Origin of the sequence: Tessaracoccus sp. (assembly GCF_016714275.1) — a bacterium.
GTDB lineage: Bacteria > Actinomycetota > Actinomycetes > Propionibacteriales > Propionibacteriaceae > Arachnia.
This window is the reverse complement of sequence record NZ_JADJNP010000001.1, coordinates 679,354-734,048: the sequence shown is the minus strand read 5'-3', so window position 1 is coordinate 734,048 and position 54,695 is coordinate 679,354. Positions and strand designations below refer to the sequence as shown.

53 protein-coding genes, 4 tRNA genes and 1 pseudogene (2 of these 58 only partly in view) are annotated in these 54,695 nt (G+C 69.7%); 21 read left to right on the top strand and 37 right to left on the bottom strand.

Annotated features, from left to right (window positions below):
• The 3 genes from IPJ61_RS03445 to IPJ61_RS03435 all read right to left on the bottom strand — a co-directional run.
• On the bottom strand, window positions 1-78 hold the start of the coding sequence (locus IPJ61_RS03445) for a sunset domain-containing protein (RefSeq protein WP_297103073.1). The gene continues 1,380 nt to the left of window position 1, outside the view; the window shows 78 of its 1,458 coding nt (coding positions 1-78); the start codon lies at window positions 76-78; the stop codon falls past the left edge of the window.
• 113 nt (window positions 79-191) lie between these two features.
• Window positions 192-782: a sugar transferase gene (locus tag IPJ61_RS03440; RefSeq protein ID WP_297103070.1), complete on the bottom strand. Its 591-nt coding sequence runs from the start codon at window positions 780-782 to the stop codon at window positions 192-194.
• 42 nt (window positions 783-824) lie between these two features.
• The gene (locus IPJ61_RS03435) at window positions 825-1,973 is read right to left on the bottom strand and encodes a DegT/DnrJ/EryC1/StrS family aminotransferase (protein WP_297103067.1); all 1,149 of its coding nucleotides are present in this window, start codon (window positions 1,971-1,973) and stop codon (window positions 825-827) included.
• A 119-nt stretch (window positions 1,974-2,092) separates the two neighbouring features.
• Between IPJ61_RS03435 and IPJ61_RS03430 the strand changes: the two genes are divergently transcribed.
• Genes IPJ61_RS03430 through IPJ61_RS03420 form a run of 3 tightly spaced genes read left to right on the top strand, consistent with a single transcriptional unit; the run spans window position 2,093 to window position 6,474 of the window.
• The gene (locus IPJ61_RS03430) at window positions 2,093-3,949 is read left to right on the top strand and encodes a polysaccharide biosynthesis protein (RefSeq protein ID WP_297103064.1); all 1,857 of its coding nucleotides are present in this window, start codon (window positions 2,093-2,095) and stop codon (window positions 3,947-3,949) included.
• Entirely contained in the window at window positions 3,950-5,257 is a 1,308-nt protein-coding gene (locus IPJ61_RS03425; RefSeq protein ID WP_297103061.1) for an O-antigen ligase family protein, read from the top strand. It abuts the gene before it with no gap.
• Window positions 5,258-5,259: 2 nt separating this feature from the next.
• Window positions 5,260-6,474: a glycosyltransferase family 4 protein gene (locus IPJ61_RS03420; protein ID WP_297103059.1), complete on the top strand. Its 1,215-nt coding sequence runs from the start codon at window positions 5,260-5,262 to the stop codon at window positions 6,472-6,474.
• Here IPJ61_RS03420 and IPJ61_RS03415 read toward each other — a convergent pair.
• Window positions 6,364-7,764 carry a hypothetical protein gene (locus IPJ61_RS03415; protein ID WP_297103056.1) on the bottom strand — a complete coding sequence of 467 codons (1,401 nt, stop codon included), beginning with the start codon at window positions 7,762-7,764 and terminating at the stop codon, window positions 6,364-6,366. The genes IPJ61_RS03420 and IPJ61_RS03415 overlap by 111 nt on opposite strands.
• A 20-nt stretch (window positions 7,765-7,784) precedes the next feature.
• Here IPJ61_RS03415 and IPJ61_RS03410 point away from each other — a divergent pair, with 20 nt between their 5' ends.
• On the top strand, window positions 7,785-9,008 hold the full coding sequence (locus IPJ61_RS03410) for an oligosaccharide flippase family protein (protein WP_297103053.1): 1,224 nt from the start codon (window positions 7,785-7,787) through the stop codon (window positions 9,006-9,008).
• A gap of 49 nt (window positions 9,009-9,057) precedes the next feature.
• Window positions 9,058-10,164 carry a YveK family protein gene (locus IPJ61_RS03405; RefSeq protein WP_297103050.1) on the top strand — a complete coding sequence of 369 codons (1,107 nt, stop codon included), beginning with the start codon at window positions 9,058-9,060 and terminating at the stop codon, window positions 10,162-10,164.
• A 5-nt stretch (window positions 10,165-10,169) separates the two neighbouring features.
• Here IPJ61_RS03405 and IPJ61_RS03400 read toward each other — a convergent pair whose 3' ends face one another.
• The 5 genes from IPJ61_RS03400 to IPJ61_RS03380 form a co-directional block, all read right to left on the bottom strand.
• Entirely contained in the window at window positions 10,170-11,285 is a 1,116-nt protein-coding gene (locus tag IPJ61_RS03400; RefSeq protein WP_297103047.1) for a glycosyltransferase family protein, read from the bottom strand.
• A 4-nt stretch (window positions 11,286-11,289) separates the two neighbouring features.
• Window positions 11,290-12,585, bottom strand: coding sequence for a nucleotide sugar dehydrogenase (locus IPJ61_RS03395; RefSeq protein ID WP_297103044.1), 1,296 nt, complete (start codon window positions 12,583-12,585; stop codon window positions 11,290-11,292).
• Window positions 12,586-12,670: 85 nt separating this feature from the next.
• On the bottom strand, window positions 12,671-13,636 hold the full coding sequence (locus IPJ61_RS03390; protein ID WP_297103042.1) for an NAD(P)H-quinone oxidoreductase: 966 nt from the start codon (window positions 13,634-13,636) through the stop codon (window positions 12,671-12,673).
• A gap of 16 nt (window positions 13,637-13,652) precedes the next feature.
• Window positions 13,653-14,465 carry a pseudouridine synthase gene (locus IPJ61_RS03385; protein ID WP_297105492.1) on the bottom strand — a complete coding sequence of 271 codons (813 nt, stop codon included), beginning with the start codon at window positions 14,463-14,465 and terminating at the stop codon, window positions 13,653-13,655.
• A 283-nt stretch (window positions 14,466-14,748) separates the two neighbouring features.
• A tRNA-Ser gene (locus IPJ61_RS03380) sits at window positions 14,749-14,833 on the bottom strand.
• A 64-nt stretch (window positions 14,834-14,897) separates the two neighbouring features.
• Here IPJ61_RS03380 and IPJ61_RS03375 point away from each other — a divergent pair.
• Window positions 14,898-15,335, top strand: a complete 438-nt coding sequence (locus IPJ61_RS03375; protein WP_297103039.1) for a hypothetical protein — start codon at window positions 14,898-14,900, stop codon at window positions 15,333-15,335.
• Window positions 15,336-15,344: 9 nt separating this feature from the next.
• Here the strand turns inward: IPJ61_RS03375 and IPJ61_RS03370 are convergent, their stop codons facing one another.
• Entirely contained in the window at window positions 15,345-16,952 is a 1,608-nt protein-coding gene (locus IPJ61_RS03370; RefSeq protein WP_297103036.1) for an LCP family protein, read from the bottom strand.
• A gap of 90 nt (window positions 16,953-17,042) precedes the next feature.
• On the opposite strand from IPJ61_RS03370, the gene IPJ61_RS03365 reads away from it, so the two are divergent.
• Window positions 17,043-17,136, top strand: a tRNA-Ser gene (locus IPJ61_RS03365).
• Here the strand turns inward: IPJ61_RS03365 and IPJ61_RS03360 are convergent.
• The 3 genes from IPJ61_RS03360 to IPJ61_RS03350 all read right to left on the bottom strand — a co-directional run bounded on the left by IPJ61_RS03360 (window position 17,115) and on the right by IPJ61_RS03350 (window position 19,785).
• Window positions 17,115-17,642 (bottom strand): methylated-DNA--[protein]-cysteine S-methyltransferase, encoded by a 528-nt coding sequence (locus tag IPJ61_RS03360; protein WP_297103035.1) that lies wholly within the window; start codon window positions 17,640-17,642, stop codon window positions 17,115-17,117. The genes IPJ61_RS03365 and IPJ61_RS03360 overlap by 22 nt on opposite strands.
• Window positions 17,639-19,126 (bottom strand): AlkA N-terminal domain-containing protein, encoded by a 1,488-nt coding sequence (locus tag IPJ61_RS03355; protein WP_297103032.1) that lies wholly within the window; start codon window positions 19,124-19,126, stop codon window positions 17,639-17,641. Before IPJ61_RS03355 ends, IPJ61_RS03360 begins: the two co-directional genes overlap by 4 nt.
• Before the next feature lie 89 nt (window positions 19,127-19,215).
• On the bottom strand, window positions 19,216-19,785 hold the full coding sequence (locus tag IPJ61_RS03350) for a tRNA adenosine deaminase-associated protein (protein WP_297103029.1): 570 nt from the start codon (window positions 19,783-19,785) through the stop codon (window positions 19,216-19,218).
• Window positions 19,786-19,921: 136 nt separating this feature from the next.
• Here IPJ61_RS03350 and upp point away from each other — a divergent pair, with 136 nt between their 5' ends.
• Window positions 19,922-20,563, top strand: a complete 642-nt coding sequence (gene upp / locus IPJ61_RS03345) for a uracil phosphoribosyltransferase (RefSeq protein ID WP_297103026.1) — start codon at window positions 19,922-19,924, stop codon at window positions 20,561-20,563.
• Between the two features lie 179 nt (window positions 20,564-20,742).
• The gene (locus tag IPJ61_RS03340) at window positions 20,743-21,453 is read left to right on the top strand and encodes a YwiC-like family protein (protein WP_297103023.1); all 711 of its coding nucleotides are present in this window, start codon (window positions 20,743-20,745) and stop codon (window positions 21,451-21,453) included.
• Window positions 21,454-21,652: 199 nt separating this feature from the next.
• On the opposite strand, the gene IPJ61_RS03335 is transcribed toward IPJ61_RS03340, so the two are convergent.
• Genes IPJ61_RS03335 through IPJ61_RS03320 form a run of 4 tightly spaced genes read right to left on the bottom strand, consistent with a single transcriptional unit; the run spans window position 21,653 to window position 25,018 of the window.
• The gene (locus tag IPJ61_RS03335; RefSeq protein ID WP_297103020.1) at window positions 21,653-22,582 is read right to left on the bottom strand and encodes an Nmad3 family putative nucleotide modification protein; all 930 of its coding nucleotides are present in this window, start codon (window positions 22,580-22,582) and stop codon (window positions 21,653-21,655) included.
• On the bottom strand, window positions 22,579-23,334 hold the full coding sequence (locus tag IPJ61_RS03330; RefSeq protein ID WP_297103018.1) for an Nmad2 family putative nucleotide modification protein: 756 nt from the start codon (window positions 23,332-23,334) through the stop codon (window positions 22,579-22,581). The genes IPJ61_RS03335 and IPJ61_RS03330 overlap by 4 nt, the downstream gene beginning before the upstream one ends.
• Before the next feature lie 38 nt (window positions 23,335-23,372).
• The gene (locus IPJ61_RS03325) at window positions 23,373-24,269 is read right to left on the bottom strand and encodes a 1,4-dihydroxy-2-naphthoyl-CoA synthase (protein WP_297103015.1); all 897 of its coding nucleotides are present in this window, start codon (window positions 24,267-24,269) and stop codon (window positions 23,373-23,375) included.
• 14 nt (window positions 24,270-24,283) lie between these two features.
• Complete coding sequence (locus IPJ61_RS03320) at window positions 24,284-25,018, bottom strand: glycerophosphodiester phosphodiesterase (RefSeq protein WP_297103012.1); 735 nt, start codon at window positions 25,016-25,018, stop codon at window positions 24,284-24,286.
• 120 nt (window positions 25,019-25,138) lie between these two features.
• Between IPJ61_RS03320 and IPJ61_RS03315 the strand changes: the two genes are divergently transcribed.
• From IPJ61_RS03315 to tadA, 3 genes are all read left to right on the top strand, one after another.
• Complete coding sequence (locus tag IPJ61_RS03315) at window positions 25,139-25,666, top strand: UDP-N-acetylmuramate dehydrogenase (protein WP_297103009.1); 528 nt, start codon at window positions 25,139-25,141, stop codon at window positions 25,664-25,666.
• 69 nt (window positions 25,667-25,735) lie between these two features.
• Window positions 25,736-25,811 (top strand) — tRNA-Arg (locus IPJ61_RS03310).
• 88 nt (window positions 25,812-25,899) lie between these two features.
• Window positions 25,900-26,358, top strand: a complete 459-nt coding sequence (gene tadA / locus IPJ61_RS03305; protein WP_297103006.1) for a tRNA adenosine(34) deaminase TadA — start codon at window positions 25,900-25,902, stop codon at window positions 26,356-26,358.
• Between the two features lie 108 nt (window positions 26,359-26,466).
• Here the strand turns inward: tadA and IPJ61_RS03300 are convergent, their stop codons facing one another.
• On the bottom strand, window positions 26,467-27,642 hold the full coding sequence (locus tag IPJ61_RS03300; RefSeq protein WP_297103004.1) for an MFS transporter: 1,176 nt from the start codon (window positions 27,640-27,642) through the stop codon (window positions 26,467-26,469).
• A gap of 89 nt (window positions 27,643-27,731) precedes the next feature.
• Here IPJ61_RS03300 and IPJ61_RS03295 point away from each other — a divergent pair.
• Window positions 27,732-27,819, top strand: a tRNA-Ser gene (locus tag IPJ61_RS03295).
• A gap of 128 nt (window positions 27,820-27,947) precedes the next feature.
• On the opposite strand, the gene IPJ61_RS22125 is transcribed toward IPJ61_RS03295, so the two are convergent.
• The 5 genes from IPJ61_RS22125 to IPJ61_RS03275 form a co-directional block, all read right to left on the bottom strand.
• Window positions 27,948-28,118 (bottom strand): DUF3039 domain-containing protein, encoded by a 171-nt coding sequence (locus tag IPJ61_RS22125; protein WP_366505401.1) that lies wholly within the window; start codon window positions 28,116-28,118, stop codon window positions 27,948-27,950.
• 48 nt (window positions 28,119-28,166) lie between these two features.
• On the bottom strand, window positions 28,167-28,499 hold the full coding sequence (locus tag IPJ61_RS03290; protein WP_297103000.1) for a hypothetical protein: 333 nt from the start codon (window positions 28,497-28,499) through the stop codon (window positions 28,167-28,169).
• 368 nt (window positions 28,500-28,867) lie between these two features.
• Complete coding sequence (locus IPJ61_RS03285; protein ID WP_297102997.1) at window positions 28,868-29,263, bottom strand: helix-turn-helix domain-containing protein; 396 nt, start codon at window positions 29,261-29,263, stop codon at window positions 28,868-28,870.
• Window positions 29,264-29,390: 127 nt separating this feature from the next.
• Window positions 29,391-29,927, bottom strand: coding sequence for a LytR C-terminal domain-containing protein (locus tag IPJ61_RS03280; RefSeq protein ID WP_297102994.1), 537 nt, complete (start codon window positions 29,925-29,927; stop codon window positions 29,391-29,393).
• Between the two features lies 1 nt (window position 29,928).
• The gene (locus tag IPJ61_RS03275; protein ID WP_297102991.1) at window positions 29,929-30,222 is read right to left on the bottom strand and encodes a type II toxin-antitoxin system VapB family antitoxin; all 294 of its coding nucleotides are present in this window, start codon (window positions 30,220-30,222) and stop codon (window positions 29,929-29,931) included.
• Window positions 30,223-30,274: 52 nt separating this feature from the next.
• Here IPJ61_RS03275 and IPJ61_RS03270 point away from each other — a divergent pair, with 52 nt between their 5' ends.
• Genes IPJ61_RS03270 through IPJ61_RS03260 form a run of 3 tightly spaced genes read left to right on the top strand, consistent with a single transcriptional unit; the run spans window position 30,275 to window position 34,014 of the window.
• Window positions 30,275-31,966 (top strand): helicase HerA-like domain-containing protein, encoded by a 1,692-nt coding sequence (locus IPJ61_RS03270; protein ID WP_297102988.1) that lies wholly within the window; start codon window positions 30,275-30,277, stop codon window positions 31,964-31,966.
• Window positions 31,967-32,026: 60 nt separating this feature from the next.
• Window positions 32,027-32,539 carry a SigE family RNA polymerase sigma factor gene (locus tag IPJ61_RS03265; protein WP_297102985.1) on the top strand — a complete coding sequence of 171 codons (513 nt, stop codon included), beginning with the start codon at window positions 32,027-32,029 and terminating at the stop codon, window positions 32,537-32,539.
• A complete protein-coding gene (locus IPJ61_RS03260; protein ID WP_297102982.1) occupies window positions 32,536-34,014 on the top strand; it encodes a hypothetical protein in 1,479 nt (492 codons plus the stop codon). The genes IPJ61_RS03265 and IPJ61_RS03260 overlap by 4 nt, the downstream gene beginning before the upstream one ends.
• A 6-nt stretch (window positions 34,015-34,020) precedes the next feature.
• Here the strand turns inward: IPJ61_RS03260 and ngcE are convergent, their stop codons facing one another.
• From ngcE to IPJ61_RS03245, 3 genes and pseudogenes are all read right to left on the bottom strand, one after another.
• Window positions 34,021-35,361 (bottom strand): N-acetylglucosamine/diacetylchitobiose ABC transporter substrate-binding protein, encoded by a 1,341-nt coding sequence (gene ngcE / locus IPJ61_RS03255; RefSeq protein WP_297102979.1) that lies wholly within the window; start codon window positions 35,359-35,361, stop codon window positions 34,021-34,023.
• Window positions 35,362-35,405: 44 nt separating this feature from the next.
• A complete protein-coding gene (locus tag IPJ61_RS03250) occupies window positions 35,406-36,680 on the bottom strand; it encodes an aspartate kinase (RefSeq protein ID WP_297102976.1) in 1,275 nt (424 codons plus the stop codon).
• A 74-nt stretch (window positions 36,681-36,754) separates the two neighbouring features.
• A pseudogene (locus IPJ61_RS03245) lies at window positions 36,755-36,919 on the bottom strand (hypothetical protein); the annotation flags it as partial.
• Between the two features lie 102 nt (window positions 36,920-37,021).
• Here IPJ61_RS03245 and IPJ61_RS03240 point away from each other — a divergent pair.
• Window positions 37,022-38,203: a DUF480 domain-containing protein gene (locus tag IPJ61_RS03240; RefSeq protein ID WP_297102973.1), complete on the top strand. Its 1,182-nt coding sequence runs from the start codon at window positions 37,022-37,024 to the stop codon at window positions 38,201-38,203.
• 44 nt (window positions 38,204-38,247) lie between these two features.
• Window positions 38,248-39,243 (top strand): Gfo/Idh/MocA family protein, encoded by a 996-nt coding sequence (locus tag IPJ61_RS03235; RefSeq protein WP_297102971.1) that lies wholly within the window; start codon window positions 38,248-38,250, stop codon window positions 39,241-39,243.
• Between the two features lie 4 nt (window positions 39,244-39,247).
• Here the strand turns inward: IPJ61_RS03235 and IPJ61_RS03230 are convergent, their stop codons facing one another.
• The 7 genes from IPJ61_RS03230 to ileS all read right to left on the bottom strand — a co-directional run bounded on the left by IPJ61_RS03230 (window position 39,248) and on the right by ileS (window position 47,466).
• Entirely contained in the window at window positions 39,248-39,808 is a 561-nt protein-coding gene (locus IPJ61_RS03230; protein WP_297102968.1) for a hypothetical protein, read from the bottom strand.
• Complete coding sequence (locus IPJ61_RS03225) at window positions 39,805-41,082, bottom strand: DUF58 domain-containing protein (RefSeq protein WP_297102965.1); 1,278 nt, start codon at window positions 41,080-41,082, stop codon at window positions 39,805-39,807. Before IPJ61_RS03225 ends, IPJ61_RS03230 begins: the two co-directional genes overlap by 4 nt.
• Window positions 41,079-42,080: an AAA family ATPase gene (locus IPJ61_RS03220; RefSeq protein WP_366505145.1), complete on the bottom strand. Its 1,002-nt coding sequence runs from the start codon at window positions 42,078-42,080 to the stop codon at window positions 41,079-41,081. The genes IPJ61_RS03225 and IPJ61_RS03220 overlap by 4 nt, the downstream gene beginning before the upstream one ends.
• Entirely contained in the window at window positions 42,077-42,586 is a 510-nt protein-coding gene (locus tag IPJ61_RS03215; RefSeq protein WP_297102962.1) for a hypothetical protein, read from the bottom strand. The genes IPJ61_RS03220 and IPJ61_RS03215 overlap by 4 nt, the downstream gene beginning before the upstream one ends.
• Complete coding sequence (locus IPJ61_RS03210) at window positions 42,579-43,283, bottom strand: DUF4129 domain-containing protein (protein ID WP_297102959.1); 705 nt, start codon at window positions 43,281-43,283, stop codon at window positions 42,579-42,581. The genes IPJ61_RS03215 and IPJ61_RS03210 overlap by 8 nt, the downstream gene beginning before the upstream one ends.
• Window positions 43,284-43,460: 177 nt before the next feature.
• Window positions 43,461-44,267, bottom strand: coding sequence for a DUF7537 family lipoprotein (locus IPJ61_RS03205; protein WP_297102956.1), 807 nt, complete (start codon window positions 44,265-44,267; stop codon window positions 43,461-43,463).
• 64 nt (window positions 44,268-44,331) lie between these two features.
• On the bottom strand, window positions 44,332-47,466 hold the full coding sequence (gene ileS / locus IPJ61_RS03200; RefSeq protein ID WP_297102953.1) for an isoleucine--tRNA ligase: 3,135 nt from the start codon (window positions 47,464-47,466) through the stop codon (window positions 44,332-44,334).
• Between the two features lie 430 nt (window positions 47,467-47,896).
• Between ileS and IPJ61_RS03195 the strand changes: the two genes are divergently transcribed.
• A complete protein-coding gene (locus IPJ61_RS03195) occupies window positions 47,897-49,090 on the top strand; it encodes a hypothetical protein (RefSeq protein WP_297102950.1) in 1,194 nt (397 codons plus the stop codon).
• A 35-nt stretch (window positions 49,091-49,125) separates the two neighbouring features.
• Complete coding sequence (locus tag IPJ61_RS03190; protein WP_297102947.1) at window positions 49,126-50,223, top strand: MalY/PatB family protein; 1,098 nt, start codon at window positions 49,126-49,128, stop codon at window positions 50,221-50,223.
• 10 nt (window positions 50,224-50,233) lie between these two features.
• On the opposite strand, the gene dcd is transcribed toward IPJ61_RS03190, so the two are convergent.
• The gene (dcd, locus tag IPJ61_RS03185; RefSeq protein WP_297102944.1) at window positions 50,234-50,809 is read right to left on the bottom strand and encodes a dCTP deaminase; all 576 of its coding nucleotides are present in this window, start codon (window positions 50,807-50,809) and stop codon (window positions 50,234-50,236) included.
• Window positions 50,810-51,059: 250 nt separating this feature from the next.
• Here dcd and IPJ61_RS03180 point away from each other — a divergent pair, with 250 nt between their 5' ends.
• Complete coding sequence (locus IPJ61_RS03180) at window positions 51,060-52,928, top strand: ABC transporter ATP-binding protein (protein ID WP_297102941.1); 1,869 nt, start codon at window positions 51,060-51,062, stop codon at window positions 52,926-52,928.
• A 6-nt stretch (window positions 52,929-52,934) separates the two neighbouring features.
• Here the strand turns inward: IPJ61_RS03180 and IPJ61_RS03175 are convergent, their stop codons facing one another.
• The 3 genes in view from IPJ61_RS03175 to IPJ61_RS03165 are tightly spaced (at most 27 nt apart) and all read right to left on the bottom strand, a layout consistent with a single transcriptional unit that may run on beyond the window.
• Complete coding sequence (locus IPJ61_RS03175; protein ID WP_297102937.1) at window positions 52,935-53,525, bottom strand: hypothetical protein; 591 nt, start codon at window positions 53,523-53,525, stop codon at window positions 52,935-52,937.
• A gap of 1 nt (window position 53,526) precedes the next feature.
• Window positions 53,527-54,222: a deoxyribose-phosphate aldolase gene (gene deoC, locus IPJ61_RS03170; protein WP_297102934.1), complete on the bottom strand. Its 696-nt coding sequence runs from the start codon at window positions 54,220-54,222 to the stop codon at window positions 53,527-53,529.
• A 27-nt stretch (window positions 54,223-54,249) separates the two neighbouring features.
• Window positions 54,250-54,695, bottom strand: the 3' end of a protein-coding gene (locus IPJ61_RS03165; RefSeq protein ID WP_297102931.1) for a sensor histidine kinase. 994 nt of this gene lie beyond the right edge of the window; 446 of the gene's 1,440 nt are visible here — the last part of the coding sequence; its start codon lies off the right edge, out of view; it ends in the stop codon at window positions 54,250-54,252.

Genomic DNA, 54,695 nt, shown 5'->3' with positions numbered 1-54,695 from the left:
GCCGGTGAGGGCCAGCGCGAGGGTGAGCAGCGCCACGATGGCGCGCGAGAAGAATGGCTTCTTTGTCTGCACGGACATGAATCCCCTACCTATTCGTGCGTTTTTCCACGGCGACGTCACCGCGGTCCGGTGAGCCTATCAGGCCAATACACAGGACCTTTCATCGGGATAGTTGAAAGGCGGATACGGCTTCAGGAGCGGGCGATGGTCGTGAACGTGCGCAGGATTACGCGGAGATCGCCGACGAAGGTGCGGGTGCGCACGTAGTCGAGGTACATCGCGACCTTCTGCGGCAGGATGACCTCGACATAGTGGCGCTCCGGGTCGTCGGCCGCGGCTAACTCGTCCTGTTCGTTGCGGAAGGCGATCGCCGCGGGGTCCGAGATGCCCGGGCGAACGCTCAGGATCTCGGCGCGGGCGTCGTCGCCCCACATCGCGACGTACCTCGGCACCTCGGGGCGCGGGCCGACGACGGACATGTCGCCGGCGAGCACGTCGATCAGCTGGGGGAGCTCGTCGAGCTTCGTCGTGCGCAGGAACGCGCCCACGCGGGTGATCCTGTTGTCGTCCGCGCTGGTGATCAGCGCACCCGCGTTCGCCACCCGCATGGTGCGGAACTTGTGGATCCGGAAGGGACGACCGTACCGACCTACTCGCTCCTGGCGAAAGAACACCGGGCCTCGGTCTTGCGCGGCGATCAGGATCGCCACGACCAGGAAGACCGGGGAAAGCACCACGAGCCCGACGGCGGAACTCACGACGTCGAACGCGCGCTTCAGCATGCTGCCGGACACCCGGGACGAGGACGAGAGGGGATGCCCATATCAGCCCAGGATCGAGCCGACCCCGGCGATGACACGCGCCACGTCGTCGTCGGTCATCGCGGAGAAGATGGGCAGGCTCACCGAGCGTTCGAATTCTGCCGACGCCACGGGGAAGTCGGCGGGGGAGTGGCGGTAGGTGTCGCGCCAGAAGGGCTGCAGATGCAGCGGGATGAAGTGGACGCTCGTGCCGATGCCGGCCTCCGACATCAGCTCGATGAAACGGTCCCGAGGGACGGGAGCGTCGGCGGTGAGCCGCAGGTTGTAGAGGTGCCAGGCATGGGTCGAGCCCGCGGGGGCGTGCGCCGGCAGCGTCACGGGAAGGCCCGCGAACGCCTCGTCGAAGCGCTCGGCGATGGCCGTCCGCCGCGCGACCATCTCGGGTGTACGCCTCAGCTGCACCCGGCCCATGGCAGCGGCCGTGTCGGTCAGGTTGTACTTGTATCCCGGGGCGACGACGTCGTAATGCCACGACGGCCGCGTCGACGAGTAGCGGTCGAACACGTCGCGGTCGATCCCGTGCAGCCGCATCGTCCGCATGCGGGTGGCCAACGCCGGGTCCGGCGTGAGGACCATGCCGCCCTCACCGGTTGTCATGGTCTTGGTCGCGTAGAACGAGTAGACGGTGGCGGCGTGCCCGTGCGCGCCGACGAGCGTGCCCTCGTTCACCGTCGGGAACGCATGCGCCGCATCCTCGACGACGTGGAGCCCATGCCGCGCGGCGAATGCGGTCAACGCCGCATCCGGCACCGCGAGCCCGGCGTAGTGCACGGGGGCGATGGCGACGGTGCGGTCGGTGACCTTACGCGCGGCGTCGGCGAGGTCGATGCACAGGGTGGCGGGGTCGACGTCGACGAGGACGGGGTCTCCGCCGAGGTAGCGAACGGCTTCCGCCGTCGCGGTGAACGTCCAAGTGGGGACGAGGACCTCGTCGCCGGGCCCGACGCCGAGCGCCTCGAAGGCGAGGTGGAGACCCGCCGTCGCGGAGTTCACGGCGACCGCGTGCGCATCCGCGCCTAAGAACTCGGCGAACTCGCGCTCGAAAGCCGTGGCGTTCGGGCCGGTGGTGAGCCACCCGGACCGCATGGCCTCGGTCACCGCCTCGATCTCGGCCTCGGTGATGTCCGGGCGGGCGAACGGCAAGAACGACATGGGGGCGAGCTTACTCGTGGTCGGCTCAACCAGCAGTCAGCCCGACTCGCCGTCGGCCCGGTTCGGGCAGCGAGGATAGAATCTCCGACGTCAACCACGAGCCGACCCCTGGAGGATCCTTGCCCGCCATTTCGACCCGCGCGGGTCTTCTGCGCGTCGGGCTCGCCCTGTGGGACGGCCTCTGCTGGGCCATGGCGGTGATGGCGCTCGTCATCGCGCGATACAGCTTCAATCTGCGGGGCGAGGAGGCACACTTCGTCCTCCAGTACGCCGTCGCCGCGATTGTCGCGCAGGTCGTGGTGGGGTTCGTCACCAAGCTCTACCGCGGGCGACACACCATCGCGTCGTTCGAAGAGTCGGTGCAGCTCGCGGGGATCACGCTCAGCATCGGGCTGGTCCTCGGCGTCCTCTCCGCGTTGATCGCCACGCCCGGGTACCCGCGCGTCGTAACGTTCACCGTCCCGCTGGCGGCGCTTGTCCTCATGGCTGCCGGGCGCTTCCTGTTCCGCGCGCTGACGCGGGCCAACCAGCACACGGAAGGCACCGAGCCGGTGCTCGTCTACGGTGCGGGCAACGCGGGTGCGCAGCTCGGACGACTGCTGGACTATGACGTCGACGCCCCCTTCGAGATCGTCGGCTACCTCGACGACGACCCCGCAAAGCGCAACCTGCACCTCTCCGGCACGAAGGTGCTCGGCGGCCTCGACCGGCTGCCGTCGGCGGCGCAGGCGAAGGGAGTACGCACGGTGATCGTCGCCATTCCGACCGCCGGCCGCGGCCTGATGCGCGACATCTCGAGGGTCGCCGACGAGGCGGGCCTGACCGTGCTCGTCATGCCGCCGACGCGCGAGATGGTCAGCGGCCGTGTCGAGCTCAGCAGCCTGCACCGGCTCGACGTCACCGACCTGCTCGGTCGCGCCCAGATCACGACGAACCTCGGTGAGATTTCCGGATACCTCACCGGCAAGGTGGTCCTGGTCACGGGTGCGGGCGGGTCGATCGGCTCGGAGATCGCGCGTCAGGTTCACCGGTTCGGGCCGAAGGAACTCGTCATGCTCGACCGCGACGAGTCCGGCCTGCACGGCACGCAGCTGTCGATTTACAAGCAGGGCCTCCTCGACACCCCGAACATGGTGCTCTGCGATATCCGCGACGCCCCCGCCCTCGACGCGGTCTTCGCCGTGCATCGTCCCGACGTCGTGTTCCACGCGGCCGCACTGAAGCACCTGCCGATGCTCGAGCAGTACCCCCTCGAGGGGTGGAAGACCAACACGCTCGGCACCCTCAACGTGCTGCGCGCCGCCGAGAAGTACGGCGTCGAGCGTTTCGTGAACATCTCCACTGACAAGGCCGCCGACGCCACCAGCGTCCTCGGCAAGACCAAGCGCCTCGCCGAGGAGCTGACGGCCCACTTCGCGAAGCGGACGGGACGCACCTGGCTGTCGGTGCGGTTCGGCAACGTGCTCGGCTCCCGCGGCTCGATGCTGCACACGTTCACCGCGCAGATCGAGGCCGGCGGCCCGCTCACCGTCACGCACCCTGACATCACGCGTTACTTCATGACCATCCCGGAGGCGTGCGAGCTCACCATCCAGGCCGGCGCCATCGGCCAACCCGCCGATGTCCTCGTCCTCGACATGGGCGAACCGGTCAAGATCCTCGACGTTGCCAAGGGCCTCATCGCCCGCTCCGGTAAGGACATCGCCATCGTCTTCACCGGGCTCCGCGCGGGCGAGAAGATGCACGAGGTGCTGTTCAGCGACGACGAGGAACGCACCTCGACCAGCCACGAGCTGGTCTCCCGCGTCGAGGTTCCACCGCTCGATCCTGCGGAGCTCGACGCTGTTGACGGCTCCGACCCCGAGTCCATCGGCACCCTCACCCAGCAGCAGCACGCGGCAGCCGCGGCCGAGCGCATCCGCCGGGAGGCGGCGTCGGGCCTCGACGGCGTGACGCTGCAGCGCCCCGAGGCGTGAATGACGCGGCGCGCGGCCCCGGAGACGGACAGGTTCAGGACGCTCGGTAACCGGGTGTCCTGGCTGGTCGTCCCGTACGTCGCCGTCGCTCAGTTTGCGACGCTCGGCACGCCCATCGTGAAGCTCGTCTACCCCGCGGTCGGGATCACGTGGCTGACCTACGAGACGGTCGCCCTGCTCCTCCTTGCGGGGATTTCCGTGCCGTGGCTCCTGCGCCGACGCCGCGAGCTGGACCGGGCTGCGGGGGTCGCGATGCTCGCCTTCACGGCGCTGATCCTCTACGCCGTCGTGTCCGCCATCGTCAGGCCGGATCCACACGTGCAGATCAACGAGGAGCACTGGGACGTCCCGACGCCGTTCCTGGTCGCGCCGCTGGTCACGGCATGGTTGGCGATGGTCGCGGGTGTCGGGCTGGTGCTGGCCGCAGAGCGGTCTCGCCGGCTCCGCGTGCTGACCGTTGCGGCCGCCGCGGCGATCGTCTGCGCGTTCGCCGCGTGGCCGATCCACGCCGCCGCCACCCGCTCCATCCGCTTCTCGACCGGCCAGGGCGGCGCCGCCGTCGTGCACGTCATGCTGCTGCTCGTCGCCGCCGTCGGCGTCGCGTGTCTCCTGCGCGCCGCTGACCGCAGGACCCAGGCGTTCTGCGCGGTGCTCGTCGCAGGTGCGCTTATTGGCATCGTGGCGACCCAGTCGCGCGGCGCGCTCATCACGCTGGGCGTGTGGCTCGTCCTCTTGCTGCTGGGCAGGGTGACCGGGAGCATCGGGATGAGGCGGTGGTGGCCGCTGGTCGTCGGGGCGGGCGTCGTCGCGGTCGTCGCGCCGCTCATTCCCGGGGCGTCCCGGGTGCTCTCGCTCGCCGACCCGCAGCGGCTCTCCAATCTCGAGGTCTCGCTGAAGCTGTGGCTCGCCGACCCCGCGACGGTCGTCTTCGGCACCGGACCGGGAGGGGTGTGGCCGTGGCACTTCTTCGAGTCCATGAAGGTGCACCCGAAGCACTACGAGACCAGCATGGGGTCCGTGCTCGGCACGCCGCATTCGACGCCGCTCGCGGCGCTGGTCGAGCTCGGCGTCGTCGGGGCGATCCTGCTGGCCGCGGTCCTCGTCGCCGTCGCGCTGCTCGCCTTCGGAGCGCGCACGCCGTCGGCCCGCTGGGCGGTGGCTGCGGCGCTCCTGGCGACCCTCGTCGCGTTCCTCTTCGACACGTACCTGCTGCGCAACTTCGGCATCGCCGTCTGGTGGTGGGCGGCCGTCGCGCTCATCGCCACCTGGCCGCCCGCCCCGCTTACCCGCGCGACCTCCGAGGAGTAGCCATGCGCATCTGTTACCTGGATCACTACGCGGGGTCGCCGACGGCGGGCATGGAGTTCCGCCCGCATGCGATGGCGGTCGAGTGGGCCAAGCTCGGGGTCGACACCACGATCGTCGCGGGCACCTACAGCCACCTCCGCGTCCGCAACTTCCCCGACGCCGAGCCGGGCCGTCCGTACGACGTCGACGGCGTCGAGTTCCGCTTCCTGCGCACCCGCGAATACCAGGGCAACGGCGCCGGCCGCATTCTCAGCTGGGTCGACTACGTGGGGGGCGGGATGCGCGCCGCGAAGGCGATCGCGCGCGAGCTGCGCCCCGACGCCGTGATCTCGTCGTCGACCTACCCCTTCGACACCTACTTCGCGCAGCGCCTCGCCAAGCTCGCGGGCGCGCGGCTCGTCCACGAGGTTCACGACCTATGGCCGCTGACGCCCATCGAGCTCGGCGGGCACTCGCCTCGCCACCCGCTGATGGCCGCGATGGCCGCCGCGGAACGCTCCGCGTACGCGCATAGCGACGCGATCGTCTCGATCCTTCCCAACATCGAACCGCACGTCCGCTCGCTCGGCGTCGACACCCCCGTGATCCCGATTCCGAACGGGATCGACGCCGTCGCCACGCCCGAGCCCGCCCCGGACGCGTTCGTCCGGGTGATCGACGACCTCCGAGCCCGCGGGCGCCGCGTCCTCGGCTACGCGGGCGGGATGACGACGGCGAACGCCATGGACGACCTCATCGCCGCGATGGCCCTGCTGAGGGACGAGCCGATCACCGCCGTCCTCATCGGCGACGGCCTCTACCGGGCGGACCTGGAGCGCCAGGCGCAGGAGGCAGACGCCGACGTCGTGTTCTTCGGCTCTCTGCCCAAGGCGGAGGTGCACGACGCGCTGACCCGCTGCGACGCGCTGTACATCGGGTCGAAGCGCGGCGCGCTGTACGAGTACGGGGTGTCGGCGAACAAGATCTTCGACTACATGCTGACCGGCGTGCCGGTGGTAGATGCCTTCGACTCCGAGCACTCGCCGCTGGCCTACGCCGGATGCGCCGTTCCCGCTCATGCCGAGGATCCGGCCGACATCGCCCGCGCCATCCGCGAGGCGGTGACGTTACCGGAGGACGAACGGGCGCGGCGTGGCGCCGTCGGGGTCGCGTGGGTCACCGAGCATCACGCCCTCCCGGCGCTCGCCGCCGAGTTCCTCGGGGTCTTGTCTGGCTGAGGTCCAACCTGCGCGAGGGGCGAGGGCGAGGAGGAGCACCGCGGCGGCGAGGCCGTGGCTCAGCATCGCGGTGAGGATGCTCGCGTTGCCCAGCACGATGCAGGGCAGGAACATCAGCATGAACCCGACCGATGCGGGGAGGCCCTTCGCGGCCAGGTCGACGAGGATCAGCAGCGCCCCGAACGCGACGCCCGCGATGAGCATGCCGGGCCAGCCCGCCTGGGCGAAGCCGTCGCCGAACAGGTTGACGTTCGACGAGTTCGTGGTCACACCGTGGATCTCGCGCCCGATCACGAACGGGACCGGCATGTCGTACGGGTACGTGATGAGGCCGCGCAACAGCCCCTCCGACAGGAACACGAAGCGGTGCTCGTCGAAGAACGCGACGTAGTTGGCCGCCAACTGTCCGGGGGTGGCGAGGAAGCGGCGCGTGAACAACGAGCTGAACCAGACGCTGTTCGTCACGACGTCGAGGATGCCCGCGCCGACCACCCCAGCCGCGAGGCCGGCGGGCAGCAGCGCCGTCGGGATCGTGCGACGGATGAGAACGGTCAGCACCAGCAGTACCGGGATGGCGAAGAGGAAGGTCTTGAAGCCGGTCTGCAGGTAAATGAACCCTTGACAGGCGATGCCGACGACCACCGGCACCCAGGAACGGCGATGCAGCCCCCGGATGATGACGAGCGGGATGGCCACGTAGCAGGCGGCGGGAACCATGTACGCCAGCGGCGGGAACGCTGCCAGGCTCGTCTTGTAGTCGTCGCGGATGTCGTAGACCTCGGTCAGCCCCGTGAACTCCAGGCGGACCCCGCCGACGGCGACGAGGATCAGGATCGTCGCCGCGATGAACGCCCCTACTCCCGCCCAATACCACCGCGCGGGGAGGTGGGGAAGGGTCGCCGTGACGTGTCCGTGGCCCCAGCGGGCCATCAGGGTGGCGACGGCGAAGGCGGCCCCTGTGAAGAAGCACAGCAGCGCGATCTGCGCTGTCGTGAGGAGCCCGATGACGTTGCCGATCGTGAGCACCGGCACGACGACGGTGGCGAAGATCATCAGGAGCATGAAGTCCGACGGCTTCCGCAGCCGCGCGGGCAGCAGCAGCGACAGCGCGCCCAACTCGGCGACGGCAAGGCCTAACAGCGCGTAGTTCGGGGTGACCCAGGTGTAGCCGAGATACGAGTAGACCGGTGCGACGAGGTGCGCGTAGGCGATCAGCAGGGTAAGTGAGTAGGCCACCGTAGCCGCGAGGTTCCACGGCCACAACTGGCGTTCGGGTCGCGCGGCTGACACCCGGGTAGTATACGAGCGCTATGACTGAGGCTCAGCCACCGACGGCCAACATGCGGCGGTCGACGTCGACCATCATGGTCGGCACCCTCGCGGGCAACGGTGTCGCCTGGCTGCTGAACTTCGCCCTCGCCCGCATCTTCACCAAGGAGATCTTCGGCGCTGCGTCGGTCGTCATCGCCGTCGCCTCGATCTTCATCGGCGTGTCGACGCTGCGGCTGGAGGTCCTCAGCCAACGGGTGTCGGACGACGATGAGGCGAAGTTGCTGCTCAGGGCGGGGCTGTCGCTGTCGCTGTGGTGGGGTGTCGGGCTGACGGCCGCGGCGGGCGTCGCCGTCGGGCTGGGCGCGTCGGCCTACTGGCTGGCGGTGGGACTGATGGTGGTGATGGGGTCGCTGCAACTCATCGGTGCGACGACGCTGACCCGCCGCCGCGCCTATGGTCGCCTTACGGTCGCGAACCTGGAGCAGGCGGCGGGGATGAGCGTCCTCCAGGTCGGCTTCGGGCTTCTGTCCGCGGGCGCGGGTTCGCTGCTCGCCGGGTTCGCGGCCGCCCGCCTGGTCTGGCTCCCGATGCTGCGCGGCGTCCGCCCGATGCTGCGGCCCTGGCACGCACTGTCCGCCGTCCACCGCAGGTTCGGCCTTGTCGCGGGATCGAGCGCATTGGTCAACGCCCTGGCCGGCCAGGCGAGCATCCTGCTGGTCAGCGTCTTCTACACAACCGCCGCCACGGGCATCTACACGATGGCCCAGCGGGTGCTCGTGGTCCCGCTCGCGGTCGTGAGCCAGGCCGTCGCTGCCGCGGCCATCGGCGAGATCGGTGCGCTCGTCCGCGCGGGCGCTCCCTGGTACGCGACGGTGCGGCGCACCGTCTTGGGCCTCGCGGGGATCGGCGCGGTCATCTGCGGCGCGGCTTTCCTGCTGGCAGGGCCGTTGGCGCCGGTCCTGCTCGGCAAGAACTTCGACGGCGCAGGCGAGGTGATCGCGATCCTTGCCATCGGCAGCTGGCTCCAGTTCGCCGTCTCCCCGTTCTCGCAGCTACTGAACATCACGGATGCGCACCGCTCTCTGCTGGCGTGGGACGTCACGCGCTTCCTCCTCCTCTCGCTCGCCTGGATCGTCCCAGGCGCTCTCGGCGCGCCGCTGACAGTGAGCCTGATCACCTACTCGGCCGCCATGACGGTGGTCTACGTGCTGCTCTTCGCGCTCATCCGCCGCGCGGCCAGGACGCCTCGGCCGACGGCGTGACCGCGCCTATGATGGCGGCAGCCCACCCGCGACCCTTCCGAGGAAAGCCATGCACCTGAACGATCTCCCCCGGATCCTGTTGCGCCTGTGGTGGCTCGTCGTCGCCATCACGGTCGTCGTCGCGGGAGCAGCGCTCTGGATCGCGTCGGCGTCGACCAGCTATTCCGCGCGTACGGACGTCACGATCGTCGGAACGAACGTCGCCGACGATCTGTCTGCCGAGCGCGTCGCGGTGTTCGTGCGCGGCGAGCTCCCCGTCTACCAGTCGCTGATGCGGACGCCTCAGGTGCTCGAACGGGCGGTTGAGCTCTCAGGACAGAGCGTGACGCCGGAGGAACTGGGCCGCACCCTCGTCGTGAACGTCGTCGAGCAGGTGGTGAGCCTTCGGGTCGAGACCGGGTCGCCGGAGCGCAGCCAGGCGCTGGTGACCGGCGCGGCGACTGCCCTCGTCGAGGCGATCGACCAGTTGCACCGGGAGTCCAACGCTCCCGTGGTGCGCGCGATGGTCCTCGATCAACTCCCGACGGCGGCATCGACGACGTCGTCCTCGCGCACCCTCCTGCTGGGCCTCGCACTCGGCTTGGTGCTCGGCTGCGCCGCCGCGGCCCTCGTCAGCCTGGCCCGCGGTCGCGCGGGCAGCGCGGCCGAGCTGGCGCACGTCATCGACGATCGCATCCTCGGGGACTTTCCCGGAACCATCGGAGCCCCGGAGGCGGGTCGGTGGCTGAGGACGGTCGTCGAAGGGCGGTCTGGTCAGGCGCCCCGCCTTGTCGTCGTCGCCGGCGCGGCGCGCGACGAGGCGTCGCGTGAGATCGCATTGGCGCTCGCCGACGCCTACGCCGAGGACGGGGCCGAGGTGCGGTTGGTCGTCGACGGCGCCGACATCGTCCCCCCGGCGGGGGTCCTTGCGGAGCGAGTCGCGGGGATCTCTCGGGATACGCTCGAGGGCCTTACGCCCCGGACGGCTGACGCTGTGACCGTCGTGGCCGCACGGTCGGTGCTGGGCAGCGCCGACGCCCTGCGCGCGGCGGTGAAGGCGGACCGGGTGCTGCTGGCCGTGCACCGCGACGACCGCGCCCGCGAGGCCGTCGCCGCTTCGGAGACGCTCCAGGCCGGCGGGGCCGAGCTGCGCGGCGTCGTCGTCGTTGACGGATAAGAGGCCTAACGAGAGGAGACGCGGTCGAGCGCCCGCCGGGTGACGGCGAGGAGCGCGGGGACCTCAGCCTCGAAGTTGAACTCGTCCTCGATGGCGCGGCGTCCGCGGGCGCCCATCTGGGCCGCGGACGCAGGGTCGGCGAGCAGGCCGCGGATGGCCTCGGCGGGGGCGTCGGCCGTCGTCGTGTCGACGAAGACGCAGCAGTCGTGGCCGTGGAGGAGTTTGCGTAGCCAGGGGAAGTCGCTGACGACGGCGGGGATGCCGGCGGCCAGGTACTCGAACAGCTTCGTCGGGATGGAGTCGACGTAGTTGTTCAGCGGCTTCAGGAAGACCAGGCCGATGGAGCCGGTCGCGACGACCCCCGGCACCTCCGTCGAGGGGAGCATGCCCAGATACTCGATCTGCGCGTCACCCTCCAGCAGGGGCGCGATGTCCGCGTCCGCAGGCCCCGCGACGAGGAGCTGAGCGCCAGGGACACGCGTGACGGCGTCGATCATCACGTCGACCTGCCGCCCCTGTGACAGCAGCCCGACGTAGACGATCCGCCCGGGTACCGGGGAGTTCGATGCGGGAGGGTAATCGCGGAGGTAGGGGTAGTTGTGCACCACCGCGGCGTTGGGGTTCCGGTACAGCGTGCGGATGTGCGGGGTCGAGGTGACGATGCCGTCGAACCCGCGGTCGGCCCATCGGACGAGCAGGCGCGCGTACGCCATCGCGAGCGGATGCAGGGGGCGAGGGATGTACGACTTGTCGTCCATCTGCCCCACGAGGTCCTCGTGCGCGTCGTAGATCGCCGCCTTGCGGTGCAGCGTCTTCCACAGCCACACCATCGGGATGAGCTCCGGATCGTGGACGTGCACCACATCCGGCTGCACGCGGCTCAGCGCCCGCCACGCCTTCAGTTGCGCGGTGACGAGGCGCTGGAACACGCCGCTGGCCTTGCCGATGCCGACGGTGCGGACGCCCTGGTCCACGCCGTCGCCATCCTGCGCGCCGATGAACCACAGGTCGATCCCCTCGCGGGCCAGTGAAGCGCACTCCTTGTTGAAGATGCGGTTGTCGCGCGGCGGGTGCAGCGTGGAGATGTGAGCGACCCGTCCCGGCGATATGGCCTGTGACAAGGGACTACGCCCCAGCGCCTAGGCGAAGGAACGTCACGTCGGGCCAGAGTGACGCGTCGAGCACCCCGCGTCCGTCGACGAACGCCCGGAGGCCGGGAAGGTCGGCGGGGGTCAGCGCGAGGTACTCGGGATGGTCGGCCTGGAGGATCGCTGCATCCACCGGGGTGCCCAAGCGATAGGCGGCGAAGCCGTAGCGGGCGAGCTCATCGTCGGTGAACATCGGGTCGTGCACGAACACCTCGGCGCCGCGAGAGCGGAGGCTGTCGACGGTGGGGAAGACGCCGGAGAAGGCGGTCTCCTTGACCCTCCCGCGATACGAGGCGCCCAGCACGACGACCCTCTTGCCCGCCAGGCCGCCCAACGCGCCCTCGGCGAGGCCGACGGCGTACTCCGGCATGGTCATGTTCGCCTCGCGCGCGGTGCGCACGATCGTCGCGTCCGGGTCCGTGTACAGGTAAAGGCGCGGATAGACGGGGATGCAGTGGCCGCCGACGGCGATGCCGGGGCGGTGGATGTGGCTGTACGGCTGCGAGTTTGAGGCCTCGATGACCTTGTGGACGTCGATGCCGTTGGCCGCGGCGAACCGTCCGAACTGGTTCGCAAGGCCGATGTTGACATCGCGGTAGGTGGTCTCGGCGAGCTTCGCCATCTCGGCGGCCTCGGCCGACCCCAGGTCCCAGACGCCGTTGCCCTGCGTAAGGTCCGGACGCTCGTCGAAGGTCAGCACCTGCTCGTAGAACTCGACGCCCCTGCGGGCCCCCTCCGGGGTCAAGCCGCCGACGAGCTTCGGGTACTTGCGCAGATCCTCGAACACGCGACCGGTGAGGACGCGTTCGGGGGAGAAGACGAGGTGGAAGTCCTCGCCCTCGGCCAGGCCGGAGACCTCCTCGATCATCGGCTTCCAGCGGGTGCGGGTGGTGCCGACGGGCAGGGTCGTCTCGTAGCTGACGAGCGTTCCGGGGGTGAGGTGTTCGGCGAGGCTGCGGGTGGCGGACTCCATCCAGCCGAAGTCGGGCTGCCAGGTCGCGTCGTCCACGAACAGCGGCACGACGATGACGATCGCGTCGGCGCCGGGGATGGCGTCGGCGTAGTCGGTGGTGGCGCGGAGCCTGCCTGCGGGAACGAGCGTGCTCAGCTTCTCCTGAAGGTGCGCCTCGCCGGGGAACGGCTCGACGGCGGCGTTGATCGTGTCGACCACGCCCTGCTGCACGTCGACGCCCACGACGTCGTGCCCCATCTCGGCGAACTGGACCGCCAGCGGCAGCCCGATCTTGCCCATCGCGACGACGGCAATCTTCACTTCTCTTCCCTCTCCTCGGCGCGTGCCGAGTCTACCTTTCGGCACGGGGCCCGGCGCTTCGCACGGAACCCGGCTCAAGGCGCGGTCAGTGGACCAGGACGATCTTTCCGACGTTGTCGCCGCCGATCAGCTGCTCGTGCGCGCGCCGCACCTCCGCGAACGGGACACGGGTCTCGGGGGAGAGGCGGATGCGCCCGTCGGCGAGCATCGGCCAGACGTCGCGCTCGACGGCGGCGCAGATCGCGGCCTTCTCCGCGTCTGGGCGGAACCGCAGCGAGGTGGCGGTGATCGTCGCCTGCTTGGCAAGCAGCTGGCCGAGGTTCAGCGTGCCCTTCACGCCGCCCTGCAGGCCGATGACGACGATGCGGCCTCCGCGGCGCAGCGCAGCCACGTTCGACTCCAGGTACTTCGCGCCGATGATGTCGAGGATCAGGTCTGCGCCGCGGGTCGTCGACTTCAGCTCCGCGACCCACTCGCCGTGGTAGTCGAAGGCGTAGTCGGCGCCATGGTCGAGGCAATGCTTGAGCTTCTGCCGGGTTCCCGCCGTCGCCGCGACGGTTGCGCCGAGCGCCTTCGCGTACTGAGTGGCGAAGGTGCCGATGCCTCCCGCGCCGCCGTGCACGAGGAACACCTCGCCTGCGGCCAGCCTGCCCACCTGCAGGTTCGACACGACGGTGGCAGCCACCTCGAGCACGCCCGCGGCCGACACCAGGTCGACGCCGGGGGGCAGCGGGATCAACTGCCCCTCCGGTGCGACGAACAGCTCTGCGTAGCCGCCGCCGGCCAGCAGCGCGACGACCTCGTCGCCCACCTGCCAGCGCTCCACGCCCTCGCCGACAGCCTCGACGATGCCCGACGCCTCCAACCCGATGATGTCGGTGACCCCCGCCGGCGGCGGGTAGTGCCCCTGGCGTTGCAGCACGTCCGCGCGATTGACGCCGGACGCGACCGTCCGGACGAGCACCTCGCCGGGTGCGGGTCTCGGCGGCGGCGCCTCTCCGATGGTCAGGGCCTCCGGCCCGCCGGGGGTTTCCACAAGAACAGCACGCATGCGGCTACGGTACTCGTCACCACTCCAGCTCGCGCGCGGAGGTGAAGCGGCGCGGGGCGCCGTCGACAGGGTCGGTGAACTCCAGTCGGTAGGCGAGCAGGCGCAGGGGCGTGCGGAAGTCGTCGACCTCGGTGTCCGTTACCTCCGGGTACAGAGGGTCGCCGAGCAGTGGGATGCCGAGCTGATCGAAGTGCGCCCGGATCTGATGCGTCTTTCCGGTCAGCGGGCGGACCTCGTACAGCGCAAGGTCGCCCCGGTGCTCAATCAGGTCGATGTCGGTGAACGCGTTGGGTGGGGCCTCAACGGTCTCCACCTGCAGCGTGCCGACGCGCTTGACCAGGTGCGACTCCACGCGGAGCGGAAGCACGAGGCGCTCGTCGAAGGGGGCGATGGCCCGGTAGGTCTTGGTGGCCCCGCGGTCGGCGAACACGGACTGGTACGGCGCGCGCCACCGTCGCTCCGTCGTCATGAGCAGCACGCCGGCGGTGCCGCGGTCGAGGCGGTGCGCGGCGGACAGCTCCGGCAGGTCGAGCGCCTTGCGCGCCTTCACGACGGCGCTCTGCACCACGTGCCTGCCGCGGGGAATCGTCGCAAGGAAGTGCGGCTTGTCGAACACGACGACGCGATCGTCGCGATGGAGGACGGTCAGCTCGCCGGGAACGGCCGGCTCTTCGCGGAGCGTCCGGTGAAACCACACGAAAGTGTGGGGCCGGTACGGCTCGCGCCCGGTCAAGGGGCGGCCGCGGTCGTCGACGAACTGACCGGCGGCCAGCAGCTCGTCGACCTCCTCGGGCGTCGGCGCGAGCTTCTCCACGAGCCAGTCGCGCATCGTGGCCCAGGGCGCCGTAGCTGCGGGATCACGGTCCGGCGTGCGCACCCAGGCGGCCTGCAGCCCGTGACGAGGGGGGAGGGGTGACTGTGGGGGCACCGGGCTTGTCCCTTCCTGTGCGTTGGGCGTAGCAGCATGGAGTTTTGGCTCATGATCCGGCTTCCTGTGCTCGATCACGCACGGATCGGCCACCTGTGCGCCGAAACTCCATGGCAAAGGCCGGATGGCGGCGAGGGGTGCCCTCTACGCCTGTCGCGGCGAGGGGTGCCCTCTACGCCTGTCGCGGCGAGGGTGGGATTCGAACCCACGGAGAGTTGCCCCTCGGCCGCTTTCAAGGCGGCTGCACTAGTCCACTATGCGACCTCGCCAGTGCGTTTCCATGCTAGCGGTGTGAGGTGTCACTGGCGAAGTCCGCACGGGTAGGCTCTGCGTATGGCCCAGAGCACCTACCTGATCCAGCCCCAGCCTCCTGTCCGCGCGTTCGTGATCGCCGCCATCTCCGCGCTCCTGGGGGCGCTCCTGCTGGTCGGGGCCCTCGCGTGGGAGTGGCACGTGGTCGTTGCGGTGCTCGGCGGGGTGTTCCTGGCCGCGGGCGTGGTGCTCACCGTCGCCGGGTTCATCTCGATGAGCAGGCTCACGGTGCAGCTCGTGTTCGACGAGGACGGCTACGCGGTGCGCGGACTGGATGTCGAGCAGAGTGGGAAGTGGCTCGACGTCACCAAGCTGACCGTCTCCGAGGACGGCGGCCACGTCACCATCTACCACGGCGTCGTGCGCCGCACGCATCTGCTTTTCCCCGCCCGCGACCGGGCGCTCGTCGACGACGTTCTCGCCGACGCGACGGCGCGCCTGCGCCAGTCGCGGGCGTGAAGCAAGCTCCTAGCCTTCTTCGGGGTTGTAGGCGCAGGCGTCGGCGACGTCCTGCGCGGGCTCCGACGACGCCGAAGTCGCCGGAGTGGTGGTCTCAGGGTCCTTCGTCTTCGTCGGCTTGGGTGACTTCGCGGGCTTCGGCGCGATCGCCTTCGCGACCGCCTCCCGCATCGCGTCGAAGTCCGGGTTGGCCCAGACGTAGCCGTGGTTGCCGTTCGTGAAGACGAGACGGCGCACCGAACCGCTGTCCTTCACGCGGAAGGCGAGGTCGATGATGCCGCTCAGGTCCTGTCGGGGAATGTCGGTGGTCAGCATGTCGCCGGATGCGGCGGCGATGGGCTCGAAGCTCGTCAACAGCGTCTGCGGGTTGGCCTGGTCGATGATGGCGTTGACCAGGCACGACTGGCGGGCCATGCGATCGTAGTCGTCGACGCCCCAGCGGCTGCGGCCGTACCACAGGCCCTCACGGCCCATCAGGTGTTGGTTGGGGCCCGGCGATATCCACTCGGTGGGTGGGATGTTCCTGTCGGTGTTGCCGCCGATGCCCAGCCGCCGGTTGACGTTGACCGTGACACCGCCCATGGCGTCGATCAGCGCTTTCATGCCGTCGATGTTCAGCATGACGAAGTAGTCGATCGGCAGCCCCGTGATGCCCTCGACCCCCTGCTTCAGGGCCTCGGCGCCGCGGTAGGTGCTGCCCTCGAACAGGTCGGGGCGGCTGCCCTCTACGTGCTCCCAGATGGAGTTGACGAAGAAGTCGCCCTCGGGTTCGCCGCGGAAGCCGTTCGGGAACGCCTCATGCATCTCCGTGCCCTCCGGGAACGGCGTGTACTGCACGTTGCGGGGGATCTGAATGAGCGTGAGGTCGCCCGTAGCGGTGTCGATGGAGGCGACCATGATGGTGTCGGTGCGGATGCCGTACTTCGCCACGTTCTCTGCCCGGGACTTGTCGCCGTCGGCACCCAGCAGCAGGATGTTGACGCGCGGGATGCCGGCCCAGGGATCGGGACCCTCCGTGTTGAGCGTGGGGCGGCGGGTCGCGACGACCGTGCCCGAGTCGGCGAGCACGTTGTTGAGGAGTAAGGAGGCGTCGCGGGTGTAGCGGGCGGCGAGCGCCGTCGGTGCGGCTGTGGCGAACGACAGTGCGGCGACGACGACGGCCGCGACGAGTCGTCGGCCGTCTGCTAGCGCCGGGGGACGAGTCGCCAGATGGGTGACAAGCACCAACGCCACCCACAGCACCGCCAGGAGCGCGAGGGTGGGGGTTGCCACGGCGAGGAAGCTCTCGGAGGCAGCGAGCTTGGCCAGCCCCGCCTGATCCTTGACGGCTTTGAAGCCGAGGTATCCGAGCGCGACAAGGGCGAGCGTCGCCGTCACGCCACCGAGGACCTTCAGCCCCCGCTGCGGCGCGCCGAGCAAGCCTGAACCGGGGAGCACCGTCGACGCGAGGGTCAGCAGCAGCGAACGGCGAAGCGAGCGAGGGTTCGGCTCGCCGGGGACGCGTCGGGCGCGCACGGGAGGCTGGGCATGTGCGGGGCGGTAGTCGTACACCGGAACGTCGCCCGGACGGAAAACGTCGTCGGCCGCGCCGCGTCGCGGCTGCTGCTCGTCGGTCATACTCTGCCTTCCTGCCCCGGGGTCAGTCTATGCGCAGCGGAGGGACCGTTTGCCGGGCCGCGCGCGGCTCGGCTACGCTGGTCCGGCACTGGAGGTGTCGCCTAGTACGGTCTATGGCGCCCGCCTGCTAAGCGGGTTTGGGGCTTCAACCCCATCGCGGGTTCAAATCCCGCCACCTCCGCCAGCGCACCCTGAGCCCCCGGACATCCGGGGGCTCAGGTGGTCTTGGTCGCTCTCCAAGTCGAGCAGGAAGGCTTTTCGCTCGACCCCTCCCGCATAGCCCGTCAGCCGACCCGTCGCGCCGACCACCCGATGACAAGGCACGATGATGCTGATCGGGTTGCGTCCCGTCGCGGTGCCGACGGCGCGGGAGGCGGACGGCTTGCCCAACGCCGTCGCGAGTTCGCCGTACGTGCGGGTCTCCCCGAATGGAATGGCGGCGATCAACTCCCAGACCGTTTGCTGGAAGGCCGTGCCGACCGGCGCGAGCGGAAGGTCGAACGTGCGCCGTCGGCCCTCGAAGTACTCGGTCAGCTGCGCGAGGGCCGCGGGAAGGGCGTCGTCGACGAGCGGACCGAGATCGTAGGTGGGGAAGGGCTTGTGGCTCTGCATGTAGATGCCGACGAGGGCGTCGTCGTGCGCGACGACGGTGAGCGGCCCGATGGGCGAGGGATGGACGCTGTGCTTCATGGGATCTCCTGACAGCCGGGCAGACCCGGGATGGTGTTGACGGCGTGGGGCGTGAGCGCCCACAGGTGCTGGGTGGCGTACGAGCGCCAGGGACGCCAGGCCTCGGCGCGGGTGGCGAGATCGTCGACGCCGAGCACGGGCGCGGCGCGCAGCACGCCGAGGTCGGTGGACGGGAAGGCGTCGGGATCGCCGAGTGCGCGCATGGCGACCATCTCGACGGTCCACGGGCCGATGCCTTTCAGCGCGAGGAGGTCGGCCCTTGCCTTCTCGCGATCGGCCCCGGGGCCGAGGTCGAGGGCGTCGTCGGCGAGTGCAGCGGCGAGCCGACGCAGCGTGTCGCGCCGCGACTGAGGAAACGCGAAAACCTCGTCCGGCGCCGCTGCGATCGCCGACGACTCAGGGAACAGGTGGGTCAGCCCGGGAATGCCGGTGTCGACGGGCGTGCCGATGGCGGCGACCAACCGGGCGCCGTGCGTGCGGGCCGCAGCCGTCGACACCTGCTGGCCGAGCACGATCTTTATCGCCGTCTCCGCGCCGTCGACCCCCCGGGGAATCCGTCGTCCAGGATGGGCGGCGACAAGCGGTGCGAGGGCGGGGTCAAGCGAGAGGTGGGCGTCGACGGCGATGGGGTCGGCGTCGAGGTCGAGCATGCGGCGGAGCCGGGACACGGCGGTCGGGAGCTGGGAGACGTCCGTGAGCCCGACGCGCGCCCTGACTCCGCGGGGCACCGGCGAGAGCGATGCCACGCCCCAACCGTTGGGGAGCCGCAGCGTGCGGTGGTAGGCGCCGTCGGCGAAGGCCTCCACGCCGTCGATCCTCGTCGCGATGAGGTGCCCGAACACGTTGCACGGGCAGAACGGCTCCCTTGCCGCGAGTGTGACGTCGACGAAGGTGAGGGCTCCAGCGGCCTCGCGGTGGGAGGTCCGCCGGCGCTGCCGCAGCTCTGTGGGGGTCGCGGCGTAGGCGGCGCGCAGGGTGTCGTTGAAGGAGCGGATGCTGTCGAAGCCGGCCGCGAACGCGATGTCCGACAGCGGTAGGTCCGTCGCCTCGATCAGGGTCCGGGCCGACTGCGCGCGCCGCGCTCGTGCCAACGCGAGGGGTCCGGCGCCCGCGCCGTCGGACAGGAGCCGCTGGACCTGGCGGACCGAGTAGCTCAGTCGCGCGGCCAGGCCGGGGACGCCCTCGCGGTCGACCACGCCGTCGTCGATCAGCCGCACCGCCCGCGCGACGGCATCACTGCGGACGTCCCACGCGGGCGACCCGGGCGACGCGCCGGGGACGCAGCGCTTGCACGCCCGGAACCCGGCGAGTTGCGCGGCCGCGGCCGTGGGGTAGAACTCGACGTTGCCGGGAGCCGGGGTGCGTGCGGGGCAGGAGGGCCGGCAGTAGATGCCGGTCGATGTCACGCCGGTGAAGAACAGCCCGTCGAAGCGCGCGTCCTTTGCGGCGATGGCACGCAGGCAGGCGTCTCGGTCGGTGTGCATGGACCCAGCATGCCGCACTGTTCGCGCATGAACTCGCAAGAATGCGACATCGCCCGCCCCGGCTGAGCACCCTCCGCGCTCGCCGAGCGTCAGTCGTCGAACGACTCCGCGGCGCGCTCGAACTCCGCCGACATCTTCAACCGCTTGGCGATCTGGGCCAGCAGCACGTCGGACTCCTCGTCATAGTCGGTCGCGATGGCCTCCAGCTCGAAGGCCCGCAGGCCGCTGGCGGCGTACATCTCCAGGTCACCCAGCGGGGCCGGTTCGTCGTCCTCGTCAGGCAGCTCGGCGTTCAGGTAGTCGACCACGTCGCGGGCGATCGGCCAGTCGTTGGCCGCCGTCGCGTCGGACAGCAGCACCTCGACGGTGCGGCCCCGGACGCGGCACAGCACGAAGAACTCGCCGTTGATGGATACCCATCCGTCGGCGCCTGAGTCGCCGGGGAGTCTGCCCAACTGGCGGATCAGTTCGTCGAGATCGTTGGCGAGATCGAAGTCCAGGGGAACTGCGGTGGCCTTGCCGTCCTCGCGATACAGCGCGACGACCAGGTCGACGTCGTCCTCTGTCGCCTCCTCGAGGTCGTCCTCGTAGTCGTCGTCATCGAAGTCCGCGTCGTCCTTCAGGTCGAACGGCTCAGCGTCCTCGTCGAACACGTCCACGGCCCTCTCCTTCCACGCGGCGACCAGCATTGCCGAACCCCATCCTTGCATGTCACAAGCCGCGACACACCAGCCGGGGGAGACATCGCAGCTGCTGTCCCACGCGGGGCCATACCAGTGTGCGAGAGTTGGACTCGTGGAAGTAACCGTCGTCACCCATCCGCTCGTCGATCACAAGCTCACGCTGCTGCGTAACCGGCACACGGAGCAGCCGGTGTTCCGCCGACTTGTCGAAGAACTGGTCACGCTGCTGGCCTACGAGGCGACGCGCGGGGTGCGCGTCGTAGACCACGACATCGAGACTCCGGTCGCGCCGACGACGGGCACGAAGCTCGCCTCGCCCGCGCCGCTGGTGGTGCCGATCCTGCGCGCCGGCCTCGGGATGCTCGACGGCATGCTGCGGTTGGTGCCGACGGCGGAGGTCGGCTTCGTCGGGATGATCCGCGACGAGGTGACGCTCGAACCGATGACCTACGCGGAGCGACTGCCGAAGGACTTGTCCGGGCGCCAGTGCTACGTGCTCGACCCGATGCTCGCCACTGGCGGCTCGCTGGGCGGAGCGGTCCAGTTCCTCGTGGATCGCGGTGCCGACGACATCACCTGCATCTGCCTGCTCGCCGCGCCCGAGGGCATCGAGAAGCTGAAGGGCCTGCTCGCCGACCTCGAGGTGCCCTGCACGCTGGTCGTGGCCTCGATTGATGAGCGGTTGAACGAGGTCGGCTACATCGTGCCCGGCCTGGGCGACGCGGGCGATCGGCTGTACGGCCTCGCGGAGTGATGGGTCGCCGGGCGCGGAGCAAGTCGGCGCGGGCGCGCGCGAAGCAGAAGCCGACACCCGCTGCGGCCGGGCTTCAGGATTCGACGCCCGCTGAAGCCGCCGCGGTGCCGCCGAGGCCGCCGGCGCCGATGCGGAGGAGGCCCACGGGCTGGGTGCCGCAGCAGCACGGCGCATGGGCGATGATCATCGTTCCCTTCCTTGCGGGGCTCGTGTTGGCGGGCCGGGCGCGGCCGCTCGACCTGGGTGACGTCACCCTCGGCGTGACCTGGCTCGTCGGCTACTTCGCGTTCAGCGCGGCGGTGCTCGCGCTGAAGGCGGCACCGCGCCGTCGGCCCAGCTACTATCCGGCGCTGGTGACGTACGCGGCGATCGCGGGCGGGCTGGCCCTCGTGACGCTGTACGTCAAGGGGTGGGCGCTGTTGGTGTGGGCGCCGGTGTACGTGGTGCTCGTCGGTGGGTCGCTGTGGCTGGCGAGCACGAAGCGGGAGCGGGCCGTCCTGAGCGGGGTGGTGACGATCGTCGCGTCGTGCGGGCTGATGGCCGTGCTGCGGCTCGTTCCCGGCTCGCCGGCGCCCACGCCGTCGGAATGGACGGCGATGGCAGCGATCACGGCCTACTTCGTCGGCACCGTCTTCCATGTGAAGGCGCTGATCCGAGAGCGCAACAACCCGAAGTCGGCCAACCGGTCGCTGCTGTTCCACACGCTCGTGCTGTGGATGATGGTGGCGGCGTTCACCGCGGGCTGGGTGACGTGGCCGTGGCTTGTGTTCGCGCTGGCGCTGGTTGCCAGGTCGTGGTTCATGCCGAAGTCCTCGCCCCGCCCGGCGGCGATCGGTACGGTGGAGATCGTCCTCTCCGCCGCTGTCCTCGCCCTCACCGTCTGGGCCTGACACATCTCCTACGACGAGTGGCGAGGTATCTGGCTGTGTGAGGCTGATTCCGCCAGCCGTCTGCGCTTAGCGAGGCTGAATCCGTCACACCACGGGGTATGTGGGGCTTAGCCAGGTTGGATTCGTTAGCATGCTGATGAATCCAACCTGGCTGTTGCCGGACCCGGGAGCAACTGAACGTTTCTGACCTGAGTACCGGCTAATCCGGTCTGTCGACGCCTTCCAGGTTGCGGATGCGCTGCTCCGAGGAACAGCCGCTGCCCGAGGCCCGCGCATCTCCCGAGCGTGCCACCTCGAGCAGACTGCCGATCCACTCGCCGGCCTGCGGGTACTGAGACGCGTCGAGGACGAACTCCTGTCCACGCGCCGCGCTGCAAAGCTCGACGTTCTCGCCGACGACCAGCCAGCGCCCGGGGGCCGCGTGGAAGCCGAGCGGAGGTCTGGGCGGCGAGGGGGCGAACCATGACGGCAGAGTCCAGATCGAACGTTTCGATCCGGGCTTCGTGAGTCGCAGGCGTTCGTCGTAGTGACTGAAGACGCCGGCTCCCGGCATGCTGTCGGAGCAGCCATCGAGCGTGAGCGTCTCGCGCGCCACATAAATGGTGTTGTTGCGCCCGCGAGACCCGGAGCCCACGTGCGGGTGGTAGTCCATCCACTGCGGCAGGGACCTGCCGTCGACCGGCACCACCTCATCGACCTGCAACCAGCCCCAGATGACATGCATATCCGGCTCGCCACGAACGAACCGGAGGCCATCTGATGTCTGTGTCACTCGCCTGAACCAGCCGAAGAACAGGAACAGATCCCCTGGCCCAACGCCTTCCCGGGCAAGCACGGACTGCGAGGCGCCGACCTGCCCGAACAGCGGTCGCCACCCAGCCTCTCGGCGGTATGCCCCGTGGACGAGGTCCGGGTCCAGATGAGCGAAGTGGTCAGTCCTCGTTCTCCCACGTGTGAGGTCGGCCGCGATCGACCCGAGGTTCCTCCCAGCCACGGTGATGTCCCGGTAGCGGACAGCCGACTGCTTGTCAGGGATAGGCATGGGGATCATCGAGCCGTCGTCAAGGATCGGGTTGGCCACCCCGCCCGCTCCTGAGTCGAAAGCCTTGCGGCTCAGGATCACCTTCATGTCTCGCGCCAGCTCTGGTCGCCGGCTTTCCAGTGAGCAGGTGGCCCCAACACACCACTCGGGAGCCCCGCGAACCACCGAGCGACGGCGGCCACCTGCTCGTCGCTGAACCTGCAACGATGACCTCTTCTGACAGCAAGAAACTCGAGCTCGTCCGGCAACAGTGGGCCACTCTTCCCCCAATAGGTGAATTGCTCACCCACGAGCACGTGGTTGCCGCCGAGGTCAGTGTGTTTGAGGCTGACGTTCTCAGAACCATCGGGATGGGAATGGAACGAGTGCAACTGGCGGAAGCCCGTGGGCATCGGCTCGTAGATGTTGTCGCCCGTGCGCTCGATGATCGCCGGCGAACTCATGATCGGCCGCCTGAGAAGATAGTCGGGGTTGGCCCAGTACTCCTCGAACCCGATCACTTCAGCCACCTGCACCGCATAGACGACGCGCTCACTGCGGCGTGAGAGGCCGACGACGATGTCACCGACATCAGCTGTACGGCGGATGCGCGGCTTGCAGCACGCGAGCGTGAGAAGGCCGTGAAACGGATTCGGCGAGAAGCCGGTGTCGTGAACGACCACGTAGGAGAAGACCCGTTTGGTGTCGACCGGTGATCCAAGGTTACGGGGCGCCCGGCGGCGCGAGGGAGCATCACTTGCTGCTGCCGGATCCGGTTGGCGCCCCGACGAAGTGCTGGTGGCTCGTTGCGTCGTGTCGCCCCAACTCGGGCTACATGCTGCCGAGCGCGAACCACACATCGGCCCTCCTCGCTGCCTCTTGCGGCCGGTGCGGTCAGTCAGTAGTAGTACGGGAACTTGGACCAGTCGGGGGTGCGCTTCTCCAGGAACGAGTCGCGGCCCTCGACTGCCTCGTCGGTCATGTAGGCCAGCCTCGTCGTCTCGCCGGCGAAGATCTGCTGGCCGACCAAGCCGTCGTCGATCGCGTTGAACGCGTACTTCAGCATGCGCTGCGCCGTCGGCGATTTGCCGCAGATCTTCGCCGCCCACTCCAAGCCGACATCCTCCAAGCGCTCGTGGTCGACGACCCGGTTGACCATACCCATGCGGTGCGCGTCCTCGGCGTCGTGGACGTCGCCGAGGAAGAAGATCTCCCGCGCGAACTTCTGGCCCACCTGGCGGGCGAGATAGGCGGAGCCGTAGCCGGCGTCGAAGGAGCCGACGTCGGCGTCGGTCTGCTTGAACTTCGCGTGCTCGCGCGACGCCAGCGTAAGGTCGGCGACGACGTGCAGCGAGTGCCCACCGCCGGCTGCCCAGCCGTTGACCAGCGCGATCACGACCTTCGGCATGAACCGGATCAGCCGCTGCACCTCGAGGATGTGCAGCCGACCCAGCTTCGCCTTGTCGACCGACTCTGACGTCTCGCCGTCGGCGTACTGATACCCGGCCCGCCCGCGGATGCGCTGGTCACCGCCGGAGCAGAACGCCCACCCCCCGTCCTTTTCGGAGGGCCCGTTGCCGGTGAGCAGCACGCAGCCGACATCCGATGACGTCCGCGCGTGTTCCAGCGCCTGATACAGCTCGTCGACCGTGTGCGGCCGGAACGCATTACGCACCTCGGGGCGGTCGAACGCGATCCGCACCGCCGGCACGTCGTTGGCGCGGTGATAGGTGATGTCGGTGAAGTCGAAGCCCTCGACGGGCGTCCACAGCTCGGGCCGGAACGGGTTGGTCATGGGCGCGAGCTTAGTCAGTACCGCTGATACAGGAGGGCGTCGGCTGCCTGGTCGGGGAGGTTCGTGATCACCGCATCGACGCCGAGGCTGGCCAGCCAGCGGACGGTCGCCTCGTCGTTGACCGTCCACGCGTTGACCTTGACGCCCACCTCGTGGGCGTACCAGACGTAGCCGGGCATCTGCAGGGCGCGGTAATCGGGATTGATCGCGCCAGCGCCGAACGACTTCGCATACAGCCACGGATCGTAGAGCCCGTCGGAGATCAGTAGGGCAAGGTTCTCGGGGCCGACGCGCCCGCGCAGGTTCGCCAGCGAGTAGTGGTTGAACGAGCTGAAGACGACGCGGTCCACCATTCCGGCGTCGCGGACGACACGTAGGGCGTCGTTCTCCAGCCCCGGATACAACTCCTCGCCGTTCTTCAGTTCGATGTTCACCGTCACGTTGGTGGGCCGACACAGCTCAAGGACCTCCCGCAGCGTCGGGATCTTGACGTTGCGCCGCCCCGGGAAGCCGTTGCTGAAGTCGCACCTGCGCAGTTCCTCGAAGCTCAGGCTGACCACTTTGCCGACGCCGTTCGACGTCCGGTTGATCGTCACGTCGTGGATGACGACGACCTGGCCGTCGGCGCTGCGCTGCACATCGAGCTCGATGCCGTCCGCGCCCATGCTCAGGGCTAGCTCGAAGGCGGGAATCGTGTTCTCCGGCGCGTAGGCACTCGCTCCGCGATGGGCCCAGATGGCTGTTGTCACTGGTCCATCCTGGCATCCCTCGTCGGGGTCCGCGAGTTTGACTCCCGTCGTTGTGCTGGGCGCGAACGTGCCCCGTCGCGTCCCTTGAGATCCGGGCCGTCTCGGCGTGGAATGGGGGGCATGCAGACCTACCCCGACCGCGCCCTACCCATCCCCGCCATCGCCGTCGACGACTCCGCGTGCGACATCGACGACCTTGCCGTCTGCGGTGGCGTGGAGGTCACCGTGCCGGCCGGTGAGGAGTGGGACGCGCTGGTGGCGCGCGCGGTCGCCGACGACTGGGTGGGGATCGAGGCGCTGTCCGGGGTTCCGGGCACGGTGGCCGACGCCGTGCGTGGGAACGCGTCGCGGTTCGGCGCGAGCATCGCCGACGTCGTCACCTCCGTACGTACCTGGGACCGGATCCGGGACGCGCAGCGGACCTTCGCGGCGGTCGACTGCGGCTTCGGTGAGGGCACGTCGCGCTTCACGGAGTCGGCCGACGACGCAGAGCGATACGAGATCCTCGACATCATCTTCCTCTTCCGCCAAGGCGACCTGACCCGGCCCATCGCCGACGCGGACTTGGCCGCGGCGGTCGGTGTCGAGCCCGGCAACCGCGTGTTGCTGTCCGCGGTCCGTAATGCGCTGACGGGCGGAAACGCGTGATCCGATGAGCGCGTGCGGCGCTCGTTTGCCGACTCCTCCGAATGCCCTGTATAGTTTCTTTTCGCCCAAGCGCTCGTGGCTCAACGGATAGAGCATCTGACTACGGATCAGAAGGTTGGGGGTTCGAGTCCCTCCGAGCGCGCCAGGCGCCCCGGCTTCGGCCGGGGCTCTTTTTGTTTCACGCTTCCGGTCTGAGATCCGTAGCTCAGAGGACCTCCGAAGGTCGTGGCGTCATGGGCACTCGCTGGCACTCCGCGATGCGGATGGCGCTCGCCGAGGCTGAGGCCGCAGCGCTCCACGACGACGTGCCCATCGGCGCGGTGGTCCTCGGGGCCGACGGCGAGGTTCTGGCCCGCGCGGGCAACGAACGCGAGTTGCACGGCGACCCGACGGCGCACGCCGAGATCGTCGCGATCCGCCGGGCCGCCGAGGCCGTCGGCGAGTGGCGCCTCGAGGGCTGCACGATCGTCGTCACCCTCGAGCCGTGCACCATGTGCGCAGGGGCCATCGTGGGTGCGCGCCTGGAGCGGCTCGTGTTCGGCGCGTTCGACGAGAAGGCGGGGGCGGTGTCGTCGCTGTGGGACGTCGTCCGCGACCCGAGGCTGAACCACCGCCCGGAGGTCGTCTCCGGGGTCCTCACCGCCGAGTGCGCCGCGCCGCTAGAGGCCTTTTTCGCACAACGCCGAACATAAGTCTGCGTATGCGCGCTCAAGCTGTACGCATTGCACAGCTGAGCACGTATACGCAGATTTGTGTACGCCATCCGGGTCGGCGCTGGGCGAGTGCGCGGGCTCGCACCGTCAATGGCTGGTGACGAGGTGCCTCAGGTCGGGCTGCGCGCGGCGGAAGACGACCGCAATGAGCACCGACAGCGTCACCACCACGACGCTGACCATCAGACCGCCGGGGCCGCCGACATGGTCGATGGCGATGCCTGCCGCCGCCGAGCCGACCGACGCGCCCAGCAGTTGCCCGGTGCCCACCCAACCGTAGGCCTCCGCGGTGTCGGCGAAGTCGACGCTGCCGGCGATCACCGACGACACCGCGGCTAGCGCCGGCGCGCAACCGAGACCGGCGACGAACAACGCGAGGGAGAGACCCCAGAACCCCTCTGCCAGGGCGACCGCCGCGCCGAAACCCAGTGCGACAACCCCCATCCGGATGGCCAACGACCAGCGGGTCAGTGGCCGGTTGCCCGCGTACAGGCCGCCGAACAGTGAGCCGATCGAGCAGATCGCCAGCACGAGCCCGACGGAGAGCGATCCCTCGCCCAGAGTTGCGACGACGGCGGCCTCCATCGCCGAGAAGCCCCCGATGAGCAGCAGCGACGTCACGACCATCAGGACGACGGAGTGGTTGCGCATGACCCCGCCCAGCCGTCGGTTGGTGGCCGGGATCTTGGTGTTCCTGACCAGGGGGACCAGCGCGAACACGAGCCCGCCGACGATCTGGACGCCGGCGACGACCAGCAGCGCCGTCGTGGTGCCGAGGCCGGCGACGAGAAGCGTGATCGCTACCGGACCGATCACCCAGATCAGTTCCTGCAGGGCCGCGTCCAGGTTGAACAGCGGCGTGAGCAGGCGCGACGGCGCCAGGTGCGGGTACAGCGTCCGCACGGCGGGTACCACCGGCGGCATCGCGGCCCCGCTGACGGCACCGAGCGCCATCATTCCCGTCAAGGTGAGCGGGGCGAGGACCAGCGCGATGACGGCGGCCACCGAGATCGCGAGCGTGACAAGCAGCACCTGCGTCGTCCCGAACCGGCTGAGCTGCCGCGACACGATGGGCCCAGCGACGGCGGTGCCGACAGAGAACGCGGCGAGCACCAACCCGGCCGCCGTGTAGGTGCCCATGCGGTGCTCGACCAGCATCAGGATGCCGAGCGAGTACATGCCCGCGGGAAACCGCGCGATCAGCTGGGTGGTGATCACGAGCCCGAGGCCGGGGAGCTTGAGGAGTGCCAGAAAATCGCGCACCGGCCAACTCTAGAGGGTCAGCGGATCGCCTCCCGCCCGGCCCCCGTGCCGATTCGCCTCGGCGCGCGAGCGTCGGTAACATGGAACACGGTGATGTGTCAGAGCGGCCGAATGAGCTCGCCTCGAAAGCGAGAGTAGGGCAACCTACCGGGGGTTCAAATCCCTCCATCACCGCCAGTCGATGGTTACTCGAACCCTCGGTCGCAAGACCGGGGGTTCGTTCCGTTCAAGGGGTCCCGCCCGGTCCCCGCAGGGCCGCGACGGGGCGCGCTTGGAAGTCGAACTATCGCGGGAAACGGGCAAGCCTACGGGGGTAGCTCAGCCAGTCTTTCCTGGCAAGTTGCGCATGGGGGTAGTTTCTGGTGGTCCTGGGCTGGGACGAAGTAGATGCCGCAGAGCGATCTCACGGCACGGCCGGTCACGGTGCGTCCGGTCAAGTCCTTCCGATGGGTGTAGTGGCTCTCCGCACCTGGGATCGACTGCGCGAGTTCCCCCGTTTGGGTGAGCCTCGCAAGCTCGGCGGCTCAAGACTTCCATGTGCCGGGCTCGCCTATCGTCGAGAAGGTGTCCTTGTATCGGTCCCAGTTCTGCTCGGGTGGATCAATAGAGATGAGGACTCGTGTGATGAGCTGCCAGTGCAGGCCGCTCCCGGCGAGTTCTCTGCGTGGCGTGACTTCCACTACGAGTTCATCTGTGGGGATTCCGTCGTCGCGGACCTCGGTGATCGAGATCTCAACCCAGGCCATGGCGTCCTGCGAGGCAACTGGATGCATGATCTCGACGCGCGGGGTGCCGCCGTCGGTCGCCGCAAGGAGGGCCTGCGCGCATGTCTGCTGAATGCTGAGTTCCCAGGCCATGCGGATGCGAGCGGCGGTCTCCTGCCTGAGGAGGCGAGTGTTCCTGACTGGTCGTCGCGCCACACGCCGCCGCGCCATTGGCCGAGTTCAATCTCCAGCAGAGGGAGCTTCGTTGAGCTGTGAATCGGCCCAACGAAGTTGTCCTGGTTGGGGTCGGGCCCAAACGACTCGGCAGCCTTCTCGATGATCGGGTGCGGAAGCCGGCTCAACGGGTGTAGCGCGGTGAGATCACCGTCCTCCAGCAATCGCTTGGCGTGAGGCGATCTCCAGTCCGCCGCTAGGTCCTCGCGGAGGAGCCGGAGCGTGGGGCGAGCTCGTCGATTACGCACGCCGCCGTTGTGCCCGCTGCCTCTGACAGCCCGCGTGGGCTAGAGGAGATCGGCGATCTCGTCGTCGGCAGCGGTTGCGGTCTGCTGCTGGTGCGCGAAGCGCTCGGCGAGTTCGCGGCGGTCACGCTGGCGTTGTTCCTCGAACTCGACGATGTCGTGCACTCGTATGCGGCGGTCGCGGCCGACGCGGTGGAACGGGATCTCGCCGCGGTCGAGCAGCTTGTACAGGTGGCCGCGGCTCATTCCGAGTCGCTCTGCGGCTTGGTTGGGCGTCAGGGTCTGTGAGTCGTCGATGACGACGATCTCGTCTCCGTCGCGGACGCAGCGGCCCAGGCTGAGCAGGAGTTCGCGAAGCTCGACGGGTGCGGCGGTGGCGTACTGCTCAAGCGCGTCGAGCTGTTCAGTGGGGATGTTGCGAGTGGTGAGAGTCTGCATGGCAAGCCTAGATGATATAGATGCGACAGATGTCACAAATGACTCGATCTGATGGCGAGGTAAAGCTCAACTGCGGTCGCGTGTGACGGGAGGCTGAGCAGCCTCCATGTAGTGCCGCGTGAGAAGCTCACGGCTCCTGGCTGGCGCTGGGGCTGGGAGACGGCTTAACGGAGGGAGTCGTGGTGGCCATGACGCACAGGCTGCCCCCGGTCTCGACCTTCTTCAGCGGCTTCTTGACCGGCTCGGGCTTCTCGCTGCCCAGGAGAAGGTCGACGGTGCCGTCGACCCGGTCGTCGAACTCCAGCGTGACGTTCTCGTAGTACGACGCCACGAGCGTCATCGACGGCTCCTCACGCTTGTTACCGCGCACCACGGGAGAGGTGATGCGTTCCTCCACGTTGTCCACCTTGATCACGGTGAAGTCTTTGTCGCGCATCCGCTGCGCCTCGCGGGAGGCGAGTCCGGAGGTGAAGCCGCCGTTGAACACGCGCAGGGATACCTGCTCGGGGGTGACGACGTCGGCCGATGTCGTCACGCACGGGGTCGGCGTCGGGGTCGGCAGCGGGGCCGTGAGTTCCTTCCACCCCCACATGACTCCCCAGACGAGCACGGCCAGCAGGCCCAGCATGATGATCGGGGTGGCGATGAGGCGGAAGATGCGCATGTCAGCTCAATTCCAGCACTCGCGCGTGCATCGTCTGGCGCTGTTGCAGCGCGGCCCGGAGCGCACGATGCAGCCCGTCCTCGAGATACATCTCGCCGCGGTAGGCGACGACGTGGGCGAAGAGATCGCCGTAGAAGGTGGAGTCCTCCTCCAAGAGGGCTTCGAGGTCGAGGGTGCGCTTGGTGGTCACAAGTTCATCGAGCCGCACCTGATGCGGAGCAATAGCGATCCACTGCTTCTGCGTGTAGCCGTGGTCCGGGTACGGGCGCGTGTCGCCGACTCTCTTGAAGATCACGGGCCCAGACTAGCCTGCCAAAACGCAATGAGGATGTGGAAAGGTAGTCCTCGTGAGCCAGATTGACCTGATCAGGAGCGGATACGCCTTCGAGGGCGAGACCGCGACCCTCGGCGTCGCGCTCGACGACGCCCCTGTTCTCGATGCCCCGATCCGCATTCCTGTCGCGATGTTCAACCGCCACGGCCTCGTCGCCGGGGCGACGGGAACGGGCAAGACGAAGACGCTGCAGGTGATGGCCGAGGCGTTGAGCAACGCCGGCGTTCCGGTGTTCGCGGCCGACATCAAGGGCGATCTCAGCGGCATGGCTTCCCCGGGGGAGCCGAGCGAGAAGCTCCTGGCGCGCACCGCCGCGCAGGGCCAGGACTGGCAGCCGACCGGCTTCCCTACCGAGTTCTACGCGCTGGGAGGCGAGGGAATCGGCATCCCGCTGCGCGCCACCGTCGCCTCGTTCGGCCCCATCCTGCTGTCAAAGGTGCTGGGCCTCAACCAGGTGCAGGAGTCATCGCTCGGCCTCGTCTTTCATTACTCCGACAAGGCGGGGCTCCCGCTGCTTGATCTCAAAGACCTGATCGAGCTGCTGAAGTTCCTCACCTCCGACGAGGGCAAGGCCGAGCTGAAAGGCATCGGGGGCGTCTCCACCGCGACGGCGGGCGTCATCCTGCGAGCGCTCGTAACCCTCGCCGACCAGGGCGGCGACGCGTTCTTCGGCGAGCCCGAGTTCGACTCGTCGGAGTTGCTCCGCACGGCATCCGACGGCCGCGGCGTCGTCTCCCTGCTGGAGCTGCCGCAACTCGCGAGCCGGCCCGCGCTGTTCTCGACCTTCCTGATGTGGCTGCTGGCCGACATGTTCGAGTCGCTGCCCGAGGTCGGCGACATCGAGAAACCCAAGCTCGTGTTCTTCTTCGACGAGGCACACCTGCTGTTCAACGACGCCTCCAAGGCGTTCCTCTCGGCCATCACCCAGACGGTGCGGCTCATCCGCTCGAAGGGCGTCGGCGTGTTCTTCGTCACCCAGACTCCCAAGGATGTGCCCGACGACGTCCTCGCGCAGCTCGGCTCGCGCGTCCAGCACCAGCTCCGCGCGCACACCCCGAACGACGCGAAGGCGCTGCGGGCCACCGTCGCCACCTACCCGAACTCCGGCTACGACCTGGAGCAGGTGCTGCAGCAACTCGGCACCGGCGAGGCGATCGTCACGGTCATGAGCGAGAAGGGTGCCCCCACGCCGGTGGCGCGCACGCGCATCTGGGCCCCGACGTCGCTGATGGCCCCGACGCCGGAGGAGACGATGCGGGCCGCCGTCGCGGCCTCGCCGCTGTCCGAGCGGTACGGCACGCCGATCGACCGGGAGTCGGCCTACGAGATCCTGAGCGCGAAGCTGAACGAGGGCGCCGCTCGTGCCGAGGCCGAGCGCCTCGAGAAGGAACGCCTGGCGGCGGAGGCCGCGGCCGAGAAGGAGCGGATCGCCAGGGACAAGGCCGATGCGGCGGCCGAGAAGGAGCGCCAGCGCATCGAGCGCGAGGCCGACGCGGAGCTGGCGCGTCTCGACCGCGAAGCCGCGCGCGCCCGCGCGCAGGCCGAGAAAGAGGCCAAGGCGGCGGAGGCGGCGCGCCGCAAGTGGGAGAAGGAGAACCCCACGCTGATGGAGCAGGTGACCAAGTCGACGGTGTTCAAGGACTTGGTCCGCACCGCGGGCAGGGAGATCATCCGCGGCCTCTTCGGCACCGGAAAGAGGCGCTGAGCCAGGGCCCTTGCAGCGAACCGGATGGCCCGGCGCGTCTGAAGGGGTATGGAGGCTGCCGTGGAACCCGTGAGCCGGGCCGGTTCGGGCTTCGACGACTTCGTCGCCGAGCGCGCGGCGTCGCTCCACCACGCCGCCTGGCTGCTGACCGGCGATGCTCACTACGCGGAAGACCTTGTCCAGACCGCGCTGTCGAAGACCTACGGCAGGTACAACGCGTTCGACAACGATCGCCACTTCGAAGCTTATGTCCGCACCACGCTCTACCGGACCTTCGTGTCCTGGTGGCGTCGTCTGCAGTGGCGCTCGGAGGTGCCCTCCGATGCCCCGCCGGAAGCACCTGTCGCAGCTGAGGGAGACCCTGCCCGCGCCGCTGATATTGCCCGCGCGCTCGCTGCCCTGCCGCGCGTCCAGCGCGCCGTGATCGTGCTGCGCTACTTCGAGGACCGTCCCACCAAGGAGGTCGCGGACCTGCTGCGGATGCCCGCGGGCACGGTCACCTCGCACGTCAGCCGCGGGCTCGCCGCCCTGCGCATATCTCCGCACCTCACCGAGGGAGAGGACCGATCATGAACGAATCTGAGCTCCGTGCCGCCCTCAAGGCATCCACGCCTCCGCCCGCCGACATCTCGGCATGGGCAGAGGTCGGCCGACGACGGGCTAGCCGACGTCGGGTGGGAGCCGGCGCGGCCATCGTGCTCGTCGTAGCCGCCGCGATGGGGGCGACGCTGCTGCCGCGAACCTCACCGGTGACGTTCGCGACGCCCTCGCCATCGGTTCCGTCCTCGGTCTCGCCGACCTCGCCGACGCCGTCGCCGAGCGTGCCCGACACCGCGCCGGGCCAGGGCGCGCTGGTGCGGGGCGCCTGCGCGGATCTGCTGTCCGGTGCGCTCGCCGTCGAGGACCTGCCTGCCTCACGGAACCTGGCCTCCGGCGCGCAGCAGGTGTGGCTGTGCGGCGGGAACGGCGGGTTCGGTCGACTCGTCGGGATGGGGCCGGTCGAGCCGCTGACCACGGCGCCGGACCGCGTCGTCGATGCCATCAACGCACTCCCCGGATTGACGCAGAACGCGTGCACGCAGGTGGGCGGTCTGGTCTACACCGTGGTCGTCGAGTACCACGACGGGGCGAGGTCTGCAGTCTCCGCCGAAACGGTGAACTGCGAGTGGGTCGGGGGCTGGGACGCACGGACGGGTGGCGCGGCCCTGCTCGAGACCCTCAAGGGCTACTGGGCCGACCAGCGTGCCTCCGCGCCGGCGTTCACCGACGACGTCGACCTCTGCCGCACCTACCCTGCGGGCTGGCAGGATCCGACGGGGATCACATCGTTCCTCCGCGTCGGCCGCGCGGAGGTCGTGCGCGGCGTCGTCTGCGGGTTGGCCGCGGATTCGGTCGGCTTCGACGGGCAGACGGTCTCGCATCCGCTGCCCGCCGAGTTCGTCGCCGCGCTGGCCGACGCCGAGGTCATGCCGCGCGACGGGTGGGGCGACGTGCCGCGCGGGCTCCCGTACCTCGTGCTCCTCAACGAGCATGGGGACCCGGTGACCTTCCTTGTCGACGCGGCGGGCGCGATCGTCTCGGACGCTGAAGGCGACGGACTGTCCGGGACCTGGATGCCGACAGGAGAGGCGGCGTCGCAGTGGCGCGAGGCCCTCGACGGGCTGCGCACCACCCCGTTCTCCCACCGCCCCGCGGAGTGCGAGGGCGACTTCTACACCGCACCCGCTGCCGACCCGGCCGCCATCGTGGGCGGCTGGGCGTGCGTCGGCGAGTGGGCGATCCCGGAGCGCGGACCGGCGCTCGACCCCGCCCTCGCCGCGGAGCTCGGGCGCCGGTTTGCCGCCGAGGCCGAGTCGGCCGACTGGGGAACGCGCGACGGCGCGAACCAGGTCGTCCTCGCGGACGCCACCGGGCGTCTTCTGCCGCTGTACTGGAGCACCCAGACACCCGTCACGATGGTCGACGAGAAGGACTCTCTCCTGTGGCGGGTGCCCGACGACCTCGTCGAGGAGCTGCGACGCTACGGCCTCACGTTCACGGAGGAGTAGGCGGGATCAGCTCACCGTGTAGCGCTCGACCGCCGGGTCGTTGCGGACCTTGTCCGTGAGCGCCTGCGTCTGCTCGGCGAGGCCCTCAGCGCTCAGCCTTCCGCTCAGGAAGCGCGCCCAGAGCGGGGTGAGGTCGGTGGAGAGGCCGTAGTGGCTGGTGAACCGCCAGCTGAACACGTCGTCGCCGGCGTCGGCGATCATCCTGGTCTGCGACGTCAGCGCCGACGACGCGAGGTCCGACGGCACGGAGTTGCGCACCACCGTTGGCACCAGGTTCTGCCGCGAGAAATCTGCAGCCGCCTCGGGCGTCAGTAGCTCGCGAAGGAGCGCGAGGCCGCCATCGGTGTTTGCGGCGCGGGAAGGAACGAGGAACTGCTCCGTCGCGGTGAGGTGGGCCGCGGCGGGCGAGAGCGTGGGCGACGACGTTAGTGTGGGCACGGGGACGGCGGCGAGCTCGAAATCGGCGGGCGTGCTGGGCTCGGTCTCGCGCACGATCCACGACCCCGCGGGGTACAGCAGCGCGCGGCCCTTGCGGGTCCACTCCTGCTGAGCCTTGAGATAGTCTCCGCCGGACAGCACGAACCCGGCCTTCACGCACTCCTCGATCGCGCGCAGGACGCCGAGCACGGCAGGGTGTTCCCAGGCGCGCTCGGCCAGGTTGTCGAGCGCGACCCGGACTTCGTGACCGCCCTCCTTGATGGCCGACGAGATGGCGAGCTCAAGGTAGTAGTCCGCCGCGTCCGTGCCGTAGACGAAAAGGGAGGTGCCGGTACTCTGCGCCCGTTCGCCGAGATCGAGCATGCCGTCCCAGGTCGCGGGGATCGTCCAGCCCTCCGCCGCGAGGCGGTGCGCCGAGTGCCACAGGCCGAACACCGTGAGCACGTAGGGCAGCGCCACCTGCCGGTTGTCGACCGTTCCCGCAGCCCGGGCGACGGGGAACAGCGCGTCCGACAGCGGGGTGCCCGCCTCTTCAGGCGTCGCGAGGAAGTCATCGAGCGGAAGCAGCTCGTCCAGCAGCGTGGAAACGGCGAGCGCGTCGGCGCCGGAGTTTCCGATCAGGTCTGGCGGGGTGGCGTCGGCGGCAAACCGCGGCGTGAGTTCCGTCGCGACCGCGGTCACCGGTCTCACCTGGACGTGGAGCCCCGGATATCGCGCGGTCAACCGCTCGCCCGCGGCGGTCACGAACGCGGTGCCGAACGCGCCGTCGAAGACGACGGCCTCGATGGACGTCGAGTCTCCTGGGCGGCTGGGCCAGGAGGTAGGCGTGGGGCTCGGCGACGGTGACGGCGGAGGGACCGGGGGAGCCGGAGGCCGCGTGCACGCCGCGACCGACCCGACGGCGCTCATAGCGAGCGCAGCCAGGACCGTTCGCCTGCTGACGGGGGGAACGATTACCTGCCGGTGCCGGCGTAGACCGTCGCGGCCTCCTCGGCGTCCAGGCCGAAGGCGGTGTGTGCGGCGCGGACCGCGGCGTCGACATCGTCGGCGCCCACGATCACGGAGATCCGGATCTCAGAGGTGGAGATCATCTGCAGGTTGACGTCGGCCCCGGCCAGCGCGCGGAAGAACGTGGCGGAGACGCCGGGGTGCGAGCGCATGCCGACGCCGACGGCGGAGACCTTGCCGATCTGATCGTCGTACAGCAGTTCCTCGTAGCCCACCGCGTCCTTGACGGCCTCGATGGCCGCGATGGCCTTCGCGCCGTCGGCCATGGGCAGGGTGAAGGAGATGTCGGTCTTGACGTCGGACAGGCGCGAGATGTTCTGCACGATCATGTCGATGTTGACGTCGGCCTCAGCGACCGCGGTGAAGATCGCGGCTGCCTCGCCCACGCGGTCCGGCACACCGACGACGGTGATCTTGGCCTCGCCGCGGTCGTGCGCGATCCCGGTGATGACGGCTTGTTCCATGGTCTCGTCCTTGTTGATCTCGTCCTGGTTCCTGACCCAGGTTCCCTGCTTGTCGGTGAAGGAGGAGCGCACGTGCACGGGCACGTTCTCGCGGCGCGCGTACTCGACGCAACGCAGATGGAGGATCTTGGCGCCCGAAGCCGCCATCTCCATCATGTCCTCGTAGCCGATCTCGTGGATCTGGCGCGCTGAGGGCACGATCCGCGGGTCGGCGGTGTAGACGCCGTCGACGTCGGAGTAGATCTCGCAGTAGTCGGCGTTCAGCGCCGCGGCGAGCGCCACGGCGGTGGTGTCGGACGCGCCGCGACCGAGCGTGGTGATGTCCTTGGTCTGCTTGGACACGCCCTGGAACCCGGCGACGATGGTCACCTTCCCCTCTGCGAGCGAGGCCTCGACCCGGCCGGGGGTGATGCCGACGATGCGCGCGTTGCCGTGCGTCGGCGTCGTCAGCACGCCGGCCTGCGAGCCGGTGTAGGACACGGCCTCGACGCCCAGGTCGGACAGCGCCATCGCGAGCAACGCGGCGGACTGCCGCTCGCCGGTGGTCAGTAGCATGTCGAGCTCGCGCGACTTCGGCCGGGGAGACACCTGCAGCGCGAGATCCATGAGCTCATCGGTGGTGTCGCCCATGGCGGAGATCACGATGATGACGTCGTGCCCCTCGCCGCGCGTGCGCGCGATTCGGCGCGCCACGCGCTTGATGGACTCGGCGTCCGCGACGGACGATCCGCCGAACTTCTGAACAATGCGACCCATGAAACCTCCCGGGAAACCGCGAAGAGTCTACTTCCGATCCGGGCCATTGGGCATTTCGGCGCCGCGCCCCCTGATCAGCCGGCCTCCACGCCGAGGGAACGCAGGAACGCGACAGGGTCCGAGGCGTTCGCGGAGTCGCCTGGGGCGACGCCGGATTCGTAGTACTCGAGGTGCAGGAGCGGCCCGAAGGCACGGCCGGTCAGCCCGACGTGGCCGATCACCTGTCCGGCCTCGACGGTGTCGCCGGGGCTCGAGGACGGCGTCCGTCAGGTGGGCGTACAGCGTGCCCGGCGCTTCGCGCGGGGGCCCGGCTCAAGGAACGTGTGGGTTAGGCTCGACCCGTGACGCTGCCGACACTATCGACGCAAGAACAGCGCGTGCTGGGGTCCCTCCTTGAGAAGGAGATCACCGTCCCCGACACGTACCCGCTGACGCTCAACGCGCTGCGCGCCGCATGCAACCAGAAGTCGAGCCGAGAACCCGTCACCGACTACGACGACCGCACTCTCCAGGACGCCATCCGGTCCCTCAAAGACAAGGGCCTCGTGCGCGTCACGTGGATGGACTACGGCAAGCGGACGCTGAAGTACGCGCAGGCCGCCGCGCAGGTGCTCGACCTCGCCGACGACGAACGCGCTCTCCTCACCGTCCTCCTGCTCCGTGGGCCGCAGGCTCCCGGCGAGCTGAAGACCCGCACGGAGCGGCTGCACGGGTTCGCCGACCGCGGCGCCGTCGAGCAGTGCCTGACCGCGATGGCGGCGCGTGAGGAGCCGCTGGTCAAGGACCTCGGGCGTAGGCCCGGTCAACAGGACCACCGCTGGGTGCACCTCCTGGGCGACCTTCCTGTCGACACCGGGCCCGCCGTCGTCGTCGACCGCGAGCAGGCCCTCGCCGACGGCCCCGCCGCGCGCGACGAGCGGCTCGCCGCCGCGTTCGCAGAACTCGGGGACGACCACGCCGACGAGCGCGCCCAGCAGCTGTTCGACTCGCCGTTCGAGTGGTGGGTGCTCACCCGTGCCGTCGAGCTGGCCGGCGGCCGCCCCGTCGCCGATGTCGGCTGCGGAGCCGGCGCCGTTTCGGCCTATCTCGCCGACCTCGGCGCCGACGTCACCGGATTCGACCGTTCCCCACAGCAGGTCATGCTCGCCCGTCGCCGGCATCCCGAGGTGCTGTTCGAGGAGGCCGACCTCCGCCGCCTTCTCCGCCCGGCCACCGCCGCCGCCTGGGGCGGGGTCGTCGCCTGGGATGTGCTGAACCATTTCGCGCCTAGCGAACTGCCGGCCATCGTCCGCGGCCTCGCGGGCACCCTCGCGCCCGACGGCGTGCTGGTCCTCGCGCTCGATGCCGGCGCCTCCGAGGACGCAACCCGCGACCTCGGGGACCAGACGGTGCCGTGGGTGCTGCACGACCAGGCGGCGGTGCGGGCGGTCCTCGCCGGGGCCGGGTTGGCCGACGTCGACGCCTACCTTCGCCTCGGTTCTGTCGACCGCCTCTACGTCCTGGCGCGGCGTACCGCTGGTTGAACCCTTCCGTCCCGCCCCTCAGCCGCGCCCGATAATCTGGGGGCATGAGCACGGTTCGCTGGGGCATTGTCGGTTTGGGGGCGATCGCGCACGGGGTCGCCGGTGACTTCCAGTTCGTGCCCGGGGCCGAACTGGTCGCGGTCGCGTCACGGACGAAGGAGAAGGCGCAGGAGTTCGCCGCCCGCTACGGCGTGCCGCACGCCTACGGGTCCTACCGCGAGCTGCTCGAGTCGCCGGAAGTCGACGTCGTCTACATCGCGACCCCGCACCCGCACCACCGCGACATCGCTCTTGCGGCCATCGCGAACGGCAAGGCCGTGCTCATCGAGAAGGCCTTCACCGCGACGCTCGCCGGGGCGCAGCAGGTCGTCGACGCCGCCCGCGCCAAGGGCGTCTTCGCTATGGAGGCCATGTGGACGCGGTTCCAGCCCGCCATCGCTGCGGCGCGGGAGGTCGTCGCATGGGGAAGGATCGGTGAGGTGCTCGCCGTCCAAGGCGACCTGTGTGGCGCGCGCGACTACGAGGCGGGACACCGGCTGTTCGAGAAGGACCTCGGCGGTGGTGCGATCCTCGACCTCGCCGTCTACCTGGTGAACTTCGCGCAAGCTTTCCTCGGCGACATCCGTTCCGTCGACTGCCTCACCCGGCTGTATCCCACCGGCGTCGAGAAGGCCGCCAGCATCAACTTGGGCCACTCCGGCGGCGGCATGTCGTCGCTGACCTGCGGTTTCGACGGGCCCGGCCCCGGGAGGATGACCATCATCGGGACGAAGGGCTGGATCGAGGTCGAGCCGCGGTTCCACCACGCGACGACGATCTCCGTCCATCGCGCGGGCGTGCTGCCGCGCATCATCGAGGCGCGTCCCACCGGCGGCGGCTACGCACACGAGTTCGCGGAGGTGACGCAGCGGATCGTCGCGGGCGACCTGGAGTCGCCGACGATGCCGCTCCACGACACGCTCGAGGTGATGCGCGTGCTGGAGAGCTGCCTGCGCCAGGCGGGTGTCACGCACGCCGAGGCGAAGGTCGACCTGGGCTGAGGGGTCAGTCGGCCCGGATGCGGGAGAGCACAGCCGTGCCCGCCGACACGATCGCCACCAACGCGACGACGATCCACGCGATCCCTCGCGGCACCACGTCGTCGGGAATGGACGTCACCGCCGCGACGACGAGCATCGCGCCGGCGCTCGCGGCCAGGTAGCCGAGACCCTTGGCCAGCATCGACGCCGCCGCCCTGCGGGAGATCGTCGCGTACGTCGGTGCGGCCGCGGCCTGAGCGACCGTCACGTGGAACGCGGCGACCAGCAGGGCCAACGCGGAGGTGCGCCACCAGTCAGCGTCACCTGCCGCGACGACCCACCAGAGGCACAGCGCCGCGGTGGAGAGCAGCGGGGCGAGGGAGTCGGGCCGGCCGAACGCCCATGCCCCGGTGACGGCGATGACGATCATCAGCAGGAAGTCCAGCGGGGTGGGGAACCAGGCCAGGCACAGCAGCGTGGCCGCGGCGAGGCAGGCGGCGCCGATCGTGCGGAGACACCACTGCCCGGGGGTGACGAGACGCAGCGCGTGGACGGCATCGGCGATGAGCGCCGCAAGTGACCTCACGGAAGGCTCCGCCGGGGCGCCGATCTGGCCGCCTCCATCGCCAACAAGACGGTGGCGAGGCTTCCGGTTCCCCGCCACGCGGTGACGGGGATGCCATGAGCGCGCAGCCTGTCGAGCACGCCGTCGCGCTCCATCCTGCGCAGCACCCACGCCTCTCCCAGGGACGAGTCGCGCGGAAAAGCCGGGATGTCGGAGAGCTGACCCACGCCCTCGGGAAGTGTGTCGACGGCGATGACCTCCGCCCCGAGCCGACGGAGCCGTACCAGCTCGTCCTGCGCGGCGGGGTCCATCAGCGGCGAGCAGAAGAAAACGAGCGTGCCGCCGGCGACGCGCCGCACGGGCCGGATCCGGACCCAGTCGTTCAGCGTCCGTCGCGCCCGGGAAAGGACCCCCAGGATCATCCGCGTCTGGCGGGGCCCCGCGCCGGGGCGGATCAGGCCGATACGGAGCCCGAGGTCGTGTACCGCCACCCGGTCGCCGAAGCGGGCGTAGTGGCGCGAGATCGCCGCGACGGCGCGGACGGTGGCGTCGAGGCTCGTGGGCGCGGACTCGTCCGGGGGAGCGATGTCCTGGAGGGTGTCGACGACGATCAGGACGTCGGTGTCGCGTTCGGTGAGCGTCGAGTTGACGTGCAGCTGGCCGAGCCGCGATGTGACGCGCCAGTTGATCCGCCGGAGCCTGTCGCCCGGCCGGAACTCGCGCACGTCGGCGAGGTCGCTGCCGTCGCCGCGGTGGCGCGACCGGTGCGCCCCGGCAAGCCCGATCGGGTGGGCGACGCCGCTGCCACCTTCGAGGGTCGTGGAGGCCGGCCGCACGGTGACGGTCACGGTGGGGGTCGCGGCTGTCGCGCGCCAGCCGAGGCTCGCGTCGGTACACGACACGACCCCCGGCCCCAGCGTGTACCGGCCCCACCGCGTCGGCTCGAACCCGGTCACGACGCGTCCGGAGGCCCCGTCGAGCACGGTTCCCGCCGCGGGAGTGAAGGCCGACGAAGGAACCTGCGGCCACTGGGTCGCGGCGAGGGCACCCCGCGGTGCGCCGCGGAGTTCGACCGCGACGTCGACCGTCTCCCCCTCGGCGACGGCGACGGCACGGGGCCGGACGTCACTGCCCGGCGCCGTCGAGGGCCGGGAGACGAGCGCCCAGATGACGTGCACGACGAAAGGGGCGGCGAGCATCAGCAGGCCGGGCCGGCCGAGCACGACGGCGAACAGCCCGAGTCCGCCGCCGAGGAGGGCGGAGCGCAGCAGCGCGTGGGTCGGGAGAAACGTCATCCGTGCCTTTCCGGCGGGCCAGACGGCGCGTCGGGCACCGGCACGGCGCCCAGCACCGCCGCCACGATGGACTCCGGGTGGACGTCGTTCAGCCACAGCTCCGGGCGAATCACGATCCGGTGCGCGAGGGCGGGAACCGCCAGCCGCTTGACGTCCTCGGGGACGACGAAGTCGCGTCCCTCGATCAGGGCAAGCGCTCGCGAACACAGGAGGAGCGCCAGAGAGCCGCGCGGCGAGGCGCCCACGAGCGTGTCCTGATGGTCGCGCGTGGCGCGCACGAGCTCGATGGCGTACCGGCCGACGGACTCCGCCACGTGCACCTCCTCGACGGCCGCCTGCGCCCGCAGCAGGCCCTCGGCATCCAGCACGGCGTCGATGCTCTGCTCTTCGCGCTTGCGGCCGACGCGCCGCGACAGCACGTCCCACTCCTCGTCGGCGTCGGGGTAGCCGAAGCTCAGCCGCAGCAGGAAGCGGTCGAGCTGCGCCTCCGGCAGCGGGTAGGTGCCCTCGTGCTCGATGGGGTTGGCGGTGGCGAGCACGTGGAAGGGCCGCGGCAGCGTGAACGTGCGGCCCTCGACGGTGACCTGGCGCTCCTGCATCGCCTCGAGCAGCGCGGACTGGGTCTTGGGCGGGGTGCGGTTGATCTCGTCGGCCAGCAGCAGTCCAGTGAAGACCGGGCCCTCACGGAACGCGAACTCGGCCGCGTTCTGGTCGTAGACGAACGATCCGGTGAGGTCCGCGGGCAAGAGGTCGGGCGTGAACTGCGCCCGGGTGAACTCGAGCCCGAGCGCCTGCGCCAGCGAGCGTGCCGCCAGTGTCTTGCCCAGTCCGGGGAGGTCTTCGAGCAGGACGTGCCCGCCGGCGAGCACCCCGGCGAGGACGAGCGCCATCTGGTTGCGCTTTCCGACGAGAGCGCCGTCGACGGCATCGAGGACACGACGCGCGAGGTCGCTGGCCTCCGCGAGCGGCAGGGGCGCGGGGAAGGGGATGCTGGTCACAGTTCGTCGATCTCCTTGAGGTAGGCGTGCAGCGTTGAGCGCTTGATGGCAGGCGGGCGTTCGGCGCGGAGGTAGGAGAGCAGCCTCGGGCTGAGGACGGCGTCGGCATGGGCGAGGGGCTCGTCGGCAGGGAGACCGTGGCGTCGCGCCAGTCGTTCGGAGGCTACCTGTCCCAGCAGCCTCGCCAGGGCCGACGACTCGAAGCCCCTACCCGGCCCCGCGTGGTCGAGGAGGGCGACGAGGCGGCGGGTGCGCGCGTCGGGTGCGAGACGCGAGAGTTCCGCCGGCGGTTGGGGCTGGACCCATCGCGGATGCCCCGCCGGCTCCACGACCCACCCGACGAGCCACAGGCACGCCCCAGCGAGCAGGCCGAGGACGACGGCGGGAATGGGCGCCACGTCCAGTTGCGTGAGTCTCCCGAACAGTACGACGACGGTTGCTGCGAGCGCTCCGACGACCAGGTTCCGGGCGAGGCCCCGCACCGTCGGGCGGTCGTCGTCACGCATCGCGCGCACCCATCTGGTCGGCCAGCCGCTCGATGCAGCCGACGGCGTGTTCGCGGTCGTCATCGTTCAACACGTGCGTGGAGAACATCGCGCGCCGATACAGGCGCGCGAGGTCGCCGAGCGCGTCGTCGTCGACCACCGTATGGGCGAGGATGGCGACGGTGAACTCCTCGCTGGTCTGGGTGGGTTCGCGAGCGACACCGGTCTCGGCGGCGATGGCCTCAAGCCGGCGCCAGCACTCGACCACGGCGTCGCCGACGGCCACGCCGGAGCGCAGCCGGGCGAGCGTCTGTGCCAGCGACAGCGCGACCTCCTCCTCGTCGATCTCCGGGATCTCGACGGCGCTCCCAGTCCCCGCGCCGGCCAGTCGCAGCCCAGGGGCCCGAAACGCCTTGACGAGGACGACGACCAGCCACGCGGCGAGCGCGAGTCCGGCCGCGACGACGAGGGCGCCGGCGAGTTCCGCGACCCAGTCGGGGAGGCGTGCAGGCTCGACCTCCGGGAGGTCACCCAGGGGATGCGGCGGGAACGACGGCGACCACGTCGGCGACGCCAGCGGCTCAACTGGCGGGGGCTGCGGCGTCTCCGGCCTGATGGTGACGATCCGCCCCCACTGGCTGCCCGCGCCCAGCGCCGCGAGCACAAGGACGCCGAGCGCGCCGACGACGAGGGTCGCGCCGCGTCGTCGATCGTCCATCCCCCGAGCCTAGCCACCGCGGTCGGCCGTCACTGCGGCTGCGTGTATCGCTATGCCGACGGAGGCAGCCGCGTTAAGCGCGATTCACGCCGCGAACCGACGTACGCAGCCGCGTTGGTCATGCGGTTGCGCCGAGCGCAAGGCGATCCAGCTGACCAGGCCGTGGTGGTCGGCGACTTAGCCGGGCATTTCCACCCAGTCCTTGGGCTCCTTGATGGTCACCGGCTCGTTGATGTTGTCCAAGGTCGCGGTCATGGTCGCCGGAAGGTCGCCCGCCATATCCATCGCGAACTTGCGGGTGAATCCCTCGCCGTCGATCCAGACGTCGAAGACCACGCCGGTCGCCGTGATCTCGACGTCCTCCATGCCGAGGTTGTCCAGTGCCCCGGGCTTCATCGTGAGGCGGTAACGCGTCACCGTCAGGCCGTTCAGGTCCTCGTCGCCGACGAGTTCGACCTTCTCGACGTTCTTGGCATAGTCCTCGGTCCACTGGCCGATCTCGGACCCAGAGGTCCCTCCCATCTCCGCGGCATCCTTCGGGTCCACCTTCATCCACTGATCGCCTGCCGCCGCGGCCTTCATGAAGGCAGCGCCGTCGAGGAGGATCATCTCCATCTCGACACCCCCGATGTTCATCTTCATGTGTGAGTTCGGGTCGGCGGGGTCGGTGGCATCGAAGCTGCCGGAGGTCGTGAAGGCCACCTGCTGGCCCTCAATGGTCATGGACATCTCCATATCCATGGTGTAGGTCTTCAGCTTCGCGCCGCTGACGCGCTGCAGGAAATCGTCGACCGAGAGTTCCGACCCGCCGGGCGCAGCGCTGGTCTCCGAGGGAGAGGGCGCAGGATCTGTGGCCGCAGGGGCCGACGTGACGGCCGGGGGCGGTGACGACGCAGGCCCAGAGGGCGCGGAAGGGGCTGGCGAGCCGCAACCGGCCAACAGGGCGACGGCCAGCGTTGCGGCGAAGGCGCCGGTGATCCTCATGAAGTACCTCCTGATGTTGGTGGTCTCAGCTTAGAGGCGCCACCTATCCGCGGGACCTCTTGGGTCATGCCTTTCGCAGTGCGATCCTCAGGTCGAGTTCCTGGTCCTCGTCGGTCGGGGCGTCGACGACGTCCTGGATCAGCTCCACGGCGAGGACCTCGGAGGCGATCAGGTCGCGGTGCGCGGCGACAGCGTCGGCCAGCTCGGGGCCCGCCTCGACGACGAGCGCGATCCGGTCCGAGACATCCAGACCGGCGCGCTTGCGGGCCTCCTGCACAAACCGGATCACCTCGCGGGCGAGGCCCGCACGGATCAGCTCCGGCGTCAGCTCCAGGTCAAGCGCGACCGTCTCGCCCTGCTCGTTGACCACGGACCAGCCCTCGCGCGGGCGCTCGGTCACGATCACGTCGTCGGCCGTCAGCTCGACGTCCTCGCCCTCAAAGCCCATCACGGCACGGCCGGCGTCGCGCAGCTGCTCGGCCAGCCAGGCGGCGTCCAACTCGGCGATCGCCTTCGCCACCAGCGGTGTGCGCTTCGCGAACCGCTTGCCGAGGTTGCGGAAGTTGCCCTTCGCTGAGTAGTCGACCAGATCGCCGGCCGATGCGAACGACTCGATCCGCTCGACGTTCAGCTCCGCCTTGATCTCGTCCTGCAGCTCGGGGGAGAGCTTCGCGAAGATCGCCGAAGGGACAAGCATCCGGCCCAGCGCCTGGCGGATCTTCACCTTCGACTCGGCGCGCGCCGAGCGGCCCAGCTCGACGGTGCGGCGGGTCAACTCCATCGCCTCCGACAGTGCGGGGATGATCAGCGACTCGTCGGCGACGGGCCACGGTGCGAGGTGAACCGAGGACGGTCCCTCCGGGTCGGCCGCGTGAAAGAGGTCCTGCCAGACGCGCTCGGTGACGAACGGCATGATCGGCGCAAGGAGCCTCGTCAGTGCGTCGAGCGTCTCGTGCAGCGTCCACAGCGCGCTCGGCTCGCCGTTCCAGAACCGACGGCGCGAGCGGCGGACGTGCCAGTTCGACAGCGCGTCGATGAACCCGGCCAGCGCCTGCCCGTAGCGCTGCGTGTCGTAGGCCTCCAACGCCTCGGTGGCGTCGACGATCAGTTGCTGCGTGGCCGACGTCAGCCACTGGTCGAGGACGTGTCGCTCGCCGACGCCAGGGGCGTCCCCCGTCGGCGCCCACCCGGCGGCGCGCGCGTACAGCGAGTGGAACGCGACGGTGTTCCAGTAGGTCAGCAGCACCTTGCGGACCGTCTCGCCGATCGCCTGGTGGCCCACGCGCCGCGCCGACCACGGCGACCCGGAGCACGCCATGAACCAGCGCACCGCGTCGGCGCCGTGCTGGTCCATCAGCGGGATGGGCTCCAGCACATTGCCGAGGTGCTTGCTCATCTTGCGCCCGTCGTCGGCGAGGATGTGGCCGAGGCACACGACGTTGCGGTAGCTCGACTCGTCGAACACCAGCGTGCCCACCGCCATCAGCGAGTAGAACCAGCCGCGGGTCTGGTCGATGGCCTCGCAGATGAAGTCGGCCGGGTAGCGCTCGGCGAACAGCTCCGTCGAGCCCGGCGCGTGCGGGTAGCCCCACTGCGCGAACGGCATCGAGCCGGAGTCGAACCATGCGTCGATGACCTCGGGCACGCGACGGTACGTCCTGCCTTCCCGCTCGATCACGACGTCGTCGATGAACGGGCGGTGCGGGTCGAGGTCGGTCAGCTCGCGGCCGGTCAGCGCGCCCAGTTCGGCGAGCGAGCCGACGCAGATCAGATCCTTTTCGTCGTCGACGTTGCGCCAGATCGGCAGCGGCGTGCCCCAGTAGCGGCTGCGCGACAGCGCCCAGTCGATGTTGTTGTTCAGCCAGTCGCCGTAGCGCCCGTGCTTGATGTTCTCCGGGTGCCAGTTGGTGGCCTCGTTCTGCGCGATCAGCGCATCCTTGATCGCGGTGGTGCGGATGTACCACGACGGCATGGCGTAGTACAGGAGCGCGGTGTGGCAGCGCCAGCAGTGCGGGTAGGCGTGCTCGTAGTCGAGCTTACGGAAGAGGACGCCGCGGGCGGCGAGGTCGTCGAGGATGGGCTGGTTGGCGTCGCGGAAGAACGCGCCGCCGACGAGCGCGAGGTCGGCCTCGAACGTGCCGTCCTTGCGGATCGGGTTCACGAATGGAAGGCCGTAGGCACGGCAGACGGCCATGTCGTCCTCGCCGAAGGCCGGCGCCTGGTGGACGAGGCCGGTGCCGTCGTCGGTGGTGACGTAGTCGGCCAGCACGACGACGTGCGCGGGCGCGGGGAACTCCACCAGCTCCAGCGGGCGCTGGTAGGCCCACTTCTCCATCTCGGCGCCGGTGAAGGCATCGGTCAGCGTCCATTCTTCGCCCAGCACCTTGTCGGCGAGGGGTTCGGCGATGACGACGGCGCGCTGCTCGGGGTGCCTGGCAACGCGGTAGGTCACGTCGGCGCGCACGGCGACCGCGGTGTTCGACACGAGCGTCCACGGCGTCGTCGTCCACACCAGCAGATCCGCGGCGCCGGCCAGCGGGCCGGAGGTCACGGGGAAGCGGACGTAGATGGACGGGTCGGTGATGTCCTCGTAGCCCTGCGCCAGCTCGTGGTCCGACAACGCGGTGCCGCAGCGCGGGCAGTACGGCGCCACGCGGTAGTCCTCCTGCAGCAGCCCCTTGTCGAAGATCTGCTTCAGCGCCCACCACAGCGACTGCACGTACTCCGACGTCATGGTGACGTACGCGTCGTCGAGGTTCACCCAGTAGCCCATGCGCTCGGTCAGCTCGGTGAACGCGTCGACGTGGCGCAGCACGGACTCGCGGCACTTCGCGTTGAACGCCTCGACGCCGTAGGCCTCGATGTCGGCCTTGCCGGAGAAGCCCAGCTCTTTCTCGACGGCGAGCTCGACCGGCAGGCCGTGGCAGTCCCAGCCGGCCTTGCGCTCGACGTGGCGGCCCTGCATCGTCTTGAACCGCGGGAACAGATCCTTGAACACGCGCGCCTCGATGTGGTGCGTGCCCGGCATGCCGTTGGCGGTGGGCGGGCCCTCGTAGAACGTCCACGGCTCGCCGCCTTGCGTCTGCTCCAGCGACGCCTCGAACGTCCCCCGCTCGTCCCAGAGCTTCAGGATCTCGTGCTCGAGCGCGGGGAAGTCGACCTGTGCGGGCACGGCGCGGTAGCCGGGTGAGGTGGTCATCGGAGGATCCCTTCTTCAACGTCTTCGGTTGAAGGGACGAGCCGAGGCCCGCGGTACCACCCTCCTTGGGCTCCTCGCCGCACGGCCGTGGCCGCGGAGCGGGTGCCCCACTTCTTCTCTGTCCGCCGCCGGTTCTAGTGAGCGAGTCGCCTCGCCGTTCTTCCGGCAGCTCCGGGGTGATGGCCCCATCGTCGCCGTGCGGACAAGGCCCCATTATGCGTCGGGGACTGAGTCGAGACCAAGTCTGCGTCGTTGCTGACGGAAAACGCCACCGAGATGCTCCGCGCACCCCGTTTTTCGCGATTGTCTTGATATGACAGCACTTATCCGTCAGGAAGGAAGGACGGGGACGGCGGGGGGACGGCTTGACGCCCGGGGTCTGACCCGGGCATCGGCGGTTCCTGGCACGATGGGGCAAGGAGGAGGCCAGATGTCGAACGAGTGGGCGGGCTGGGCCGCGGAGCGGGGCATGCAGCACCTGCCGGAGTGGCCCGCGATGCGCGGTGTCTTCCGCGGTGGCGGCCTCAGCGATCTCGGCTACCCGATGCCTACTGACGGATGGGCCGGTTCGTTCGGCGGGCTCGGCTGCTTCGGCTTCCGGCTCGCGGGCGATGGGGGGAGCGCGCCGACGACGGTGGCCGCCATCCGCGTTCCGGGCGTCGAGTTTCCGTCACTGACGCTCCAAGAGGCCGACTTCCTCGCCGACGCCCCCCGCGTCCCCATCGACGACGAGTTCGACCTCCTCTGGCGTGTGTCGTCCCCCAGTCCGCAGTTCGCGCGCGACGTCGTCGGCCCCGCCATGCGCGCGGAGCTGATGCCCGTGCTGCCCGACTTCTCTGCCGTCTGGTTCGAACGCGACGCGATCCTGCTCGCCGCGAAGGGGAGCGTCTGGGCGGAGGCCATGGACCGCTACCTCACGCTGCTGCGCCGCCTCGTCGACACCATCGAGCCGCGGGTGCTCGACGCCGTCAAGGTCAAGGGACGCGCGGCAGCTGCCCCCCGCACCTCGGTGTCGCGGCACGTCGCGCGCGACGTCTCGCTCCTCGGGCTGAAGGCGCCGCATACCGACGAGTGGGCCGTGTGGGCGGGCCACCGCGGCTGGGTTCACTACCCGGAGGCGCGGGAGCTGGCGGAGCGCGTGCGGCATCTGCCGTGGTCCCCGTCGCTGGCCTCGGACGGATTCGTCGGCAAGTTCGGCTCGCTGCCCGCGTTCGGGTGGCGGTTGTCGTCGCGGTCCGGTGCCGTCGGCGGCGCACGCTCGGTGATCTGTCTGCGCCAGCCGGGACTCAGCGTCACCCCCTCCGTGCGGTTGTCGCGCGACGACGTCCTGCTCTCCCAGCTGGTCGGCGGCGCGGATGTCACCGTCGGCGCGCCCGTATTCGACGATCAGTGGCGGGTGACGTCGGAGTCGCCGTCGGTTGCCCGCGGCCTGCTGCGACCGTCCGTCTGGCGGCTGTTCACCGCCGATGTCCCGCCGTTCGCGGAGCTGTGGTTCGAGCGCGACGTCGCCACGATCGTCACCGCCGGCCCCGTCCGCCCCGACGGTGTCGACGGCTACCTCCGCTTCCTGCACGACGTGCTCTCTGCCGTGGTCCGCGAGCTTTCGCCGGGCGAGAACCGCTGAGGGGAGCTCCGGCGCGACCTGGCAGGATGTCGCGCATGGCCATCTTCGACGTTCCCCTGCCCGAACTGCGCACCCGCGGCACCATCAAGTGGCGGCGCTTCGAACCCGACGTGATCCCGATGTTCGTGGCCGAGATGGATGCGCACGTCGCTCCGGCGGTGCGGGAGCGCCTGGAGCGTGCACTACGCGAGGGCGACACCGGGTATCCGCAGCTGCCCACCTACCAGGAGGCGTTCGCCGACTACAGCGAATGGCAGTGGGGCTGGCGGCCGGAGCTCGCGGAGATGAAGCTCGCCACCGACGTCGTGACCGGCATGCGCGACGCGCTCGTCGCCGTGACCGAGCCGGGCGACGGTGTCGTCATCAACTCCCCGATCTACCCGCCCTTCCGTGGCGTAAGCCACGATCGCACGATCGTCGACGTCCCCATGCAAGACGGCCGCCTCGACCTCGCGGGTTTGGCTGTTGCCTTCGCGACCCACCTCCCCAAGGCGTACCTGCTGTGCTCGCCGCACAACCCCGTCGGCACGATTCACACCGCCGACGAACTGGCGGAGGTTGCCCGGTTGGCCGAGGAGTACGGCGTCGTCGTGATCTCCGATGAGATCCACGCGCCCCTGGCCGGCGCCGCGCACGTGCCGTACCTCGCGGTGCCTGGCGCGACGAATGCGGTGATCGTGACGTCGGCGTCGAAGTCCTGGAACCTGGCTGCGCTCAAGGCGGGTCTCATCGTCGGCGATCCGGCGGTGCTCCGCAGGCTTGGCCCCTTGGTGTCCGACGGCGCCAGCTACTTCGGCATCCTCGCCCACTCCGCCGCGTTGACCGATGGCCGCGACTGGCTGGCCGACGCCGCGGCGGAGATCGAGGGCAACAAGCTGTTCTTCCGCGACCAGCTCGCCGAACACCTGCCCGCGCTCACCTACGAGCCCGCGCCCGGAACGTACCTCGCCTGGCTCGACTGCGCGCCGCTCGGCCTGGCGAGTCCGGGCCGGCATTTCCACGAGGTGGCCCGCGTGCGGTTCAACCTGGGAACGGACTTCGCTCCGACGGCGACCCAGCACGTCCGCGTGAACCTCGCCACGTCGAAGGAGATCATCGCCGAGGCCGTCGCCCGGATGCGGGCTTCCCTCTAGAGGATGGCCGTCAGACCTCGGTCTTGTGGAAGTTCAGGTGGGACCGCGAGGGCGTCGGCCCGCGCTGGCCCTGGTAGCGGGAGCCGTACTGAGCGGAGCCGTAGGGATGCTCGGCGGGTGAGGTGAGCTCGAAGAAGCACAGCTGGCCGATCTTCATGCCCGGCCACAGCTTCACGGGCAGCGTCGCCATGTTGGACAGCTCGAGCGTGACGTGGCCGGAGAAGCCGGGGTCGATGAAACCCGCCGTGGAGTGCGTCAACAGGCCGAGGCGGCCGAGCGACGACTTGCCCTCCAGCCGTGCTGCGACAGCGGACCCCAGCGTCACGGTCTCGTAGGTGGAGGCGAGCACGAACTCGCCCGGGTGCAGCACGAAAGCCTCGCCGGCGTCGACCTCGATCAGCCGCGTCAGCTCGGCCTGCTCGACCGATGGGTCGATCGACGGGTAGCGGTGGTTCTCGAACACGCGGAAGTACTTGTCCAGACGTACGTCGACGCTGGATGGCTGGACCATCGCCGGGTCCCACGGGTCGAGGCGGACGGAGCCGGCGTCGACGCTGGCGCGGATATCGCGATCGCTCAAGAGCATGCGCGCCAGCCTAGTGGCCCGTCGCACCTAAATGCACCGGTACGCGGCGCCATGCGGGCGATTGACGTCGTTGTCGTCGGTTGACGTAGTGCCCCGCTATGACTCCCTCCTCCGCCTTGTCGCTCATCCCGCCTGACCCCGCGTCCTGATCGGTACCTTTAGGTGCGACGGACCACTAGTCGCGCGCCCCGGTATTGCGGCATCATCTCGGAACGCTAGTGCCAGGATAGGCAGGAGGAGGAGCGAGCGGATGAGCGTTGGCGGGTTCGGCGGATGGCAGATGCTGGGAAAGCTCTCGACCGACCCCTCGATCTCGCGGCGCAGGATCGACAGGGGCGTCGCGCGTCGCGTGATCGGCTATGGGCGCCCGTTCGCGGGGCTGCTCCTCGTCTTCCTGCTCACGGTCACCGTCGGCAGCGCGCTGTCGGTCGCCCCCTTGCTGCTGTTTCAGCGCATCATCGACGACGGCGTGCTCGCGGGCGACACGGGCGTCGTCGTCGGTCTTTCTGTCGCGGTGGCGGTCATGGCCGTCGCGTCGGCAGCGGTCAGCGTCGTCGAGCGGTGGTGCTCGGCCCGGATCGGCGAGGGCCTCATCCTCCGGCTGCGCACGCAGGTCTTCGATCACGTGATGAGTCAGCCGCTGGCGTTCTTCAGCCGCTCGCACACGGGCAAGCTGGTCTCGCGGCTGCACTCGGACGTCAACGGCGCGCAACAGGCCTTCACCTCGACGCTGTACGCGCTCGTCAGCAACGGCGTGACGCTGGTCCTCGTGCTGGGCTCGATGCTGGTGCTGTCGTGGCCGCTCACGCTCGGTGCGATCGTGCTGCTGCCGATCTTCATGATCCCGGCCAGCATCGTCGGCCGCCGCCTCGCCGACCTCTCCCACCGACGGATGCAGCAGGAGGCTGAGATGTCCGCCACGATGACGGAGCGCTTCTCCGTCTCCGGCGCGCTGCTCGTCAAGCTCTTCGGCCGGCCCAACCGCGAGAGTTCGGGTTTCGCGGAGCAGGCGGGCGCCGTCGCCGACACCGGAGTGAGCATCGCGATGATCTCGCGCGGCTACATGACGGCGCTCGCTCTGGTCGGATCGCTCGCGACGGCGCTGTTCTACGGCTTCGGCGGCGTGTCTGCCGTCCACGGCGGCCTGACGGTCGGCACGCTGACGGCGCTCGTCGCCCTTGTCGCCCGCCTGTACGCGCCGCTGCTGCAGCTGAGCGCCATGCGGGTCGACATCATGTCGGCCCTCGTCAGCTTCGAGCGGGTGTTCGAGGTGCTCGACCTCCGACCGCTGATCGTCGACGCCCCCGGTGCCCGCGCCGTCGACGGCCCCCCCAGCGTCGCGTTCCGCGACGTGTGGTTCACCTACCCCGACGCGGGGCGGGTTTCGCTGGAGTCGCTGGAGCCGACGGCGGCTCTCCACGAGTCGGCGTCGTCGCCGGTGCTACGGGGCGTCAGCTTCGAGGCCCTACCCGGCCAGACCGTCGCGCTTGTCGGTCCGTCGGGCGCGGGAAAGACCACCATCACGCACCTCATCGCGCGACTGTATGACGCGGACTCGGGCGCCGTCGAGGTGGCCGGCCGCGACGTGCGCACCCTCACGCTCGCCTCGCTGCAGGACACCGTCGGCTATGTCACGCAGGACGCACACCTATTCCACGACACCGTCGGCGCCAACCTGCGCTACGCGAAGCCGGAGGCCACCGAGGAGGAGCTGTGGGCCGCGCTCACGGCGGCGCAGATCGATGCCCTCGTCAGGCGCCTCCCCGACGGCATGGACACCGTCGTCGGCGAGCGCGGCTACCGGCTGAGCGGGGGCGAGCGGCAACGGTTCGCCATCGCCCGCCTGTTGCTGAAGGCGCCGCCGATCCTCGTGCTCGACGAGGCGACGGCGCACCTCGACTCGGAGTCGGAGGTGGCGGTGCAGCGGGCGCTGGACGCGGCGCGCGAGGGCCGCACATCCCTGGTGATCGCGCACCGACTGTCGACGGTGCGCCACGCGGACCAGATCCTCGTGGTTGAGGAGGGACGGGTCGTCGAGCGGGGAACACACGACGAGCTGCTCGCGCGCGGGGGCAGCTACGCGACGCTGTACGCCACGCAGTTTCTCGGCGGTCAGTAGCCGCCGTCAGGCCGCGTCGGCGGCCGCGTTCCTGCGCAACTGCCGAAGCGTCGTGAACGTGCCCAGCGCGGCGAACGCGACCGAGATCAGCGCGTCGGTGGCGAACGCCTGCCACACCGGCCCATACAGCAGGTTGTCCGCGACGACGGGCATGATCTCGCCGAATGCCGCGTCGGGGTAGTCGTTCGCGATGGCCGAGTAGAGGCTCACTCCGAGCATCGTGAACAACGAGATGGCCACGCCGACGACGATGACGATGATCAGCGGCACGATCCCGGCCCGGGGTGGGGCGCCCGCACCCTTGACGTAGAGCCAGACGGCGGCGAAGGCCATCAGCCAGCTGGTGATGGAAGCGATGAAGCCGAGCTGGTAGACCGCGCCCGCCAGCGCGGCGCCGAGAACGACCGCGAGCACGCTGAACAGGATGCCCCGTCCAACCCGCTCAGGCGGGGCGGGTGCCAGCTGCGCCGGGCCGGGGGCGGTGGGTACAAGACCAGTTGGTGGGGTCTGGTCCTGGGGCAGCGAGGGGGCCGTCGGAGCCGGCTGTCCGGGCGGCAGGAACTCGGGGCCGTCGGGGCGGCGCGTGGGCTCGGTCATCTCAGTACCCGCCCGCGTCGCCGTCGTCCCCCGCGGCATCCGGGTCGTCGGCGCCGTCGAGGACCGCGCGGGTGCCAGAGAGGCCGAGACGCATGGCCCCGGCCTCGACCATGGCGTTCGCCGTCGCATAGTCGCGGATGCCGCCGCTCGCCTTGACGCCGAGGCGTCCGCCGACGGTCTCGGCCATCAGCTCGACCGCATGCACCGAGGCCCCGCCCGCGGGATGGAAACCGGTCGAGGTCTTGACGAAATCGGCGCCTGCCGCCTCGGCAGCGCGACACGCGGCGACGATCTCGTCGTCGGTCAACGCCGCCGACTCGATGATCACCTTGAGCAGCCCCGTCGTCGCCTCCCGGACGGCGCGGATCTCGGCCTCGACGAGGTCGGCGCGGCCCTCCTTCAGCAGCCCGATGTTGATGACCATGTCGACCTCGTCCGCGCCGAGCCGCGACGACTCGGTGGCCTCCGCGGCCTTCGTCGCCGCCGTGTGGTTGCCGGAAGGGAAGCCACACACCGTCGCCACCTTGACATCGCCGAGCTCGGCGGTGATCGGCAGCATAGACGGCGACACGCAGACGGAGTATGTCCCCAGCTCCCTCGCCTCCGCGACGAGTTCCGAGATCTGGGCATGCGTGGCCTCGGTCTTGAGCAGCGTGTGGTCAACCATCTGGGCGAGCGCCGAGCGGGTGATTTCCATCGTGGATCCTTTCGTCTGCCCCGAATGCTACGCGGGCGGCGGGGCGGCAAGGGGCAGGCGGACGGTGAAGCGCGTGAGGCTGGGGTGGGAGTCGACGGTGGCGGTGCCGCCGAAGCTCTCGACCACGGCGCGGACGATCGCAAGGCCCAGGCCGGTCGACTGCGCGGACGAGTGGGCGCGGGCGTTGTCGGCGCGGCCGAACCGTTCGAAGACGCGGGGCAGTGCCTCGGCGGGGATACCGGGGCCGTCGTCGATCACCTCGATGACGGCCATGTCGCCGTCGGTTCTGACCGATGTGCGCACCGTCGTTCCCGCGGGCGTGTGCGTGCGGGCGTTGGCCAGGAGGTTGACGACGACCTGGTGGAGCTGGTCGGCGTCGGCGAGCACGCTGACCTCGGAGTCGGGGAGTTCGAGCTGCCACTCGTGGTCGCGGCTGGCGGCCTGTGCGTCGCTGACGGCGTTCAGGACCACCT

What these genes read in the sequence shown, in the direction of transcription:
- IPJ61_RS03440 (WP_297103070.1), bottom strand. Translation starts at nt 782, where the DNA reads ATGCTGAAGCGCGCGTTCGACGTCGTGAGTTCCGCCGTCGGGCTCGTG.
- IPJ61_RS03340 (WP_297103023.1), top strand. Translation starts at nt 20,743, where the DNA reads ATGATCATCGTTCCCTTCCTTGCGGGGCTCGTGTTGGCGGGCCGGGCG.
- dcd (WP_297102944.1), bottom strand. Translation starts at nt 50,809, where the DNA reads ATGCTCTTGAGCGATCGCGATATCCGCGCCAGCGTCGACGCCGGCTCC.
- IPJ61_RS03190 (WP_297102947.1), top strand. Translation starts at nt 49,126, where the DNA reads ATGGCCATCTTCGACGTTCCCCTGCCCGAACTGCGCACCCGCGGCACC.
- IPJ61_RS03205 (WP_297102956.1), bottom strand. Translation starts at nt 44,267, where the DNA reads ATGAGGATCACCGGCGCCTTCGCCGCAACGCTGGCCGTCGCCCTGTTG.
- IPJ61_RS03360 (WP_297103035.1), bottom strand. Translation starts at nt 17,642, where the DNA reads ATGAAGCACAGCGTCCATCCCTCGCCCATCGGGCCGCTCACCGTCGTC.
- IPJ61_RS03370 (WP_297103036.1), bottom strand. Translation starts at nt 16,952, where the DNA reads ATGACCGACGAGCAGCAGCCGCGACGCGGCGCGGCCGACGACGTTTTC.
- IPJ61_RS03390 (WP_297103042.1), bottom strand. Translation starts at nt 13,636, where the DNA reads ATGCGTGCTGTTCTTGTGGAAACCCCCGGCGGGCCGGAGGCCCTGACC.
- IPJ61_RS03260 (WP_297102982.1), top strand. Translation starts at nt 32,536, where the DNA reads ATGAACGAATCTGAGCTCCGTGCCGCCCTCAAGGCATCCACGCCTCCG.
- tadA (WP_297103006.1), top strand. Translation starts at nt 25,900, where the DNA reads ATGGGCACTCGCTGGCACTCCGCGATGCGGATGGCGCTCGCCGAGGCT.
- IPJ61_RS03210 (WP_297102959.1), bottom strand. Translation starts at nt 43,283, where the DNA reads ATGGACGATCGACGACGCGGCGCGACCCTCGTCGTCGGCGCGCTCGGC.
- IPJ61_RS03285 (WP_297102997.1), bottom strand. Translation starts at nt 29,263, where the DNA reads ATGCAGACTCTCACCACTCGCAACATCCCCACTGAACAGCTCGACGCG.
- IPJ61_RS03315 (WP_297103009.1), top strand. Translation starts at nt 25,139, where the DNA reads ATGCAGACCTACCCCGACCGCGCCCTACCCATCCCCGCCATCGCCGTC.
- IPJ61_RS03375 (WP_297103039.1), top strand. Translation starts at nt 14,898, where the DNA reads ATGGCCCAGAGCACCTACCTGATCCAGCCCCAGCCTCCTGTCCGCGCG.
- IPJ61_RS03250 (WP_297102976.1), bottom strand. Translation starts at nt 36,680, where the DNA reads ATGGGTCGCATTGTTCAGAAGTTCGGCGGATCGTCCGTCGCGGACGCC.
- IPJ61_RS03195 (WP_297102950.1), top strand. Translation starts at nt 47,897, where the DNA reads ATGTCGAACGAGTGGGCGGGCTGGGCCGCGGAGCGGGGCATGCAGCAC.
- IPJ61_RS03180 (WP_297102941.1), top strand. Translation starts at nt 51,060, where the DNA reads ATGAGCGTTGGCGGGTTCGGCGGATGGCAGATGCTGGGAAAGCTCTCG.
- deoC (WP_297102934.1), bottom strand. Translation starts at nt 54,222, where the DNA reads ATGGAAATCACCCGCTCGGCGCTCGCCCAGATGGTTGACCACACGCTG.
- IPJ61_RS03330 (WP_297103018.1), bottom strand. Translation starts at nt 23,334, where the DNA reads ATGTGTGGTTCGCGCTCGGCAGCATGTAGCCCGAGTTGGGGCGACACG.
- IPJ61_RS03355 (WP_297103032.1), bottom strand. Translation starts at nt 19,126, where the DNA reads ATGCACACCGACCGAGACGCCTGCCTGCGTGCCATCGCCGCAAAGGAC.
- IPJ61_RS03225 (WP_297102965.1), bottom strand. Translation starts at nt 41,082, where the DNA reads ATGACGTTTCTCCCGACCCACGCGCTGCTGCGCTCCGCCCTCCTCGGC.
- IPJ61_RS03215 (WP_297102962.1), bottom strand. Translation starts at nt 42,586, where the DNA reads ATGCGTGACGACGACCGCCCGACGGTGCGGGGCCTCGCCCGGAACCTG.
- IPJ61_RS03420 (WP_297103059.1), top strand. Translation starts at nt 5,260, where the DNA reads ATGCGCATCTGTTACCTGGATCACTACGCGGGGTCGCCGACGGCGGGC.
- IPJ61_RS03290 (WP_297103000.1), bottom strand. Translation starts at nt 28,499, where the DNA reads ATGGCCTGGGAACTCAGCATTCAGCAGACATGCGCGCAGGCCCTCCTT.
- IPJ61_RS03325 (WP_297103015.1), bottom strand. Translation starts at nt 24,269, where the DNA reads ATGACCAACCCGTTCCGGCCCGAGCTGTGGACGCCCGTCGAGGGCTTC.
- IPJ61_RS03280 (WP_297102994.1), bottom strand. Translation starts at nt 29,927, where the DNA reads ATGCGCATCTTCCGCCTCATCGCCACCCCGATCATCATGCTGGGCCTG.
- ileS (WP_297102953.1), bottom strand. Translation starts at nt 47,466, where the DNA reads ATGACCACCTCACCCGGCTACCGCGCCGTGCCCGCACAGGTCGACTTC.
- IPJ61_RS03435 (WP_297103067.1), bottom strand. Translation starts at nt 1,973, where the DNA reads ATGTCGTTCTTGCCGTTCGCCCGCCCGGACATCACCGAGGCCGAGATC.
- IPJ61_RS03410 (WP_297103053.1), top strand. Translation starts at nt 7,785, where the DNA reads ATGACTGAGGCTCAGCCACCGACGGCCAACATGCGGCGGTCGACGTCG.
- IPJ61_RS03405 (WP_297103050.1), top strand. Translation starts at nt 9,058, where the DNA reads ATGCACCTGAACGATCTCCCCCGGATCCTGTTGCGCCTGTGGTGGCTC.
- ngcE (WP_297102979.1), bottom strand. Translation starts at nt 35,361, where the DNA reads ATGAGCGCCGTCGGGTCGGTCGCGGCGTGCACGCGGCCTCCGGCTCCC.
- IPJ61_RS03425 (WP_297103061.1), top strand. Translation starts at nt 3,950, where the DNA reads ATGACGCGGCGCGCGGCCCCGGAGACGGACAGGTTCAGGACGCTCGGT.
- IPJ61_RS03175 (WP_297102937.1), bottom strand. Translation starts at nt 53,525, where the DNA reads ATGACCGAGCCCACGCGCCGCCCCGACGGCCCCGAGTTCCTGCCGCCC.
- IPJ61_RS03335 (WP_297103020.1), bottom strand. Translation starts at nt 22,582, where the DNA reads ATGAAGGTGATCCTGAGCCGCAAGGCTTTCGACTCAGGAGCGGGCGGG.
- IPJ61_RS03235 (WP_297102971.1), top strand. Translation starts at nt 38,248, where the DNA reads ATGAGCACGGTTCGCTGGGGCATTGTCGGTTTGGGGGCGATCGCGCAC.
- IPJ61_RS03385 (WP_297105492.1), bottom strand. Translation starts at nt 14,465, where the DNA reads ATGCGCGACTGGCTCGTGGAGAAGCTCGCGCCGACGCCCGAGGAGGTC.